Raw genomic sequence first — 57,671 nt, 5'->3', positions numbered from 1 at the left:
CGTCAGGGAAGTATTCATAGCCTTCAATATTAAGAGTGGCTGTTTTTCCTAAAAAGAAGGCCTCTGCCTCATTTAAATCGGCTCTCACAACTCCTGACACTTCCTCATATTGAAGATCAAAAGAATCCCAATCATGTTTGAATGGATATATGTAAACATGGCAAAATTCATTGTCGATCATATTTTTCGAAACTATACTACAGGATGTCATGCCCATTTTTACAACATCATCTACATTGATAGCAAGACCCAGCTCTTCCTTTACTTCACGAATTCCTGATTCAACTGTCTCAACGGCTAATAAATGCCCAGCTGCTGTTATATCCAACAAGCCTGGATAGTCCTTTTTTTGTGCACTACGGATTTGAAAATAGATATAGTTCTCATTGACAAGCCAACAGTGGAATGTTTCATGCCAGAGCCCTTTTTCATGCACCTCAGCTCTCGTTGCTGTCCCAATTTGTTCATGCTGCTCATTAAAAACCTTCACAATTTCTTGTTCCATTTTTTCGACTCCTATACTGACTTCGTAGCCCTTTTCTTAATTGCGTTACGTTGATCATAAATATTGGATACGATAACCTTTAATACGGCATAAAATGGCACAGCAATAATAATTCCGATAAAGCCCGCAATATTACCTGCTGCTAAAATTATCGTAATAACTGTTAAAGGATGTATATCTAGTGTTTTTCCCATAACATTTGGTGTTATAAAGTTACTATCAATTTGCTGCGCAACTAGTGTTACAACTGATACCCATATTACAAGAACTGGATCCTGTATTACTGCAACAATTAAAGCTGGTGTAAAGGCAATCCAAGGTCCAATAAACGGAATCATATTCATAAAGAAAGCGAATATGACAAGGAGCAACGAATACTCTAAACCAATAATTAAATATCCAACGTACATAATAAGCGCTAATAAAAAGCTAATTTGCAGTTGTCCTTGAATATAGCTACGTAGAACATCATCAATTTCACTTAACGTTTTTTTAATCCATTCACGACGTTCACCACTGAAATATTTATATATCGAAGGCGCAAATTTTTCGTGATCCTTCAACATAAAAATAAAGAAGAATGGAATTAAAATAGCTAATAAGGAGACAGACACTATAGATTGTAAGAAGGAGACAAGCCCTTTACTCGCAACCACAGCAATATCCTGCACAGAATTTGCCATCTTATCAATAATATCTTTTAACTGTGTTGGGAAGTTATCCTTATTTTGCAACAGATAGTCCGTTGCATCTTGAATACTCATACTAATACTTGCACTTATATTCGCACTAATCATAGGTGCATTCTTTACTAATTTATTGACCTGCTCTGCAATCGGATTTCCTACAATCCATCCAAAGATACCTGCAATAGCAATCAATCCTATAATAATTGTTAATATACTTGCCCACCGCGGGAATTTACGTTTTTCCAAAAATCGCTGAATTGGCTCTGTCACGTAGTATAAAACACCACCAAGTAATAGAGGCACAAAAATCGCTTTTAATAGGATGACTAGCGGTGAAAAAATCCATTGAATCTCCACAAAATATTTAATGATTAGTAGTGTTAATAATATCCCTACGCCTACTTGAAACCAAACTTTTCTTGTCACTCTCATTCACTTCCTTTTTTCACAGTTACTGAAAATACTACTGATATATTAACCATTTCGCAAGTATCCTAGTATTGATTGTCAAAATAAAATTTACTATCCATTCGCAACTAAAAAATCCGCACACTTTCACAAGTATTTATCCAGTGAAAGTGTCACGAATTTAAATAGTTAATTGTATAAGATTTATAGTGCCGCGTCGTCTACAGAATTTAGGTATGCCTTAATTTCACCAATTACTGATTCAACACATCCATCCTCAAATGGCGATATTAAGCCAGCCTCTTTTACAAGCTTCGTGAAGGACATAGAACCACCTAATCCACATAAATGAATATAGTCCTTCCAAGCTTCCTCAAACTCTTCTCTTGAGCGTTTCCAGAACTGGAAGGCACAAATTTGTGCTAGCGTGTAGTCAATATAATAGAACGGGCTTGCATAAATGTGACCCTGACGCTGCCAAATTCCTCCTGCCTCAAGGTAGCTGTTATGATCATAGTCACGATGAGGTAAATAGGTTTCCTCAATTTTCTTCCATGCTGCCTTACGCTCAGCTGGAGTCATTGTTGGATTTTCGTATATAACATGTTGGAATTCATCTACCGCTACACCGTATGGTAAAAATAATAGACCGCTACTTAAATGTGTAAATTTATATTTCTCTGTATCCTCTTTAAAGAACAGCTCCATCCAAGGCCATGTGAAAAACTCCATACTCATTGAGTGAATTTCACAAGATTCAAATGTTGGCCATAAGTATTCTGGGATACCGATGTCACGGCTCGAATACACTTGGAAGGCATGTCCTGCTTCATGTGTTAATACATCTATATCACCTGAAGTACCATTAAAGTTTGAGAAGATAAATGGTGAATGATAGTTTTCGATAAATGTACAATATCCTCCGCTTTCTTTCCCCTTCTTCGCTACTAAGTCCATTAATTCATGATCAATCATGAAATTGAAGAATTCACCCGTTTCAGGTGATAACTCCTCATACATTTTTTTGCCGTTCTCAACAATCCAAGCTGGATCACCTTTTGGAGTTGCATTTCCAGATAAAAAGTTTAACGCTTCATCATAGAATTTAAAATCAGAAATACCGATACGCTTTGCCTGACGTTCATACAGCTCTGAAGCTACTGGTACAATTAAATCACGAACCTGATCTCGGAATTTCTTTACCATATCTGCATTATAATCAATACGGTTCATGCGAACATAGCCTAGTTCCACATAATTTTTATAGCCTAATTTAACGGCAATTTCATGACGTACCTTTACAAGCTCGTCATAGAGTCGATCAAATTCTTCTTCATGCTCAGCAAAAAAGCCAAAGCGTGCATCTGTTGCTGATTTACGTATTTCACGATCAGTAGACTCTGCATATGGTCCAAGCTGAGCAAGTGTTAATGTCTCCCCATTAAAATCAATCTGTGCAGAAGCTACTAGTTTATTATATTCTGATACAAGCTTGTTCTCCTTTTGCATTAAATCAATCACTATTGGTGAAAAGCCTTTAATTTGATAAGTTGCTAAGTCGAATAGCTGCTGTCCCCATTTATCCTCTAATTGTTCACGGAATGGAGAAGCAATCAATGCTTTATAATATTCTGTAGTTACCTCTTCTAGCTCGGGACCCACCTCATCGAAATAATCACGCTCCGCTTGATAAAATTCTTCATTTGTATCAATTGATGCATGAATATACACTAAATTCGCCATTGTAGCATAATCATTACTTAAAGTGTTTAATTGTTGAATGATGCTGCTTTGCTCATCCATCGTCTGCGCATGTTTAAATTGCTCAATTAAAGATAATTGCTGCTCTTTCATTTCTTCAATATTTGGACGACGATATTCATAGTCTTTAAACGTTTTCATAGAAGTCCTCACTTTCTGTCGCATCCACCGTTATATTTCTATTATATGCCAAATATCTAGTATTAAGAAACAATTTAATTGCCAATTATATATGTTTTTAATAGTGCTGCTCTTTCTCGTAGCTTTAACTTTGCTTCTACTGATTTTGGTGTTTTGGCTGCCACAACATCTACCTCTAAACCTAATGTTTCAGCTAAATATTTTGCTCGCTTTAAATGAAAATCATTTGAGACAATCGTAATATGCTTCGTTTCCTTCGGCAGTAGTTCTTTTGAAAATAGTAAATTCTCATAGGTTGATGTAGATTGATCTTCCATTATTATCCTACTAGCTTCAATGCCATTGCGTAGTAAATATTCAAGCATAACTGAAGCCTCTGCCTGATCTTCATCCGGCCCTTGTCCGCCAGAAACAATTACTTTGACATGAGGGTATTTCTTTAGATACTTCACAGCCTCTTCCAATCTATTTTTCAATGAAAGCGATGGAACGCCCCCTGGTTTTACCTTTGATCCTAGTACAATCATGTATGCGGCTTTTCCGTTCGCAGCTGGCTGAACACCTTCTTTCATCTCTTCACCCAGCCAAATATAAATGCCAATACATATGACAACGCTTAGTATTCCTAGTCTTATCACCCATTTTTTCATATTATTTTCCTCCCTTACCTTTTAATAACGTTAGGTAAAGAAAAAAGGATGCCTGTACTATGCTACGGTACAAACATCCTGTTAAATTATCTTAATATGAAGCGTTTAATCGATTCTTGTAATGCCGTTATTTCATCTGTTAAATCATTCGAAGATTCACTAACCAGTTGAATTGCACGCTGTTGCTCATCGACGGAGGCTGTTACCTCCTCTGATGCAGCAGCATTTTTCTCACTGATCATGGCAATACTTTCAATAGAGTGCATAATGTGATTTTTCGAGTTATTCAAGTATGCTACACCCTCAGTCATATCCCCAATGACTGCAATAATTTTCTCTACTGCTAATTCAATTTCCTTAAATGAGGATTCAGTAATAGCCACAGAGTCGTTTTGCTGACGAACAATTACATTTGTTTTCTTCATCTCGTCGTTTACTAAATTGGTTTCGCTTTCAATTCCCTTTAGTGTTGTTCGAACTAGTTCTGTTGCAACAGATGTTTGGTCAGCAAGCTTCCTTACCTCCTCTGCCACAACGGCAAATCCCTTACCATGTTCACCAGCTCTAGCTGCCTCAATGGATGCATTTAATGCAAGAAGATTTGTTTGATCCGAAATTTCAGTAATCGTACCGACAATCCCTTCAATTTCTCTTACCTTCTCAATTAAACTGCTGAATACTGATTGAACTGTATGAATTAATGCAGAAGATTCTTGTGATTTCTCTTTTAAACCGTTTAAGTTGACAAGCCCTTCCAGATTAGATTGTTTCATATGTTGAGAGGCGTCGAGTATTAATTCATTTTTATCATGCAGTACTTCAATCTGTTGCGCAAAATTAATAGCCGTTCGATTTGTATCCTCAGAATCTGAAGCTTGCTTTACAGCCCCTTTTGAAACCTCATTTATTGCCTTTACTATTTCATCCCCATAAGCATTTGTTTCCTCAGCCACAGATGTTAAATTAGACGACGTTGATTGAATCTCAACAATGGCTTCCTCTACATCCGTAATTAATGTTTTTAATTGATCAACCATTTCATTAAAGCCTTCATTTAGCTGCCCAATTTCATCTGAGCGTTGTAGATTTTCAATTTCAACAGTTAGATTCCCTTTAGCTACTTCACGCACACGTTTAGATAACTTTTGAACAGGTACAGCCAAATGTCTAGAGACCATTATAACAACTACTGTTCCAATAATGGCGGCTCCTAATAACGTAATGCCAATAACAAATAATAATGAATTAGCTTCCTTATTAAAGTCTTGCATATATGTACCTGATGCTATGATCCATCCCCAGTTAGGATCCTTCGCAGAATAAATAATTTTATCAGCTAATACATCTTGACCAGGCAGCTGGAATTCATACTCCGTGAAACCTCCTCCCGCAAGTGCTTTTTCTGTTACTTCACGAATAAAATATTTACCGCTGCTATCCTGATCACCCCACAGATTATCCCCTTCTCTAGTTGGATGAGTTGTTAATGTCCCCTTGTCATCTAAGACATAAATATAGCCGTACTCTCCTAAGTCTCCAGGATAATTAATCGGCCGCTTTCCTTCACTATCCTTTGGTCCGAGAAATGCCTCACGCACTCGCTCCTGTGCCTCCCCTAAAGGGATGTCCCCTTTTTCTACACTTTCATTTGCGAGCTCGATTAATTGCAAAGCAGATTCAACACTATTTTTAATAACTTGCTCCCCAATATCTTCCATACCATTTTTTGCTTTACCGTAACTAACTAAACCAATAATTAAACTAGGTATTATTAATAATGCTAGTGAAATGATAATCAGTTTCCCCTGTATCGAACGTAAAAACTTCATGCTTTGACCCCCTTTTTTTCTCGTTCAACAAATGTATTATTATATATTATGTTATGGTTTGAAAATTTTCACAATGGGTAAAACACATTTATGCACGAATTATTTGATTATTTACACAAATATGCTTATATTCATACTTTTATGCTTAACAAAAAAGCTATCTTTCTACAGGGTAAGCCCCCATTGAAAAATAGTTTTTTGACTTTTATCCTAATTTAAATGTATTGATTGCCTTTATAACTTCCTTAGATGTTCTATTGAGTTATTTTTTCAACTATTTCGACTTCATTTCTATGATATTAGGATTATCCAAGCAACTAATGCTAGTAAAGTAGCGAAAAGAGTCGGGATTGTTAGAATTATACCTATTTTCATATACTGCACCCAGCTTATTTGAATATCCTTCTGCGCCAATATATGTAGCCATAACAATGTTGCAAGTGAGCCGATGGGTGTCATTTTGGGACCTAAATTGGAGCCAATGATATTCGCATAAATTAGCCCTTCTTTTATAATCCCTGTAGCATTAGTCTCTGCAATGGCTAACGCATCAATCATGACAGTAGGTAAGTTATTCATGACAGCTGACAATATTGCGGCAGCAAACCCCATAGTAATTGTCGAGACAACTAATCCGTGTTGAACAGCATGCTCTAATAGATCTGCAAGTAACCCCGTCATCCCAACATTTTTCAAGCCATAAACCACCACATACATCCCAATAGAAAAGAACACAATATTCCATGGTGCTCCTTTCACAACCCGCTTTGTATCGACCGTATCACTTTTGCGCGCAAGCCAGAAAAAGATTGCCGCTACACCACATAAAATAAAGGATACTGGGATTGTTAAAAGCTCACTTGTAAAGAAACCAAGTAATAGAATAGCTATCACATACCAAGAAAGTGAAAATAATTTTTGATCACGAATTGCTAGTTTCGGGTTTTCAACTGCCTCTAATGAATAGACTTTGGGAATTGAACGATGAAAAACTATATAAAGTACAATAATGCTTATCAATAAAGAAATAATATTTGGTAGAAACATATGAAGGGCATACTCCATAAAACCTATATCAAAATAATCTGCTGACACAATGTTTGTTAAATTACTAATAACTAAGGGTAATGAAGTGGTGTCTGCTATAAAGCCACTCGCAATAATGAATGGAAAAATCATTTTTTCAGTTAAATGTAGCTTACGAACCATTGCTAAAACAATCGGGGTTAGTATCAATGCTGCTCCGTCATTTGCAAATAATGCTGCAACAATAGCTCCAAGGCAGGCAATATAAATAAACAACCGAATACCGCTGCCCTTAGCGAGTCGTGCCATATGTAGAGCTGCCCACTCAAAAAAACCGATTTCATCTAAAATAAGGGAGATTAAAATAATTCCAATAAATGATAATGTAGCATTCCAAACTATTCCTGTAACCTCTAAAACATCATGCCAAGTAACAATCTTTAGTACCAATGCAAGTAGAGCCCCTATACAGGCAGACCAACCTATAGATAATTGACGTGGCTGCACTATTACAAAAAATAATGTTGCTATAAATAAAACAATTGCTAAAAAAGTTTGCACAGGTCTCCCCCTAATTAAAAACCAGTAGCGTTTATGCTACTGGTTTTCTTAATTATTCGCCTAAATCTGCATTATGGAAAACATTTTGTACGTCTTCTAAATCTTCTAATGCATCAATTAATTTTTCGAATTTAACTATATCGTCACCTGTTAATTCTACCTCTGTTTGTGGAAGCATGGATAGCTCTGCTACAGTGAATTCCTGTACACCAGCAGCTTTTAAAGCTTCTTGTGCAGCAAAGAATTGATCTGGCTCTGCATAAATAATAACTGTATCCTCTTCTTCTAGAATATCACGTGCATCAACATCCGCTTCCATTAAAATTTCAAGAACTTCATCTGCTGACTTGCCCTCTAAACCGATTACTGCTGTAGAATCAAACATGTAAGCAACCGACCCACTTACACCCATGTTCCCATTATTTTTACCAAATGCTGCACGTACATCTGAAGCTGTACGATTAACATTATTAGTTAAAGCATCGACGATAATCATTGTGCCTGCTGGTCCGAATCCTTCATAACGTAATTCATCATAGTTTTCATCACCAGCGCCCTTTGCCTTTTCAATTGCTTTTTCAATAATATGCTTAGGAACACTGTATGTTTTTGCTCGTTCAAGAACAACTTTAAGCGCACGGTTTGATTCAGGATCTGGTTCGCCCGATTTAGCTGCCACATAAATTTCGCGTCCAAATTTTGCATAGATGCGACTTGTACTTTGGTCTTTAGACGCTTTCTTTTCTTTAATATTGTTCCACTTACGACCCATTGTTTCCACTCTCTTTCAACTTGTAAGTTTATCAAAATCATAGATGCGAAATTACACATCTGTATATGGTAATTAAATACTTATCGTATCTTTACTCTGCAAATAATAACACAAAATACGCTTACAAAGCTAGGTATACCAATGTTTAACACAAAAAATAAATTGTGAAATTTTGCGTTATTAAGGCGCCTGACCATCAATTTCCTACAGTTTTTGTTCTCCTTTGATTTTTTCTAGCAAAGCATAGCAGCCCTTTAAAACTAAATCATAGGTTTCTTGAAAATTCCCCGTATAGTATGGATCAGGTACATCTTTTTGATGGACAGTTAAATCTAAAAAACGAAAAATCTTTGGAGAATCTGGATTACCTAGCATTTCTCGAATATTGCGTATATTACTTTCATCCATACCAATAATGTAATCAAATTTTTCAAAGTCTGTCTTGTGCAATTGGCGACCTTGTATTCCTTCTATCGAGATGCCGTATTCTTTAAGCTTCTCTTGAGTTCCTTTGTGAGGAGGTTCACCAATATGCCAAGAGCTTGTAGCGGCTGAATCCACTGCTATTTTATGAGTCAAGCTCTCCTTCTCAACTAAATCACGCATAACTGCCTCCGCCATTGGTGAGCGACAAATATTACCCAAACATACAAAAAGTACATGAATCATTTTCCATATCCTCCTACAACAAAGCACCCAAAATCAAACGTGATTCTGAGTGCCTTTTTATTTGAATCTACTAACGTTCAGTGAATCTTCTCAAAATAACGGTGATTTTATCTTTTCCCTGCTGCAATGCGCTGTTCTAATTCCTCTGTTAGAGACATTAGTTCATGCTCTAATCGATGAGTAAATTCATCGCGTCCTTCTTTGCCTTTCCCTGTTACATAAAAGGGTTCACCATAAATTAGATAACCTTTTCCACGTTTAAAAACGTCACCAACATTACGCGCACCAACATAAGCAGCTGGTACAATTTGCGCTTTGGACAGCTGTGCTATTGTAATGGCACCCTGCTTTAAATCTTTTCCTTCTGTACTCCTAGTACCTGAAGGGAATATGCCCACAATTTTACCCTCTTTCAATAACTGTGAAGGAATTTTAATAACACTAGGGCCAGGATTATCACGATCAACCGGGAAGGCATTTAAACGATTAACAAGCCAGCCAAGTCCCTTCATTTCAAATAATTGCTTTTTAGCCATAAAATGAATTTCTTTAGGATACATCGCAACCCCTAGATTTAAAATATCAACATAACCTGTATGGGTACATGCAATAATATACCCACCTTCTTCTGGTAAGTTTTCTTCCCCATATACGCGAGCCTTTGAGCCCATTAATTTTAAAAATACTTTGACAACATTTGCTGCTAATTTATACACTGTTTCATTCCTACCTTATTTCAATAGTTATCCCCATTGTAATCGAAAAGACCAGTATACTGCAATTGCATAAGTTCTTTCGAAGTTATCCGCTATAACTATCTTTATTATCTATCGTCCTTCTTGTCAGAACAATTTCATCAAAGTATTGTGTATAGGCAGAATCACCTGAATAGGATAAACATAAATATTGCTTTGCACGTGTCATACCAATATAGAGACGTGAAGCTTCCTGTTCTAAATCTTCCTCTAGATACCAAGGAGTATTGTCAAGATTCACGATAAATACTACTTGAAAATCCAAGCCTTTACTGCTATCAATTGTACTAATTTTGACCGATTCTTCATTGCGCTCAAATGCACGTTTGCTGTCAGCTGATTCTGCAATCCAATAATACGGAATATTTATTTCCCGTAGCTTCTGCTGTAAAATGGCTACATAATCCTGTCCCTTACTCTTTCGTACCCTGTATAAAATAAGGATTTCATGATATGGAATTTTCTTTTCAATATGCAATTTTCGAATTTGTAATGCTACAATTTGAGCCTCTTCAAAGAAATTATTGCGACGAATTATTGCTGGTTCTTCTCCTTTACGTCTTGTACTTTGCGGGGCAATAATTTCGCCCTCCATCTCCTTTGACACAACCTTATTTTTAAGTACTGAGAAATGTTGATAAAAATCCCAGGCAAACTTCACAATTTGAGCTGTATTACGATAATTAATACTTAATACTCTTGATCGACCCTGGAAGCTTAAACCTGTATCTTGAATATAAGAGCGCGCTCGTTTATATATTGATTGGGCACGGTCCTCAACTAAGAGTAGTGACATGGTATCAGGATTTAATAAATTTGCCACTAGTTTAAACCATTCACCTTCAAAATCCTGCCCCTCATCAATCATAATAGCATCGTATTTTGGTAAGATAGCTTCTCCATTCTCTAGCTTTTCTAGTAAAAGTGGTATTCTTTCTTCAGAAGTTTTTAAATCCTTTCTTAAAAATGCATGAAAATTGCGGACTTGTATTTGATGTGATTTCTCTTGGAAGCCATCTGTTCCTTGAGAAAAATCAAAATCAAACAAACTATCAGGGGTGTGCATCATATGAAAAATCATTTGCTCTATTGCCCTAGCGAGAGAAATATTGTAGCACAAAATCAGTATTTTCCAATCAGGATGCTGCTTAGCTAAAATTTTGGCTCTAGCTGCCAAAATTAAGGTTTTACCACTCCCAGCCACTCCACGGATTAGTCGATTTTTATCTCCAATCTGCTTTGCTAATTTTTCCTGATGTAAATCCATTGTTTTTATATCATGCAATGACAGCAATAATTGATCTTGATAAGGGACAGGTGCTTTAAATTCCGCACTTATTCTGACCTCTGGGAATAGGTGATAGCGTATTCTATTGATATCCTCTGGAGATAGTGGTTCTTTTAATCGGAATGGCATACTGAACATATCTATAATCTTTTCAAAGAGATTTTCCTCTGAAAAACCTTCATAGTCTGGATCAATTTCATCTCTAGTTAAACAGAAGTTGGGCTCCACTATACTATAAAGATCATGTTCAATAAAATCACTTTGTGTCATTCTTGTAAATACTGCACCTGCTCCACATGGGAATTTAAGTTTAAATTGATATTTACCTTCCAACTGTACAAGACCTTTATCCTTTTTAAGTGCATCACATATATGGAACATATAGTCTTTTGCTTGCTTATATGGACTTTTTACCGTTGTTTGATTCCCTTTAGCAGAACGAATCATCCAAGTATCCTGGTTTACATGCAATAAGGTATGCTTAGTGTAATCCTTCACCTCAAGTACAATTAACCCTAAATCAGGACCTAAAATAACAAAATCCGGTCTTCTACCTAAAATTTCAGGCTCATAGTAAACAATATAATCATCAGGCAGAAATTCCTTCAATGTTCGAAAAAGTAAGCGCTCACCAGTTGTTGCAGTGGAACGTATTGTTTCCGGCATGGTCATTGCCATACGCACACCTCCATCTTCTATTACCTTACTTACTTCTTCTCCAGAAACGACAAAACTCCTGTTTTTTTCACAGGAGTTTCCAAATTTCTTTATAATTATACACGGCCCACTAATATATCAACATCAATCGTGATTTCATGTAAATGGATAGCAGCACCTTCTTTTTTATGCCACCCCATTGGCGTCATTTCAAGCAATGCTGGAACCAGTTCTGTGGCAAGTGGTGTCGTATAGGTAATTCGCTTAACGCTTACGTCCATAAAGCTTTCTGTAAAACGAGCAACTATTTGGTCATTTGAATAGGACTCCTTGTCCGAATCCGCATATAATTGTGCTCGAAGCTCATGTAAATACTTACTTTGAGGGACAACTTTTACTACGCAACCACCCGGAGCTAGTAAACGTTTAAATTCTTCGTAATTTGCAGGTGATAGAATATTTAAAATGGCATCAAAGCTCGATTTTGCAAATGGACTTCTCGCCAAATCACCCACACACCAAATCTGCTCTGGATAATGTCTAGATGCAGCAAGTATGCCTTCCTTCGCAATATCAATACCCACACCAATGCCTTTTTTATCATACATTATACGGGCTAAATGTGAGCCCTCCCCACAGCCAGTATCAAGCACGGTTTGTGCAGGAGCTATTAATTCTATAATTTTATCTTCAACCTCATCATACATACCACTATCAATAACCTTCTTCCGAGACTCAAAGAGCTCCTTGCTATATTTTGAAGCAGCTCCATGTGTCAGCATATTAATGTAGCCTTGCTTGGCAATATCAAAAGAATGATTGGCTGAACAAACCATTCTCCCTTGCTCCTGTATCGTCATGGACTCCTGACAAATCGGACAAGCAAAAAGTGATAGATTATTATTCATTAAAGCCGCTCCAGCAGCTCGTTTAGAAAGTGCCCCCATTTAATGTGCCTCCTTCTGTTCTGTTGGCGAAACAAGTGCATAACGCTCCCATTTACGACTTTTCCATCTAAAGTATACGATAATTGCTCGCATCCATTCATCTGCTGATATCGCTAGCCAAATGCCTACTAGACCCCAATCTAAAACAAAGACGAAAAAATAGCCCAATGGAAGACTCATACAAACCATTGATAAAAAGCCAATCTTCACAGGAAATCTAGCATCACCAGAGGCACGTAATGAGTTAATAACCACGATATTCATCGTACGCCCCGTCTCAAGCAGAATACTTAATGCTAGTACAGAAGCTCCAATAGCAATAACCTCTGAATTATTCGTAAAAACATGCATTAATGGCTTACGGAATATTGTCACAACAGCCACCATTACAAATGTAAATATAAAAGCTGCACGAACACTTTTCCAAAGCTGTCGATAGGCCTGGTCTTTATTGCCAGCACCAACATTACGACCAATAATAATGGCTGTTCCTGTACCAATTGCAATGGCAAATAAATACGTAAACATTGAAATATTCATTGCATATTGTCTTGCTGCCAGTGTCTCTGCCCCTAAATACGTTGCATAGTATAAGAAGACGATTTGACAGAACTGATAAAGCACCTGCTCAAATGCAGATGGCAGACCGATGTTTAATATTTTTCGAATATACTCCTTTGAATACTCAAAATAATATTCAAGCTTCACTCTTACCTCCATCACCTGATACAGCAGCCAGAAAAACACGAGTACTGCTAATCCACGGCTGACAACGGAGGAAATAGCTGCTCCCTTTACACCTAGTTCTGGTAATCCTAAGTTACCAAAGATTAAACCGTAATTTAATATAACATGCAGCACATTCATCCCTAATGATACATACATTGTTTGTTTCGTCCAACCATGCACACGAATTATTGCTGCTAACGCATTGATAATTGCCTGTAAAAAAATAAAGCTTCCTATGATGACTAAATAGCTTTGTGCATATTTAAGTACTTCTCCCTGTAAGTTCATCATTGTCATTAAATGACTTGCAAAGAAGAAGAAAAGTACACTCATGATAATTCCTACAATCATGTTCATCGTAACTGCTAAAGCTGATATTTTCGCAGCTTCAAAAAAACGCTTTGAACCTAAATATTGAGATACAACAATTGATGCACCATTACCAACTACTTCAAGTATTAAAATCGCAATATGAATATATTGATTTGCTGCGCCAACCCCTGATACAGCATTATCAGATAAAGCGCTGAGCATAAAAGTATCGGCAAGTCCCATTAACATAAATAAAAATACTTCTAAGAAAATTGGCCAAGTTAAATGAAATAAGCTTAACTTGTTTGTGTCTTTACTATCACTTTCTTTTACTGTTGCTGCCAATACATTTCACTTCTCCTATTTCCATTAAAATAAATAGTATCTTATCATAGATTTCGTGACTGTAAAGAATTTTCTAAAGTAGTTGAAAAATAAAACAGCCTATTCCACTCAAAAACCCCTCTCACCATACCATGTGAAAGGGGTTCCTATCATGTTAAACAATTGGCCTGTAATTGCTTACGTTTATCCGCTGTTAAACCGAATTCCTGCTCTAAAAAGTCCTCCTTTGAACCATACCGTCTATCCATTGCATCAAATGCTGCCTGTAAATAATCCTCACGAGCTGACATCAATGCGTAAAATTGCTGTAATTCTTGATCATTATAATGTTGTTGAATGTTCTGAGCCATTCTTTCAACCATTGGACGTAAATGAATATTTGTATCTAAATAGTCCTCCATAATCGATTCCTCTGGTACATCTAAGGCCAGTAAAATAAGTGCACCACCGATGCCTGTTCGATCCTTTCCTACTGCACAATGATGAACTAGCCCAAGATTATTCGGATTTTGAATAATCGTCATTAACTCTTTAAAAGAAGCATTATTAAAGGGCATCTGTGCATAAAATTCTTGGAACATCTCTGGACTAACAACTTTATAAAAATCTTTCCCACCAGTGTTTGTTGGCATTTCAAAAGCATGGTTACCCTTTGCTGGTATTTGAATATAGTGAGCCTGCGGAAAAATGGGATTAGGATTGTTTTGAGCTTCATGGTTGTCACGATAGTCAAATATCGTTTTCACACCTAATGTATCAAAAAGCTGCTTATCTGCTGGCGTCATCTTACCAAGAGCTGCTGAACGAAAAAACATACGATTCTTTACGACACGACCATCTCTTGCTTTATACCCGCCCATATCACGAAAATTATAGACTGCTTCAAATGGAATAACCTTCACATCAAACTGTTTCATTCATTACCCCTCCCATAATTGCAAGCATTATTATCTTTATTTTATAGAACGAATCGCAAGAATACCAATTTTTGCACTATGAATTCAAAGATTTATTCACTACATTAAAATAAAACTCCAACAATCATCCTTTAAAATGATGTTGGAGTTTTAATTTGCCAATTACGCTCGCGTCATAAATTTTTCTGATTTTCACTTTTTTTATAAAAACCTTCTATAAATTTCATTAATTTTCCAAACTCCACCGAAAAAATATCCTGTATACCGAAATATCCATCACTGTTCCCTATTATATTAGCGAATTTTTTATAGAGTCGATGGATATATTCATGGTGACGATAAGCATAAAATTGAACTTCCTTTACATCCTTATGTTCTTCTAAAATATGCTTTAGCATTTGTGAAAAACCCTTAACAAAGGAACGGCTATTTTGATATTCTCTCTTTAATAGAGCACAATCAATAAAGACAATTTCTTTATTTTTAAAATGATCCTCCCGTAATCCCAACGTATAGCTAGCTGCCGCGATTACTTCCTGTTGGCTATTATAAAAGAGCAGTAGATTTGTCTCTTCTATCATGATTGATAAGCTTCCTAGAGTCTCCAAAATGGGATACATATCATCAAACATATTTCTGTTTTGCAAAAAGAAAATCGCAAACTTCTCATAATCCTCTTCTGTCTTACATTTCATTATATGCATACATGTCAACCTCCTTCTAAACAGTAAATTTAGATACCCATTTCCCATGCATTAATATTGGTTCCACTGAGCCGTCATCATAGACACCATTCACTTGTAAATGCTCGGAGCCAATCATAAAATCAACATGGATTATACTAGAATTAATACTATTTTCATGATCTACTCTATCTTCCTCTTTCAAGCCTGATGTATATGCCTGCCCAATCGCTAAATGACAGGATGCATTCTCATCCAATAAAGCATGGTAAAAAATAAGATTACTTGCTGAGATAACAGAGTCATGGGGTACTAATGCAACCTCACCAATATATTTTGCTCCCTCATCCTTATGCAAAATTCCATTTAACGCATCCAGCCCTTTTTCAGCACTGCAATCAATAATTTTCCCATCTTTAAAAGTAAGGGTAAAATCATCAATTATCTGCCCTTCATAAACTAATGGCCTTGTATTTTTAACGACCCCATTAACACCCGTTTTAAGCGGTGTTGTATAAATCTCTTCTGTTGGCATATTACAAATAAATGGTGTTCCATTGTTATTTGTTTCTAAGCCATTCAACCAATGATGATTGTTTGGTAATTCGATTTTTAAGTCTGTGCCTTCACTGATAAAATGTAAATATTGGAAATGCTTATCGTTTAATAATGCTGCCCTTTTATTTAATCCTTCTGTATGCCGCTCCCATGCTGCTATTGGATTTTCATCCTCCAATTTCATTATCTTAAAAAGCTCCTCCCATAGCTGCTCTAGTCTATCCTTTGGCGCCATATGTGGAAAAATGGACTCAGCCCATTTTTCCGTGGGATAAGCGATAACAGTCCAGCTCACTTGCATGTTGATCAATTTTTCAGTAAAGGAACGGAAGGCAATTGCCAAAGCATATTCAGCTTTTTCTACTTTATCGGGATCGATTCCCTCCATGTTTTGTAGATGAGGTGAAATAATATAAAGAAAGGCAGCACCATCACTCGCCATCTCTTCGTAACCTTTTACAAGCCAATCTGGTGTATACCCCAACCCCTGCTCTGACATTAATTCGCACTCTATGCGAGCTAGCTCTTCGTCAATCCATTTTACATAAACAAATTGTGCGCCATTGAGATAAGCATATCGACAAATTCTTCTAACAAAATCAGCAGCAGTAATAGATGCAGAAATGACTAATGTCTGCCCTTGTTGAATATTTATTCCTACTTTTATGACCAACTCCGCATACTGCTCTACCTTATGTTCAAACGTTTTCATTTTATATTAACTCCCTATTATTTATTGAACGCGCCAATGTATTTTTTTACTTATCAATAGATAGGAAATACATGAAAAAATGATTAAAATAAATACTTCTTTAAATAAAGATGCTGTCCATCCTACAGTAAGCATCTCATGAAGGATATTCGCTACATACGTTGTCGGTAGCACATAGGAAATCCATTGAAGAATCCTAGGTAAATCCGTTATTTCTATCATAACTGGAGTTAAAAAAGTGACAAACATCAGTAAAAATTGAGCGACAATATTTGTGAATTGCGGATTTGGCGATAAAAATCCCATTAATACACCAATCCCTACTACACTAAAGATCGCCAATAATGCTACTGGCAGTAGAAGCCACTCGAAATGAAGACTCACACCATAAATACGCTGGCCTAAAATAAATACGATGATAAAGGATGGTAGGGAGGTTAAAATTCCGTAAAATAACAAGGATAATATGAAACTTACTTTACGAATGGGAAGTGATGAGTAATATGTAAAATAGCCTCCAAATTTTTGATAGGAGATATCCTGTCCTAAAATATTCATCCCCATTAACAGAATACTAAAAACCATATTTCCGATAATTAATCGTGCCAACTGTTCTTGACTGGATTCCCCTAGTAGAAAGTTAAGGAAAACTAGTGTAACTACTGGAAAGATTGCAGACATAGCAATAATCCACCATAATTGGTGGCGCACAATGGCGATTTGTATTCGAAAGAGGATGATTAATTCAATAAAAAATTGAGTGAAGGGGTTTGCTCTCAATCGCTATTCACTCCTCTGTTGCCCTTGAAGCATAGAATAGACATCCTCTAGACTTGGTGGTAGCAATGAGTATTGGCTAATGTTTAATGTCTCGTCCTGTATCAAATCAATAACTGTACGAATAGTATTTTTTTCAATAAGCATTGTGAGCTTGATATCCTCTACTAATTCTATTTTCCCGAAAATTTCAAGACTGTCTTGGACCTTTTGAATAGAAGCTTCCTGCGCATAAATTTCTAAACGCATTCTTTGATCCACCCTTCTCTTCAGCTTCTCCACATAATCAATGGCTAAAAGCCTTCCATTATCTATAACAGCTACACGATGTACAACCTTTTCAGCTTCCAAAATATTATGAGTCACTAAAATAATTGTTGTGCCCCTGTGATTAAGCTCACGAATGATCTCCCACACTAATTTCCGTTTTAATGGATCTAGCTCATTTGTAGGTTCATCCAGAATGATGACCGATGCCTGCCCAATCAAAGTCGTTCCCAAGCTAATAAGTCTTCTTTGTCCTCCAGAAAGTTTAGATACTAGCTTATTTCGATATGTCTCCATGCCTAAACGCAGCAGGATTGCCTCCGTCTGCTGCTTCGCTTCCTTTTTAGATAAGCCCTTTAATCTTCCCGTAAAATAAATGGCTTCCCATGTTTTTAAAAATGATAACGCAAAGGTCTCTTGTGAGTAATAAGCGATTTGCTGAATGACGTCCTTTGTATTTCTGGAAACTTCCTGTCCCTGAAATTTCACTGATCCTTCTACAGGTGCTAATTGACCAATCATTTGCTTTATCAAAGTTGTTTTTCCTGCCCCATTTGGTCCTAGAATTCCAATGATTTCTCCTTTATATATGGTCAGTGAAATGCCATCATTCGCTTTATACCTTCCTTTTTTGTAGTAGAAAGTTACATTTTCTAACTCATACACTGGTTCAAGCATACTAAACAGCCTTCCCTGTTAAAATTTTAATAGATGGAGGCCTGACTAAATAAGCCAGACCTTCAAACAAATTATCTACCTATAGGTACTCTATCGCCCGTCCGAGTGGGAGATGCTGTTGGTGGAAACATCATTACTTTTCACCTCACCTTCTATTGAAGAATTAAGAAGGTCAACCACAGATCTTCATGTTAAAAAACCCTCTACTTCAAAATACATTCTGAAGGTTAAAATTAGGTTAAAAAATACAGTTTTTTTATTCAAAAAATACAAAAAAGCTGCCCCTATTTAGAACAGCTTGCTGGTTTAATATTTTTATTTAAATAGCTCAGGATAAACTGATTTTGCCACTAGCTTAGAGACTTCGTACTTGCCGCATCCTCCTGCTTCAGAAGAGTAGTTATATGTTCAAATAAAGGTCGATCTCCTGGCTTGTACAGCTCCATCTTACATAATATGTTATTAAAAAACCCTTCACTACTTGACAATAGGCTACCATTATAATTCCTATACTTACAATTTCTCTCCGAATTCCCAATCATGCTATCTTTAGTAACACATATTATTAAATAAATATTTATAGGATTTTTTCAATAGCCTGCTCGATATCAAGCTGAGAATCTGTAGGCTCAAAGCGTGATACTGTTTTGCCATTTACATCGATTAAGAATTTTGTAAAGTTCCAACGGATATTACGGCCTTCTAAAAAACTAGGCGCTATTTGAAGTATTGCTTCTGCAAGCATTTTTTCCTGCATGCTTGCTTTTCCAAATGAGCGATAATCGACCTTATGCTTCAAATAATTAAACAGTGGATGTGTTGCATCTCCATTGACCTGTACTAACTCAAAAATCGGAAATGTTACACCATAGTTAACCTGACAAAGATGTGTAGTTTGCTCACCATCCTCAGGGTTTTGATTCCCAAATTGATCGCAAGGGAAGCCTAATACAACAAAATTCTCCTTGCCATATTTGTCGTACATTTTTTGTAAGTCTTCGAACTGATATGTAAAACGACATTGATTAGCTGTATTGACAATTAACAGTGTTTTTCCACGGTAGGTCTCCATTGATAAAATCTCACCATTTGGCTTCTTTACTAAATAATTATAAATACTCATGTTTTAATCCCCTTACTTTTTTCCTACATTATAGTAAACTTCCTTCTACTCACAAAAGGATTTGCATTAAAAAAAGCCATTCCATTACTTTTAACGGATGGCTGCCCTATATTTCTTTTTATTTTTCATATCTTGCTCTTCCTCAATTAAACGTTTCACAATGTCCAGCACCTTTGGATTATTCGTGGCATCATATAATTTCTTAAAAGATACTACGATATCATATCGTATTAATGTTGAATGTTTTTCATCTAGACATGTCTGAAACCTTTTAGCCAAATAGGAAACGACTAAATCCCGTTGTACCTGCCCTGCTAAACCTATTTTCCAGATGGCCTGTAGAGTATGCCTTACCGTTTCGATTTTTTCATCATATGTTACAGCCCAAATCTTTAAGAAGTCTTCCAATACCCTTTCTTCTGGATCACTTTTCGCTGCTAATGCACATAAAAACTGTGCTGCAAGCGCGCGCATATGACCATCTTTATATGTAAGAGCTTGAACAAGTTGTTCCCAAACTGCATATGTCCAATCAACTGGTTCCTGCATAATTTTCATCAATTCTTCGTAAGATGCATATTGAATTTCATGGTCACGCTCTGTTAAATTACTAAAAAGCTGCAAAATTTCTTTTTCCATCATTCATCCCTACCTTTATTGTGTCAGAACGTAAAATTTTTATGGTACACTTATCTTAATTTGCGTAAAGAAGGTGAATATATGAATAAATTAAATACTAGGAAACTGATTTTTAGATTGATAATGATTATTTCTATAATCGTAGCTGCATATTTTATTATCCCTGTTTCCGTACCAATCATCTTAGCTGGTGTCACCGCATTTTTTTTAGAGCCAATTGTTATGTTCTTTAAACGGCAATGGAAAATGTCACGGAAAATTGCAGTTGCTGTTATTTACATAGTGAGTGTCATCCTAATTACTGTTATTTGTTACTTTACGATTACACAACTTATGTCTCAAATAATATTAGTTTCAAAGCAAGCTCCATACTATATTTCAAAGCTATCAGAAATGTGGCTTACTATGCAAGAAAACATTTCTAAATACACTGAAGACTTTCCACCTGAAGTAAGTGCCTCGCTTCAAAATACAACGATGGATTTCATTAAGAAAATTGAAGAATCTTTTTTGAATTTCTTTAATTATACCAAAGTTACAGCCTTCTTTTCAGAAATTCCAAGCCTATTCATTAGTCTTCTGGTATATATGATTGCTCTCTTTCTATTTATGCTAGATCTGCCTAAATTAAAACAGATCACTTATAAATATTTGAAGCCTAGCACTGCAAACAAATTAAAGATTATTTTAAATCGCTTAAAGGATGCTATTTTTGGTTATATGAAGGCACATTTATTTGTTAGTTTTATCATTGGTGGCGTCACACTAATTGGCCTTTTATTAATTCAGCCTAAATATGCTGTGACAATGACTATCATTATATGGATCATTGACATTATTCCTTTCCTTGGTTCCATTATTATATTGGCACCATGGGCACTGTATCACCTGCTGATAGGAAATATATCTATCGCTGTAAAATTATTCATCTTAGCAGCTATTTTACTCATTATTCGACGAGTAGTCGAGCCTAAATTAATGGGAGACCATATTGGGTTATCCACTTTACCAACATTAATAGCTATGTTTATCGGTCTACAATTATTTGGTGTTATAGGGTTACTTGCTGGACCCTTCGTTATTATTTTCTTCGTTGCATTAAAAGAAACAGGTATTATCAAATTGAATTTTAAAATTTAATCATGTGAAAGAAATAATGTATCAAAAAAAGGTCATCTTTGTAATAAACAAAGATGACCTTTTTGTTAATTCAATCGTCTATATATTAATTGAGCTTATTGAATACGACCAAAGCCAACTAAATACTGATTCCACCAATCAAGTGATTCAACAACAACACCCTTATTTTGAGCATCAATCATAGTGTTGTTTCCTAAGTAGATACCTACATGCGCTACACCAGAGCCGTAGCTGAAGAATACAAGGTCACCTACACGTGCTTCACTTGCTGAAATACGTTGAGTTGCTAGATATTGTTGTGATGCTGTACGTGGTAAAGATACACCAGCTTGTTTGTAAGACCATTGTACAAGACCTGAACAGTCAAATCCTGTCGATGGGTTACTTCCACCCCAAACATAACTACGGCCTAGGAATTGCTTTGCAGTTGAAATAGCATCACCTGAAGATGCCGTACCTGAACCTGAACCGAAAACAATTTTGCCTCCGTTATTTGAAGCTTGTACAGCCGGAGTAGCTGCTTGAAGTGCACGTAAACGAGCTGCTTCTTCCTCTGCTGCTTTACGTTCTGCTTCTAACCGTTCTTCCTCTTGTTTTGTTGCAATCTGTGCTTTTAATGCAAGTGACTTAGCTTCGCTTTCAGCCTTTTTCACTTCCATTTCGCTTTCCTTTTGTTGAAGCTCTTGGAATTGTTTTTGAAGCTCTTTTTGTTTTTCATCTAATGTTGCCTTTTGTTGCTCTAGGCTGGCCTTATCTGCTTCCTGTTGATCAACTAGTTCTTGGTCAGCGTCCATTAATGTTTTAACCGCTACGACACGGTCCATTAAATCAGCAAAGCTTTTTGCTTCAAGGACAACGCTTAAATAGACACCCACTGTGTTATCCTGTGCTTGGTATGCAGCCATACGCTCGCTTAAAATTGCTGAACGTTGCTCAATACGTTTTTCTGTCTCAGCAATACTTGCATCTATTTCTTTAATGTCTGCCTGAACCTGATTAAATACTTTTACTTTTTCATCGATCTCTTGTTGTAGTTTTGTTAAATCTTCTTGAAGTTTTTTAATTTCTGCATCTATTTTAGCTTTTTTCTCGATCATTTGTTGAGAAGTTTCTTCTGCATGCACTTCTGTTGGTTGTACTGTATTAAATAATAAGCCGCCAGCTAGTGCCAGTGCTAGTACCATCGACTTACGCCATTTATTGCGCTTACCCACGTTAACTTCTTTCCCTTCATCTCATCAATTTCGTTTCTCGTGTTCTATGTAGTCACTCGAACGATGTATATTTGTAAATTTATTCTTATATTTTCATTAGCCTTTTAAAGTTTAGCATTAATAGCATAACTTTTATACTATTTCGCGTCTTTTTAATACTTTAGTAAAACTCGAAATAATTCTGTAACATTCGATAAAATGACCACAAAATCTACTTAACGCTATTTTTTTCTACAAATTACACATTTTTAATTTTGCTCTATTTGACCTATTTCGAAATTTGTAATGTTTCTGTAATATTTCTTGCACAAAAAAGGGTAAGGGATTTTTCCCTTACCTATTGCTTCATAGACCGTAATGCTTGTATGGAAAGTCGTACTAATAAAATTGCACATAAAAATAAACCTAAGTATGCTGCTGTATTCAGATAAACAGCATAAGAATCATGAATAAATTGTGAGATAGCTAACAGTGCTACTGAAATGATTCCAAAGGTGATGCCAACGAGAAGCAAGACAAAACGTGAAAACAAATTGGTTACAAAGCGAGCATTGTGTTCATCTGAAAAAATATCATGGTGTAAAATAATTTTTCCACTCTCTACTCGTTGAATAAGCTGATCAACCCGTCTTGGCATTTTGCGCAATGTCGGGATAAGCATTGATAACTCTTCTTGTAAGCGCTCCTTTGTGGCCATTGGTTCTTTAAATGGCTTGAGGAATGATGCCCGCATATAAGAAGCAGAAAAATCTTTGGATTCAGTGAAAATATCAAAACTCGGATCGATTACTCTTAATGTTCCATCTAATGTTACTAGCGAACGAAGCGCTAAACCAACTGCAGGATAAAAAGCAAGCCCAAAATCACGAACAACCGTAAACAATGCATGTATTAATTCTTCAGTTGGAATTCGATCTACATAAGAAATTTTTAACAAAATTTGGTCGATTGCCTGTTCCATTCTCGCACGCTCAGCATGATCTGCATGTTCAACCAACAATGTTAAGCCGTCGTATAAAATACTTGAATCATTTAACTGTATGCCCATTAAAAATAGCTTCAAGCCCTCTTGCTGAGTTGCTCCTAGGCGACCAACTGCTCCAAAATCAAGCAGGATTGGAATACCATCTGTCTCATCGATATGAATATTTCCTGGATGTGGATCTGCATGGAAGATACCTGAAAAAAGCATCTGCTCAAAGAAGGAATATAAAACGGTACGTGCAAATTGCCTACGATCAATTTTTAAACGTTTAAATTCTGCCGCTCCACTCGCCACACTTTTTCCTCGCACATACTCCATAACAATTATATTTTCAGTACAGTAATCCATGTAGATTTTAGGAATCCGTACCTTGTAATCACTTTTAGAAAGAGCATTTGTCACCTGTAATGTATTTCGGACCTCAATATCTAAATGAATTTCCTCACGTAATCCATCCGCAAAACCGCCAGCTAATTCCCGAAATCCTAATGATTCAGCCCATGTAGACTTATTTGTCAGCCAATTGGCAAATTCCTCTAAAATATCAAGATCATCTCGCATAATCCCCTTCACCTCTGGACGCAGTAGCTTTACCACGACTTCATCATAATTCTTCAATCGTGCTTTATGTACCTGTCCAATAGATGCTGCTGCGATTGGTTCCATTTGAAAGCTTGCAAACACCTCATTTACGGGCTTTGGAAGTGAATTTTCTAAAATTTGAGTCACCTGCTCTGGTCGCAGAGGCTTTACATTATGCTGTAGCCTTTCCAGCTCATCAATAAATATTGGAGAGAATAATTCCTTACGCGTAGAAAGGACTTGACCAAATTTAATGAATATCCCACCACATTGCTCCAATGTAGCCCTTAAAGCTATAGCAAGCTCCTTTTCATTTTCCCGTTGTCTCGCATATTTGATGGTTTGTACAACACCATTCGTTACAGCGATTTTTAACACCTGTCGTAAACGCTTTTGCTGCCGCCAATAGCTGCGAAGACGTAACACTAAGGTTTTTTGACCATTTCGCCGATCTCCAGCTGTAATACCACTTGAGTCAAAAAGCTCAAAGACAAGATAAAGCAGCATAGAAATTAGTAGCATGCTTCCTATCCAAATAAGTGTACTAACCTCTGTTACTGTTTGCATCATCGTTTCGGATAAAAAATCCGTATGACGCAAATAGGAGTACCAGTAAACAAAGGACGTTAGCGTTACACTAATAAGTACTGAAAGAAATCTGCGTACAAAGTTAATATTTGAACCAATTAAGCGCCCGCTGACAAAATAAATAAGCCCTGATACAACAATAATTTGGATTAAAAACTTTAAAAAAATCAACAGTGTCACCCCCGATGCTACTTCCTAATACTGCTAGTATAACAAATTTAGGCACTTATTTTCTTTTACTAGGTTTCTCTTTCCCCTTCACCTTCCGATTTAAAGAATTTTATATTTCTATTGATGAAATACCATGAAGGGTATATAATTCAATTATAGCAACGTTTTTTAAATTTTTAACTCTACTTTATTGCTATAAATCTTTATTTTATACCTACATACCCATATACGTATAAAAAGAAAAGGATGTGTCTGTAAATGCGTAAAAAATTTTTAGTAGTCGGTGGTGTAGCAGGAGGAGCCTCTGCTGCAGCACGAATTCGCCGTCTTGATGAGCACGCTGAAATTATTATGTTTGAAAAAGGACCAAATGTTTCATTTTCCAACTGTTCTTTACCCTTTCACTTAAGTGGTATTGTTGAAAAAAGTGACAAATTGATTTTAATGTCACCGCAGACCTTTCAAACGAAATACAATATTGAAGCACGTGTTCTTCACGAAGTGATACGTATTCACCGACAAGAAAAAACAATTACGGTAAAGGATTTACACACAGGTAATGAATATGAGGAAAACTACGATACGTTAGTGTTATCCCCTGGGGCAAGTCCAATCGTCCCTAACTTGGATGGCATTCATTCTTCTCACGTTTTTACTGTTCGCAATGTCTCAGATATAGACCGTTTAAATCGTTATATACAGAGCGATGATATACAAGATATTGCCGTGATTGGCGGCGGATTTATCGGCGTAGAGGTTGCAGAAAATTTGCAGCTTGCTGGCTTTAATGTCTCGCTCGTTGAATTTAGTCAGCAAATTATGATGCCCTTTGATTTTGATATGGCTCAAATTTTACAAAAAGAGATGAAGGATCGAGGAGTTAATGTCATTGTCAATGATGGTCTAGCCAAGGTTGCCGCTGATTATGTAGAACTAAATTCTGGCAAACAAGTAAAGGCACAGGCTGTCGTTTTAGCAATTGGCGTCCGTCCTGAAACATTTTTAGCGCAAGATGCTGGGCTGGCAATAGGTGAACTTGGCGGAATTAAGGTAGATGCTAATTATGTCACATCTGACCCATCTATTTATGCTGTTGGTGATGCCATAGAAGTATTTCATCAATTGACTCATAAACAAACACGTCTGGCACTAGCTGGTCCTGCACTACGACAGGCACGGGCAGCAGCAAACCATATGTTCAATATGCCTCAGCAAAATAAAGGAGTTATCGGTTCTTCAAGCGTGCAAATTTTCGATCTTACATGTGCTTCTACTGGCTTAAATGAAAAAACTGCACTAGCACAAGGCTTTCAAGCTAAGAGTGTGTATCTGATTGCACCAGATAAAGTCGGTTTAATGCCAAATAGTCATCCACTCCACTTCAAGCTTGTTTTTGAAGAACCTACTGGAAGAATTCTTGGGGCACAAGCGATTGGAAAAGGTAGTGCAGAGAAACGTATTGATGTTATAGCAACTATGATTACAATGGGTGGAACAATAGAGGACTTAAAGGAATTAGAACTTACTTATTCCCCAATGTTTAGCACTGCCCGGGATATTGTCAATTTAGCTGCACTAGTCGCTCAAAATCAGTTATACGGTACCTACAAGCAGATAAAAGTTGATGAGGTTAGAGATCTTGTCGAAAATAATGCCTATTTTTTAGATGTGCGAGAAAAAAATGAATATGATGCTGGCCATCTCATCCATGCACATAATATTCCGTTAAGTGAGATACGTAACCGGTTGAATGAGATTCCACAAGATATTCCCGTTTACGTTCATTGTCGTTCTGGACAACGAAGCTACAATGCAGTAATGACCCTACAGAATAACGGATTCTCGAATGTTTTTAATGTAGCAGGCTCCTTCCTAGGTATTTGTCTATATGAATACTTTACAGATGTCACAACAAACAGAGAAAAAATTGTGACAGCGTACAACTTTAATTAAGCTAAAAGGGATGCCGCCAAATTGCAGCATCCCCTATTTTTAATTAGTGGAAAGCACTTGCTCCCAATCTATTGTGCCGTTTTTTACTTGGTCACGTTTTTCTTTAACCATAATATCATTTGGACGTCCACCCTTAGGCCAGTCTTTATCATGATTCGCCCACTCAGGTCGGTCCTGCGATAAAATAAAGGCAGCTAAATCAGCAGCGTCTTGATCAGTCAATGATCCAATTGCTCCAACTGGCATATTATTTTTTATGTAACCAGCCATTTTTGACATACGTGCAATACCTGCCCCATCATTAAATGATTTTTCACCCCATAATGCAGGTCCTGTATTAGCACCAGTACCAGCGCCATCCGCTGCATGACAGGCTATACAAGATTGTCCATATAATGTTTCACCATTTGCGACATCTGGTATTGGAACACTTTTCATATTACTTGTGCCTGCCCATTCACGTTCAGCTCCAATCGGAACCCCTTCTGAGATATAGGCAAAATAAGATACCATTGCCTCTAATTCCCTGCTATTCATGTCAAATTTTTTACCATTCATACTACGAACCATACAACCATTAATACGCTCTTCTATTGTCACAATATCACCAGAACGGGCAATATATTGCGGATAATTTGCCATAACGCCAACTAATGACGATGCTTGCTCATCATACCCCGCTCCTGCATGACAGCTTGTACAAGACAATTGGTTTCCAACATATTCTTCCGCAGCAACATGTGTATTATTAACTAGCTCATAGCCGTACAAGATGGCTTCCTTCATAGGTCCCTCTGGTACTTCCTCAATACTTGGCGGTGCATAGACAACTGACTGCGCAGCTGCTGATGTTGGTATTTTTGATTGTGTTGCTGCTTCTTCAGTTTCTCCATTAGCACCACCTAAAATTTTGTCACTAATGGCTGCTCCTATAAAGAGCGTGCCTGCTAACAGCACTGTTCCTGCTACTCCTGCTACGATAGGTTTCATCTATAATACCCCCCTTTGTATACTCACCTATATTTTAGCAGAATAATGTATTTCTAGATGTGATTTTTCTCACACCTGGCTAAAATAGAACCATTCAGATGATAAAAATGGATAAATTATGAAATAAATATTGTTCTATAACACAATAAACACTACTTAATACCTCTTGTAGTATATGGATCTTTCTGAAATAAAAATGCCAAGTACAAATAGTACTCGGCACTTTATCCATTGTTATATTTTACACTCACCAGCAGCACAGGAAGCTTCTCCATCACCTGTCATCTTTAAAACAGGTTGAATACCTGCTATCTCTACTGCTTGATGCAACGTTCGGACGAAAACCTCATTCGGCTCTGCCCCTTTAATACCGTAACGATTTTTAAAAACAAAGAATGGCACACTTTGTACACCAAGCTGCTGTACATCATAGCGATCTTTATCTAAAGCTTCACTAAAATCATTGGACTCTATAACTTCCTTTGCAAGGTTGACATCTAAGTCAAGCGCTTCAATAACTGTTAATAGAAAATTAGAATCGTTTACATCTTCACCCTCTAAAAAGTATCCTCTCATCAGTGCTTCTGTATACTCCGAGTCTTTACCGAACTGTCTTACCCACTTTGCTAATCGATGTGCTGTTTCAGTATGAGCTGTTTTCATTTCTTCGAAGTTGTAGTGAAGCCCCACCTCCGTTGCTCGCATGGCTATGTTCATTGTCATTTTCTTTACTTCTTCTAGCGTTGAGTCAAATTTCGCTACCATTCCCTCATATAACATAGGTGCATTCTCCCTAGGTGTATCTGGCGCTATTTGAAATGCTTTATACTCAATCTCTACTTGCCCAGTATATCCAGCCGAATCGATGGCACGTTCCAATTCACGTTTACCGATATAACAGAACGGACAAGTAAAATCTGAGAAAATTTCAATTTTCATTTTCTACAGCCCTCCCTATCAATTACGCCCTAGCGTAATTGCGTCCGGATTTTTTTCGAGCTCGCTCGAAAAGCTCCTCTTTAAAATCCGTGACATCCGCCAGGGGCTTTATCTTGATTCAGCGGGCGTTTGTACACCCACTGAATAGGAAGAAAATTGCATTCCTATAGAGGTGGGAGTCTTCTGTATCTGTCGATATGCTTTCGATACAAAAAAACATTTGCTGAATCAAGATAAAATATCTATCCAAATTTTAATGGCAGTTGCTAAAATTAGCACTGCTAAAATAGCTTGTAAAACTTTTGTATTTAATTTTTTTCCTGCTCGTGCACCAAGAGGAGCTGCTATAAGACTTGCCACAATCATAATGATTGCAGGATAATAATCAACCTGCCCTGTCATCAGCTTTCCAATTGTTCCACCGATTGAGGAGATAAAGGTAATGGCAAGGCTAGAGGCAATCGTCATACGGGTTGGTATACCTAGTATCACCAACATAATAGGGACTAATAAAAAGCCACCAGCTGCTCCAACAATTCCAGAGCCAATACCAACAATAAATGCTAATATGGCAGCTACTAGTTTATTAAATGTCACCTCGTGCAATGGTTTGTCATCAATCTGCTTCTTAGGAATAAACATCATCACTGCGGCAATCAATGCCAATATGCCATAAACAATGTTAACGCCTGCCTCTGACAAAAATTTGGAGCCGAAGCTGCCGACGAAACTACCAACTAATATAGCACCACCCATATTAATAATAAGGAATTTATTCAAAAAACCTCCTTTACGATAAGCCCATACTCCAGCTATAGAGGCAAAAAACACTTGTACTGCACTTATTCCCGATACCTCATGTGCTGAAAATGCTGCGAATCCAAACAAAGGCGGAATATATAGTAACATTGGATATTTAATAATTGAACCGCCAATACCTAGCATCCCTGATATATATGAACCGATAAAACCAATCAAAAATATTGTTATGATCCATGTAATATCCATTTATTTTCCTTCTTTCTGTCAAATCCACTAAAGATAAAGCCAATATTTCAACTGCAAGTTTTCCACTTCCACACAGAATGTTTACTACGTTAAACAAATTATATTCCACCTGATAACAGAAGGGCTGCTCTATTCTTCTAGATAGACAGCCCTCACAAACCTTAAACTTTCTGAATTAAAAATGTCATGATACCAGCTTCTTCAGATTGACCTAGTATCGTATGACCACCAGCTTTAGCCCAAGCAGGAATATCTGCAAGAGCCCCTTTATCTGTTACTTGAACCTCTAAAATTTCACCTGAAGCTAAAGTATCCATAGCCTTTTTTGTCTTCACGATTGGCATAGGGCAGGATAAGCCCTTTGCATCTAGTTGTAAATTTGATTTCATATTTTTCTCCTTCAGATCGGCAAAGGTTGTAAGCGATTTTACCGATTGTCCTTGTTTTTTCATGACTGTACGAAGAATGAGCGCCTTCACTTCACGATATTTACATGCCACAAACATACATGCATACTCATTGCATTTCACCATGGTTGAACGATGGCCTTATCGAACTGCGCAGCGATTAGGTCCTATCTCCATCTCAGTTTGCTCGTCTAGCTCCGGTGTGATTTTCCCCATGTTTACCTGACGGATTTCTTGATAGGCATTAGGCTGCGGCGGCAATTGCTCTGTGACAATACTTCGGAATTCTGCTTCATCCTCAATATTTAATCCATGATTTTCTACGAATAACTGCCCTAGACGTTTAGCAACTGTCCCATCTTCATTTAACTCATCAATAATCATAAAATGTGCTGGTAAGACTACGAGATCATCAGAAAGTTCACGATAGCGCTTGTAAAGTGTATTACGTAAATCTCCTACCCAATCAGCAGCGAGCCCAGCTAAATCGGGACGACCAATTGAATCGATAAATAAAATATCACCCGTTAATAAATACTTGCTGTCCACTACAAAAGATGTTGAGCCAATTGTATGTCCTGGCGAATAAATGGCTCCTACATCTATGTTAGATGCACCAATTTGAACAGTCGTGCCATCGACTAAAGGTGTATAGTCAAAGACAACCTCCTCTGCATCTTTTGGTGGTAAATAATACACAGCACCTGTAGCTGCCGCGATATGACGCCCACCTGAAATATGGTCAGCATGTAAATGTGTATCCAAAACATATTTGATTGTCACGTTTTTCTCTTTCGCAAAATTTATAAATACATCAGTAAATCGAACGGCATCAATAATAGCAGCCTCTCCCTCAGAGATCACCATATAAGAAAGGCAGCCCTTCCCTAAACGCACAAACTGGTAAAGCTCTCCTCCACCTGTTAAATCACCTACTTTAATGGGTTCTAAATATTCACTCCACGTTTTCATTCCCCCATCTAAATAAGCAACATCACGACCCGCTTCTGATAGCATTTCTGCGACCATCACCGATGACCCCTCTTTGGCACAAACGACTAAAATATCCTTATTAGTCGGGATCTTTGGCAAAATATCCTCAACACCATCTAACAGTTCAAAATATGGGATATTCAGATACTCAAATCTATGACCGTCAATTTTCCAGTCTTCAAATGCATCTACATTACGTACATCTAAAATAAATAACTCTTCGTTATCAATTACTTTTTTAGCCACTTGTGCTGCGTTCCATTTTAGAACTGACATTCCCTTTACCCCCCAAGGTATTATTTTATTGAATTTTTTAGCGGAAAGGATATCCCTCTCCGCTTTTTCTTTGTTTTTTGCAGACAATTAGAATGACAATGACGGTGCAGCGTCCTTCGCAAACTCTAAGAATGTAACAGCTCCACCAACTTCAATACCATCAATAAAATCATCAGTTGTTAAACCCATTACATCCATTGTCATTTGACATGCGATAAATTTCACACCTAGTTCCTGCGCCATTTCCACTAATTGTGGGATGGCTGGCACATTAGCATTGGCAAAGCCCTGTGCAAAATGTTCCGCTCCAGCAGGCATCGGTAATGCATGCATACCTTGCTTATGAATAAAATTTAACCCTTCAAATGTGAAGAAGATGGCTACCTCTTTCTCCGAAGCTGCTGCTGCTGTTGCGATATTGAACACCTTATAAGCATCGAAAAGCCCACCATTACTCGCAATAATTGCTACTTTGTTTGACATCATAAATTCCTCCTAAATTGTTTTTATTAAATCGCCTTTCCAAGAAGTCATACCCGGCAAGACGTTAAATACCTTTGAGAACCCATGTGCGGCAAGTTTTTGTGCACCAAAATCACTTCGCTTCCCTGTGCGGCAAATAACATAAATCTCCTGATCTTGATTAAGCTCGAGAAGACGTGACTCTAGCTCACCCATCGGTATAGATTTAGCCCCTTCAATATGTCCAAAGGCAAATTCTGCTTCTTCACGCACATCAAGAATTAATCCTTCTTTACCTATAATTTGCTCTATATCAATTGTCTGCGGAAATGTTTTTTCCTCCATGACTTCATTTGAGCATTTACGAATATAATGCTTAAGCACATTTTCTTCTTCCGTAGTCCCAATATATTGGTGCCCCACAGTTTCAGCCCAAGCGGCAATATCAGCCTTTGACCCCTTATCTGTTGCCGATATTTCTAATATTTGCCCTTCCACTAGATCAGCCATTGCCTTTTTCGCCCTTACAATCGGCATTGGACAAGAAAGTCCTTTAGCATCTAGCTGAAAATCCACCTTAATACTCATAATTCTCCTCCTTATACCTATAAGGGTATTATTTTATTCAAAAAAATATAACACTTTTTTTACTTCACTTCACCATTCCAAGCAAGCATACCACCAACCATATTCGCAACATCAAAGCCATAGCTTTCTAAAAATTGAGCAGCTTGCCCACTACGACCACCTGAGCGACAAATCACAACATACGATTCATGTTTATTCAGCTCATGCATTCGAAATTCAAGTAAACCAAGTGGGATATGAATAATACCTGGAATATGTCCAGCCTCCACCTCATCTACTTCACGTACATCAATTAAATGGATTGGCTGACCTTGCTCTAATACCAGTTGCACTTCTTTTGCTGGAATCTCCTTCATGCTTCGTCTCCTCCTAATAGGCACTCATGCCACCACGGACATTTGTAACGCGTTCAAAGCCTTGTTTTTTTAATTGCTTACACGCCTGACTACTGCGCATGCCACTTTGACAAATGACAACTATTTCTTTACCCTTTGGCAATTGATTAAAACTAGAACCTAGCGGAATATTTTTAAACTGAGGGATATTACGTCCCTTATATTCAGCCGGTGTTCGTACATCGATAAAAACTTTATCTTTATCATGTAGAATATTTTTTAGTTGTGTCGCTGAGATTGATCGCACGCCTTTTACAGGCATCATTCTCCAGACTAAAAATGCAATAACAATTGCAATAATAAACCAAGTCTCCAAATCTAACTGCCTCCTTTTATACTATAAAGGGTATATCAATTACGCCCCAGCGTAATTGTGTCCGGATTTTTTTCGAGCTCGCTCGAAAAGTTCATCTTCAAAATCTATGACATTCGCCAGGGGCTTTATCTACTTTTCACCACTAAATCCATTGCCTCTTGGATAGCCATATTCATCTTTCCAGCATCTCCTTCAGCAGTCGTTACACAGTCTAATAAATTTTCACTAACAATAACGCCAATTGTTCGATCAACCGCAGAACGTACGGCAGATAGCTGTGTAATCACATCTTTACAGTGTTGTTCTTCCTCCATCATGCGCAATACACCGCGTAACTGACCCTCGATTCGCTTCACACGATTTGCTGTTTTTGGACCATATGCCACTCCGTTCATACCCCCTTTTCATTTGATTGACAGAACCTGCTTACGAGATTCATATTATACCCCGTAAGGTATATTGTCAACACAAAAGTTTTTTCTATATTCCCTCAAGGTTCTATCCGTCATTTCAGGATTTCAATCCATCAGTTTTAGAATTCTATCCGCCACTTAATGGTTCCTATCCATCTCAGCTACAGAAAAAACCCCGCTATGAGCCGTTACTCATAGCAGGGATTTCCGGTATTTTTATTTTGCTAATTGCATGGCTGGACCAAAGAATTCATAGTGAATCTTTTCATCTTTCACGCCAATTTCTTGTAAATGTTTAATAACAGCTTCCATAAAGCCAACAGGTCCACATACATAAACATCTGTGTTATCTACTACTTTTTCCGCTAATATTTCTTTTGTGATTTGCTTATCTTCGTCAGAGTATAACGCTGTATAAGTCGCATTAGGAAGTGCATCCACTTTTCCTTGAATATCATCGCTAAATGCTATAACTTTTTCATTACGTGCACATTGGATAAAGTTTACTTCATTTGCAGCATCATTTTTCAGTGATTGCAGCATACTGTTTAATGGCGTTACACCGATACCACCGCTGACAAATGTAATTGGAGCCGTAGTTTCTTCTAAAACAAATAACCCAGCTGGAACACTTACATCAACTAAATCCCCAACTTGTAAGTTATCGTGAATAAAGTTCGAAACTTTACCATTTGGCGTTTGATCACTTTCACGCTTCACCGAAATGCGATAGCCTTCTTCTGCGCTCGCCTGTGAAAGCGTGTATTGACGATTCATTAAATACTCTTCACCTGGTACTGTCACACGAATGCTAATGTATTGACCTGGTTCATAAACTGGTAGTGGTGAGCCATCTTCATTTTCAAAGTAAACAGAAGTAACAAGATCACTTTCTACTACTTTTTTCGCTACTTTTAATGGTTTAAATAAACGCCAACCGCCATTACCTTCAGCTTTTTGGTATAACTCTTCTTCTACTTGAATGAAAACATCTGCGATTACACCATAAGCCTCAGCCCATGCATTAATAATGTCATCTGTTGCCGCATCACCAAGCACTTCTTTAATGGCTTTTAATAAATATTCTCCAACAATGGGATAATGCTCAGGTAAAATACCTAAACTACGATGCTTATGTGCGATTAACATCACTGCTGGCAAAATTGCCCCTAAATTCTCAATATGAACAGCAGCAGCATAAACTGTGTTTGCTAACGCTGTTTGTTGACGACCTTTTTCTTGGTTTGTGTGATTAAAGATATTTAATAATTCCGGATGAGCTTGAAACATATTTTTGTAAAACGTCTTTGTAATTTCAACACCATGAACTTCTAATACAGGAACCGTCGCTTTAATAATTTGTACTGTTTCTTGTTTTAACATATCGCATACCATCCTTTCGTGATTACAATATATCGCTTTCATTCTTCAAAAGCAATATCTAAAATACATCTTTAACAAAATGGACATAATTAATGTATTTTAAATACATCTTAAAAAAAGTATTGAATTTATTATACTTCAAAGTAAAAATGCTATAATTATTGTGAACTACAGAAAGTAGGGTGTTCTTATGCGTCTAACTTTATACACAGATTACTCTCTTCGAACACTTATTTACCTAGGTGCGAAGGAAGACGGTGAATTATCAACCATTCAAGAAATTTCGGATGCTTATAATATATCAAAAAACCATTTAATGAAAGTTACCCATCAGCTCGGATTACTTGGCTACATTGAAACAATTCGTGGGCGAGGTGGAGGTATACGACTAGCAATTGATCCTAAAACTATCACAATTGGTGCAATAGTGCGTCAAACAGAAGAGGATTTTCATCTAGTGGAATGCTTTGATAAAGAAAATAATCTATGTAAGATTGCACCAGAATGTCAGCTAAAAGGTGTCTTAAATGAAGCTTTACAAGCCTATTTAGCCGTTTTAGATCGCTATACTCTTGATGATTTTTTACATTCGAAAGAAAAGTTGATGGCACTGTTGCTTGGCAAATAAAATACCCGCTCAACATAAGTTGGACGGGTATTTCTTTATAATCTATAATTTTTTTGAAAAGAAAATCATGTCTAATGCACGTATGCCATTTTCATAGATAGGCTCTGAATAAGAACTAAAAAAGTCCTTTTCGATTGCTTCCATACGAAAGCCTGCCTTTTGATAGAATGCAATATTATCAATACTTGAATTGGCAGTACCAACTAAAATTGTTTGATATCCTTTAGAGTGACAAATGCTAGTTATTTGTCGCAATGCTTCCTTGCCAAGCCCCTTCCCCTGATAATTTGGTACAATCGCAATATTTTTCAACTCCACTGCCTTGTCAGACTGTGCAAGAAGTAATGCTACCCCGGCTAATTGCTCACCACATCTAATTTCATACAAGTCACCATCATTTACATATTTCCTTACAGCTTCTTCACTTTCATCCGCTAATAATAGTTGTGGTAAATAGCTCTCGCGTGAGCCTTCCACCTCTACTAAGGCTGTACAATAACGGACAAAATCTGCACGTTCAAAAACATTTAAAACACATGGTTGCTTTTCTTTTACCTCTAACCATGCATGCTCCTCTGGAAAATCATTTTCTACGTCTAATCGGATAAATGGCAATTTTTCCTGTGCCTTTTGAGAACGAATATTGACCTGTCTCGCTCCTGCAAAAACCCGTTCTAGCCCTAACTCAAAAAATGCAATATCTAAAATGGCAGTTTTGGCTTCTATATTATAGCCCTTTCCCCAAAATTCATAGCCAAGCCACGAACCAATGTGACAGCTTTTTTTAGTGTGATCGATAAACATTAATGCTGTCACACCAATGAACTGTCCTTCTTCATTTAGGACAACCCGAGGAACAGTCTTTCCATCCTCTTCATCCACACATTCTCGTTTAATAAAGTTTATTGTGTCTTCTACTTTACCAGCAGGTAACCCTAGTGCATCTCGCACCTGTGGCATGGAAGACAATGCATGCATTGCTTCAGCATATTTAATATCATGTCTCACTAAAGTTACTGCCATTCTCTTTCTCCTTTTAGTTCATTCATCGTTGTATTTATGCCAGATATGCATCGGATTTTCATCATCCTTTACTGGCATATGAATCATTTGAAACGAACGTTCATTTTCTAATTTTAATAAATCTACATATACCTCACTAGATCGACTTAAGCCAACCGAAATAGCATCCTCTAAAGAATTTGCGAAATATGCCCTATCTACTCCCGCCATTGCCATCGCACCAAAACACATTGGACAAGGAGCCCCGCTAGCATACATAACAGTCCCTGTTAAATCCATTGATTGTAACTTTTCCTGTGCACGTCGAACAGCTAAAAGCTCCGCGTGACCAGTACTATCTGGGCGAAGATGTAACTCATTGACGCCTTCGCCTATAATTTCTTCATCCTTTACTAATACGGCCCCAAACGGTTGTCCACCTTGTTCTATGTTCACTAGAGCAAGTTCTACAGCTCGCTGCATCCACTTATTCATATATACTCTCCTTTAAAATCAATTATACGTAAGCTGCCAAGATACTCCAAAACGATCCTCAATCCACGTAAATCGCTTAGAAAAGCCATAATTATCAAGAGGCATTAACGCCTTTCCACCCTCTAGCATTTGAGCCGCGAGATGATTGATTTCTTCCACAGATTCACACTCCAGAAAAATAGAGACGGATGGTGTAAAAGTAAAATTATGCTGTATAACACTATCATTGACCATAATTTTCAGACTTTTCAAATCGAGTATAGCCATTGCTATTTGCTGCGAGTTTTCCATATATGTTAAGCTCTTGATTTCTAAATCCGAAAACCATTGTTGATATTGATGAATAGCTTCATTTGCTTGTCCCTGAAACATTAAAAAGGTAGTGGCACTTTTCATTTTGTCAACTCTCCTTCATATTTTGTAATCCATTGCATCGGTGTCATTTTCGCAACAAGTTCACCAATTAAATCGTACGGAATATTTTTTGAATTTGTAAAACGAATACAGCTCTTTCCCATATTGAGCTTTGTTGGTACACGCCTTGCATACTCCTCCTGAAACCAAGACAATAACTCCCTATCTGTATAAAGACCCATATGATAGACAGCTAAATGTCGTTTTTGTGCAGCAAGGCTAATGAAAGGAAGTGGTGTATTTGGTGTAACATGATAACCCTTAGGATACGTTGATAATGGGACAACATAGCTAATCATGTCATAATTCATTGTGCGTTCAAAGCCTTCAGGTAAATTTGTTTCCACCACATCTGCTAGCTTTGCAAAGCTTTCACGCCATTTTTCATCCACTTGCTCGATATATGTGTGCGTCATGCTCAGCCTCCTTTCTAATATAGTTATTTTGTACACAAACGTCTCGCTCAATCAATGCAAATTTGAAAAATCCCATAAAAGATATCATTTCGAATCGCACTTCTTTATTACCCTTTGTGGATAAATTTAAAATGAAATATATTTTGTAAATACGATACCATTTTATTACTAGAAATGACAAAAGAAATAGTACGATTATATTGTGCACCTCTAACTTTCCACGCCATTTTTATCTCTTATAATTTGCATACAAAAAAACGCTCGGATTATTCCACAAGCGTTTGAGTGCATAAATACTATTTTATTTTAAAAGTCGCTACTATGCTCTTAATTATCGGTATAGCTGTTCCCAATATCACAATCGGAAGGAACCACCAGCCAAGAGTTTCTATCTCCCCAATAGCAATTCGAACCATCTGAAATGATATTGCAGCAAAGATAATTAAACAAATGTTTTTTATTTCATTTAAAGTCTTACGGCTATTTAAATAAAATGCCTCAACATTATTTTCGTTTAAACGTGCTGGGTAATTGTGCATATGCGGAGCCCTTTCAAGCAGACTCAATAATATCCAGAGGAATATTCCAATAAACGGAAGAATAAACAGTTCTATTTTTGAGCCCCAACGATCCACTTCTCCTGCACCATTAAAATGGCCTGGAATCTCTTCAGGTATTTCACCCCACATGATAAAAATATAAAGGATGGACAGTACAAATATTCCACAACCAATAGAGTCCCATAGCTTTTCAAACTTTGTTTTTGGCAATTTCAAAATTGGTCTATACACCTTCTCACATCCCTAGTCGATTCTTTATTGATTCTACGTCACTACAGCACATTAAGTTTCAAATTTATGAGGATTGTCGTATTTGTTTATGTTCTATCATTAACTATCCGCTTTTGATACAAGTTAAGTACGTATTATTTCTATATTTTTTATCATTTTCTCTACAAATTACTTCCTTATTAGTTTTATTAATTAACGTGAAAATACTCTTAATACTTTGTAAAATTCATATAATCTGATATAAATGGTATATATACATATTTCATTTTTTTGTAACATTTATACTAAATTACTGAGAAAGGAAACTTCAACTATGCGATTTACTATCTACAAGAAATTAATACTCGGTTTTTTTATTGTTATTTTGGTTTTAGTTGGCACAATCGGGTTAAACATTAAACAGCTTAATTCCGTTAATCAAACATATCGTGTGTTACTTGAAGAACAAACTACTAGATCTATCAGTATTCAGGAGCTTCGAGCGATTGCGAAGCAAGAAATTGTAAGCCTAAGAGGGTATTTATTACTTGGAGATAAACAAAATCTTCAAAGCAACAATGAATCACGGGAAGAATTCAAAAAGAAATCAGAAGAGTTAATGGCATCTTTCTATACTAATGAATCTATTGAATTATTAGAGGCTATCAATAAAAGTGAGCAAAATGTCCAGCAATTCGCAGATCGCATGTTTTCCTTAAAGGCTGCTGGAGAAACAGAACAATACGAAAAGCTTGATAGTACACAGGGACGACTGATTATTAAGCAATTCGATGCACGCGTAGAAAACCTTGCCAATTATCAAAGTGAGTATATAGATGGTAAAATCGCTGCGACAACTAAAGAAATTCAATCGATTAAATTTCAAATGATTATACTTGGGGTGTTTGCTGTTGTCATTAGTCTGATAATTGCTATTACCATGGGTAGTCTTATTTCTCGACCTATTAAAGGGATGGCTAGAGCAGCACAAAAAATTGCCGAGGGTGATTTAACGGCAGAGCAAATTCGTATAAAGAATCGTGATGAGGTTGGTGATTTAGCACTTGCCTTCAATCAAATGGCTCTAAATTTAAAGGAACTCATTACAAATGTTCGTCACAATACTGTACAGGTAAGTGGCTCTGCTGCTGAATTAACAGCAAGTGCAGATCAAACAATCCAAGCAACAGAGCAGATTACTTCCTCGATACAGGAGGTAGCAAGTGGCTCTGAAGCTCAAGGTAAAAATGCTACTGAAAGCTCTGAAGCTATGAAAAATATGACAAGAGGCATTCAGCAATTGGCAACGACTACAGCTGCTGTTTCTGAGCTTGCAATGAAAACGAATGCTGAGGCTAACAAAGGTAATGATTCGTTACTCCGTGTTATTACACAAATGGATACAATTCAAACAGCCGTTTTAGAATCTGCGGGCGTTGTCAAAAACTTAGGGAACCACTCTGTAGAAATAGGTAATATTATTGATCTTATTACAGATATTGCAGAGCAAACAAATTTACTGGCATTAAATGCTGCAATTGAGGCAGCTCGTGCAGGAGATCATGGTCGCGGATTTGCTGTTGTTGCGGATGAAGTAAAAAAATTAGCAGAGCAATCTAAGCAATCTGCTGAACAAATTGCTAGCCTCATTTCCGAAATTCAGCATGATACAAATCGTGCGGTGTCTGTTATGGATACTGGTACACAAGAGGTTCAAACCGGCATACAAGTTGTAAAGGTAGCTGAGGAGGGCTTTTCAAAAATTGTTGAATTGATTGAACAGGTTTCCAAGCAAATTCAAGAAGCAACGACCGTTTCAGAAGAAATGTCTTCAAGTGCGGAGCAGATTTATACATCCTTCGACGAAATAGCAACAATTGCACAGATGTCTTCTTCTAACTTACAAAATGTAGCCTCTGCCTCTGAAGAACAGTTAGCCACAATTGAAGAGGTTGCTGCCTCTGCCGCTACACTTTCAAATATGGCTGAGGAATTACAAACTCAAGTTTCACGCTTTAAAATAGAATAAAATACCAAAAGAATCTGCCCGTTTTCTACATTGGTAAGTTGAAATATCTACTTCCCATAGAAAACTAGCAGATTCTTATCATTTATTATCTGCCTGAATTTTTTCTACTCCTTCTGCCTCAATGATATCTTTTAACTCGTCTAACACATCATCAAATTCTGTATGTCTACGTAGTAAAAATACCATTTCACGCTCAATCGGTAACCACGTTTCGATAGCAGCTTCATTGTGCTGAATTTGCGCTTCAAGTTTATCTAAAGCATTTGCTACTTTTGCTTCATACGTTTTCTTATGCTCAAATTCAAACCACAAATCATAAAATTGCTGACCTGTATCATTGCCTAGCAAACTTCTAATTTTTTCGATTGCTTTGATTTCATTTTCTCTCTTTTGTTCCTTTGCCCTTATATCATTCATCGTATCAAAGGCGGGAATATCGGTTGCATACACCTCCACTAAATCATGAATAATAATCATTTTTAATAAACGTTCGCTATTCACTTTTTGCGGTAAGTGTTCCTCAATAGCCATTGCCATTAATGCTACCCGCCATGTATGCTCGGCTACACTTTCCTGTCTCCCATCTGAAAGCCAGCTATGACGCAGCTCGCGCTTTAAGCCTTCTGCTACATGCAAAAATTTTAATGTGTTCTGTAAATCCATTAATGTATCCCCCTTTTGTACTTTATCCCTATATTTCTATAGCATATATTAGAATTTTTATTAACTCACGTAAATGGCCGTTCATAATGGAAATAAACCATTTCGCTTTATTCTAAAATAGGGATATTTCGAAAACGATTAGACAGAAAAAAATTAATTTTTAGAATATTATTGACAGATTCACAATATCCAAGTATGATTGCTTTCAACAACACATTGTAGGCCAAGATTGGAAATAGTAGAAGTGCCTGTGTACTTGTAGAGAGCCGATGGTTGGTGAAAATCGGTAGACACACATTTTGAACTCGTCCATGAGCTACTCCCTGAACTTAAGTAAGGGATGTCGGTTTCCTCCGTTATTGGGATAGACAGTGATAGCTGTCGATAAGGGGACTTTTTCTGTAAAGAGAAGGTCAATTAGAGTGGTACCGCGAGCATAAACTCGTCTCTATTTTTAAATAGAGACGGGTTTTTTTATTTTGATTTAAACGATTTTTGGCCTAAATGTAGCTTTTTGAAAAAGACAATAACAAAAGGAGTGTTTGAAAATGGGAAGAAAAATTTGGGTGTTTGATACAACTTTACGTGATGGCGAGCAAGTGCCAGGTGCAAAATTGAATTTATATGAGAAAGTAGAGATTGCACAGCAGCTCAAAAAATTAGGCGTCGATATTATCGAGGCTGGTTTCCCTGCTTCATCACAAGGTGATTTTGATGCAGTAAAAGCTGTTGCACAAAAGGTAGGAAATACAAATGACATTATGATAACGGCCTTAGCACGTGCTGTACAGGCAGATATTGATGCTGTTTATAATGCTGTCAAATATGCTGAAAACCCTATGATTCATATGGTGCTTGGAACTTCAGATATTCACGTAGAGAAAAAGTTTAGTAAATCCAAGGATCAAATACTACAAATTGGTGTAGATGCTGTCAAATATGCAAAAACTCTTTTACCACAAATTCAATATTCAACAGAAGACGCTTCTCGCTCAGATTTCGAGTATCTTTGGAAAACAATCGAGGCTGTAATGAAGGCCGGTGCAACGATGATTAATGTACCAGATACAGTTGGCTTTGCAGAGCCCGAAGAATTTGGTGCAATGATTTATAAGTTAAATGATCGTATGAAAAACTTAGACGATAGCGTTTTACTAAGTGTACATTGTCATAATGACCTTGGGATGGCAACAGCTAATACACTTGCTGCCATTAAAAATGGTGCAGATAAAGTAGAATGTACAATTAACGGTATCGGTGAACGTGCTGGTAATGCTGCATTAGAAGAAGTTGTTATGGCACTAAAAACACGCAGCGCTGTTTACAATGCTGAAACACGTATTAACACAAAAGAAATTATGAATACATCTCGTCTTGTTTCAAGCTTTATGGGCTTAGACGTCCAAGTGAACAAAGCGATTACTGGGGACAATGCTTTTGCTCATTCATCTGGTATTCACCAAGACGGTTTGCTAAAATCCCGTGATGCTTACGAAATTGTCCATCCAGAAGATGTAGGTCTTGATGATATGGAATTAGTCCTTACAGCTCGCTCAGGGCGTCATGCAGTGAAAAATGCCCTTGAAAAGCTTGGTTTCTCAAATCTTTCCACGGATGAATTTGAAGGAATCTTCGAAGGCTTCTTGAAGCTTGCTGATGCGAAGAAAGAAGTCTATGATCACGATTTATATGTAATTGTTGAAAGCTACTATGAAAAACATGATGCAAACAATGTGAATGCCACTCATTATAGCGAGCAATTCTTTGATTTTGACGATTTACAAGTCGTCAGCAATGCAAACTTCCCTTCAGCAAGTGTGAAGATTCGTAAAGGCAGCGAAGTATTTAAAGCGAGCGCAGTAGGCTCAGGTCCAATTGATGCCTTATATTCAGCCATTGCAGAAATTACTAATATTGACGTAAAGCTTGTAGAATATAATATCAACAGTGTATCTCGTGGGAAAGAGGCGCTTGGTAAAGTAAAAATCACAATCGAGCATGAGGGTGAAAAATATATTGCCAAAGCCGCAGATACAGATATATTAAAAGCAAGTGCACTAGCATACATTAATGCTATTAACAGTGTTGTTGTAGCTAAATTAACACCCGTGATGAACTAATTGTCAAAAGCAGTATGACAAACTTTCTGTCGTACTGCTTTTGTATTTTTTATTGACTGTCCTTCACAAGCTTTTGAAATTCTTCTTCTATCAGCTCAACATCAAGACGTTCAAACAGTGGTGTCACCTCGCTAATGAATGCTGGAAGCTCTACCTGCTCGTACCACATTAGCTCACGTATACCTAACATTTTTCTTATCTTTTCGGCCGAAAATGGTAAAAAGGGATGTAATAGCTGACCGAGATTCGCAATAATATAGACACATGTTGCAAGTGTTTGATTTCCTGCTTCTACATTGTCCTTCACCTGAAGCCAAGGTTGCTGTTCGTCAAAATAGCGATTGGCTGCACGAATATATTCGAAAATAGCCTCTAATGCTAGTTTGAAATGCCCCGCCTCAATAAGGTTGCTCACCTCATTAAACAATTGAATTGTTTGCTTTCGAACGTTGCCATCTACCTCAGCTTGTGGCACCTGCCCTTCAAAGGATTTTTCAATAAACTTCAACGTACGATTAACAAAATTGCCATATGCACCAAGCAGCTCTCCATTATGGCTATAAATAAATTCCCGCCAAGAGAAATCCGTATCACGGTTTTCTGGAGCATTCATTGTTAAAAAGTAACGAATCGAATCCGCATCATATCGACTTAAAATATAAGGCACCCATACCGCCCAATTTTGACTGGTTGATAATTTTCGTTTTTCTAGCGTCAAATATTCATTCGACACAATATGTGTTGGTAATGCCTTTGCCCCTATTCCCATTAGAATGGCTGGCCAAATAACAGTATGGAATGGGATATTATCCTTACCATGTACATAATATGAGATTGTTTCTTCATTCCATAAATCCTCAATAGCTATTTGATGCTGCTTTGCCCATTCAATGCTTGCAGTTAAATAACCTGCAACCGCTTCAATCCATACATATATTTTTTTACCTTCAAAGCCCGGAACTGGAACATCAATGCCATTTGGTAAATCTCTCGTCACTGCACGGTCCGGAACGCCTTCAGCCAAGTAGCGCTCTGTTAGCCCAAGGGCATTATCACGCCAGCGTTTTTCAGCCTTCGCCTCTGCTAAATATGTGTCCAATCTTCCTTGAAATTGACTAAAGGCAAAATAAAAATGCTCTGTTTCTCTAATAATTGGCTCATTGCCACAAATTTTACAACGTTTATCGATTAAATCGAGAGGATCTAAAATTGTGGAACAGTTATCGCACTGATCGCCACGTGCCTTTGCACCACAGTTTGGACAAACTCCCTCTACAAACCGATCTGGCAAGAATTGTTTGTCTGTTTCACAATAAGCCTGCTCAATTTTCTTTTTATATAAAAAATTATTTGCAAGTAGCTGTAAAAAAATGGCTTGTACAGAGTTATGATGATGCTTAGCATCTGTACGGGTATACAAATCATAGGTAAATCCTAAATCATTAAAGCATCGTGTAAATTCCTCATGATAATGATTAGCGATAGCCTCAGTAGTTGTGTTCTCCTGTGCAGCGCGAATAGAAATTGGTGTGCCATTACAATCACTCCCTGACACATATAAAACCCTTTCGCCCTTTTGTCGGTAATATCTAGCCAAAATATCACCTGGTAATAGTGCGGCAACATGCCCTAAATGCAAAGAACCATTTGCATATGGCCAAGCGCCTCCAATAACAATTGTCATTCTAAATTGCTCCCCTCACATAAATAAAAATGGATAAAAAAAACGCCCTAATCAAAACTGATTAGGACGAGTATACCCGTGTTACCACCTATATTTACAAATAGCTCACACTATTTGCCTCTATCAGTACGTCTCATCTATGAGAGATACTGCTGCTGTTATAACGAGTGCCTATCTCGTCGTAATCTACTTGCCAAATGCTTTCGGTACGAAGCTCAAAGGTCATTTTCAAAAGGGTTCATTTACCTCATTTCCACCAACAGAGGCTCTCTATATAATGCTGATCCAATTTACTTTTCCTTCTCAATGCTTTTCTATTAGGTTGGCACCATTTTACGCTTTCTTCTTTAGAAATGCAATAAATGTCGAGAAATGACTGAAAATTTTCGATAAATCGTTTATTTTTCTCGATAAAATGAAAATATTGGGCGATAAAAATTTATTACTTAAGCTAATTGAACTTGTAATAAATCTTTTAGGTCATCAATGACAATATCCGCCCTTTGTAGCTCTTTCTCCTGGGCGAAATCAAAACGTACCCCAATTGAGAGCAGCTGATTATCATGGGCAGCCTGAATATCAGAAGAACGATCTCCGACAACCGCTCCTTGCTGAATACTATTTTCTACAATTACTTTTCTTACCAAATCTGATTTATGACCACTTGCAATAGACTGGATACTGTATGTACCTTTGATAAAACGCTCCAATTGATAGGTTTCCACTATTGCTTGTAAGTACTCCTTCTGTCCATTGCTGGCTATGTATATCTTATAGTGCTCTGCCAAAGCAGTAAGTGTTTGCTCTGCATTTGGATATAATGCACCCTTATTATTCCGTATTTGCTCAATCAACTTAACATGGAATAATGCATTGCTCTCTTCACGTATTGCCAAAGAGTGCATTGGACATAACGTTTCCCATACAACAGGTAATGGCACTCCCATAATTTCTCGATATTTTTCAATTGGCGTATCTCCCTGCCACACGCCCTTATCTCGTAACACATCAAACGTCGCAGCAAGTGCAGGCTCTAAAATTAAATTGGTTTGAAATAAAGTTCCGTCCATATCAAAAATAATAGCTTTTGTCATAAAGCCACCCCCTATAATATTATGAACGATTTCTCCACTTATTTTGTTTCGCTTTAATATTATATAATCCCCCTCTAGTTCTCTAAAAACTAAAGGAGGATCATTTTTTTAAGGTTCTAGGGGTACGATCATTTCTAATTCCTTTATTTGTCGCCAATAACCTTGCTCATCGTTCTTACCTGGTTTAAGTGTAAATGATTTTGGCATTTTTTCCATAGGAGGCAGTACAAGAATAATATGATGTCCATAATCCTTGGTCGCCCCCATTTGCATATTCGCCCTATCGTATAACTTCCCTTCACTATCTGTTACCTCAAACTCAAAAAATGGCCATTGATCATTTCTATCTAATTCACCTGGATAATCTACTAGGATATCTATACGTGTCGATAGTGGTGTAAATGATATCTGTGCAACGTTTAACTTATATAGTCCATCATAAGTATTAGATTTTATATTTGGAGAGAAAGTGATAACTTCTTCCTTTAATTTTTCAAGTGTAAAATCCACATGCCAATTACCTTTGTAGCCAAATAAATCGCTACCATCTAATGCAACTTCAATTTTATTCCCATATATATCTGCATTGGATAAAGTCAATTCATGATGCTCAATAATTGTGTTTTTATCAATATCATCTTGACCTGTAGAGCCTATTGCAACATCTATTGGCTCCCCATTGACAGTTAGCGTATTGGTACCTACAACCTCCTCTTGTAAAGAAACACCATTCTGCCCTGTATATGTGACCGTAACTAATAATCTATTCCCATCATATACCGCTTCTTTAACTGTCATTGTAAGGCCCCCATGCGTATCCTCTTTACCTATTGTTGTCATCAAGTGTTCTTGTTCAATCTTTTTAGCTGCAATATCCCTAAATTCAGCATAAATGGCTCCAATATAAGGTACATTAGCTAATGCAGTCGCTATTGTGGGAGAGAAAAATCCCGAACCTAGTAGTGCTATACATAATCCACAGGCAATAAGGAGAGGTTTTAGAATTCTAATATTCAGCTTCTTCCTTTTTGCCGCTCTTATTGCCGCCTGCTCTCTCATCATCAATTGTTGAAGTGGAATATTGATACGACTATTATCCTTACTCATACAAGTAGCCCTCCCTTAAAATTGGTTTTAACTCTTTTTTAGCTCTGTTAATATAGGACTTCACTGTTCCTTCAGGACACCCCAGCATTTTTGCAATCTCTTTGACAGTAAAATCATGATAGAAGCGTAACCACATAATTGTTTTATATTTGGCATCTAATGTATTAATTGCCTCTTTTACATCTAATGAATATGCAATGTTCTTCATATTTTGATTACCAGCTATCTCTGCAAAAAACTCCTCATCTCCTGAAGTGAATTTCCTTGCATCTTTTCTAATAAAATCAATAGATTTATAAACCGCAATCTTAATAATCCATCCTGGAAAACTGTTTGGATTCTTTAATGTTTTCAATGTTGTATAGGCTTTATAAATAGACTCTTGATAAATATCAAGCGCATCCTGCTCATTTCGAACATACGAGTAGGCAGTACGATATAATTTTTCACGCATGAAAGCAATCAACTGCTCAAATGCTTCATCATTCCCCCTTTTTGCGCTCTTAACCAATTTTTCTATATCCACCTAATCTCCTCCTTTTGGCTACACTTTAAAGTCGTTTGAGAAAAGGGAAACGTTGCAAAAAAAATAGATGCCCTCTTCTTACAGAGAGACATCTATTTAATCAAAAAATTCCATATGCAGCTTTTCCATCTTATAGTAATTCAATCGATCCTGTAAAGTTCCTGTATGAAATTCAAATTTATGACCATCTGGATCTGTGAAATAAATCGACTTTTTATCTCTGTCATCTCGTTCTCTGCCCTGTAAAATATTCACCTGATAGCTTACTAGCTTTTCATACATTTTTTCAAAATCAGCCTCTTCAATAGAAAAGGCTATATGTGTATAGGATTGATGGATTTCCTGTCGTGGTATATCTTTTTCTACATTCAGAGCAAGCCAAAGCCCATTCAAATCAAAATAAGCAGTGCTGTTTCCTTTAACTAATAACTTAGCATCGAAAATAGTTTCATAGAACGCGATTGACTGCTCTAAATTCGACACCGAAAATAATAAATGATTAATGCCTTGTATAGTCATAACTAAGCCCTCACTCCATGGTTGACAAAAGTTTAGCACAATGACAAATATGTGCGATACTCTCCTCATCAGTTGTATGTAGTTTTCTTTCAAAGCCTTTTAACGAACCCTCTACTTTATATGTATCAGCATGCACATCTACACTAACAGTCATATATGTCTTACCTTTAGCGTGTATAACTCCTAGCACCTTGCCTGCTTCAGCATCTATTACTGGAAAAGCATACTTTGCACCCTTTGAAACAAAAAGCGTTTTGCCAGCAGTTACTTTTTTTGCTCGTCCTAATAATACTGTACCAATAATGGTAATGATGACTGCTCCTCGAAACCATTTTTTCTGACTCAACCTTATTCCCTCCTAAAAAACGGAACACAGATACATCAAAAACTATCTGTGTCCCTCTAAAATTATTTCTTTTTTCCCTTTTTTAAACCCTTCGCAATTTGCTTCCATTTTCGTTGCTCATCAAGCCTAGCCTGTGTATTTGTCTTGCGCTCCATAAAGGCAAGCTCCTTCTGCAACTTAAAGTAGCTTTGAAGTCGAGATTGCTCAAGCTCCCCATCTGCTATCGCCTGCTGTACAGCACAATTTGGCTCCTTTTGATGTGTGCAATCTCGATAATGACAAGCTGCTGAAAGCTGTTCTATGTCCTGAAAACTAGAAGCGAGACTATCTCCTTGATCCCATAATTGTAGTTCACGCATTCCCGGCGTATCAATTAAACACCCACCACCAGGTAGTACCACTAACTCACGATGTGTTGTCGTATGACGCCCTTTAGCATCATCCTCACGAATGCCAGATACTTTCATAAGCTCTTCGCCACTCAGCATATTTGTCAGTGTAGATTTTCCTGCACCTGAAGAACCAAGCAAAGCTCCTGTCACACCATCTGTAAATAATGCACGAATATCCATTAACCCCTCACCTGAATAGGCACTTGTTACAAAAATATCTACACCGAACGCTACAGACTCAACATCTCTTACCTTGTCTGAAACATCAGCACATAAATCAGCTTTTGTTAGTACAATAATCGGTTTTGCTCCTGAATCCCAAGCAGCTACTAAATAGCGTTCTAAACGTCGAATATTAAAATCTGCATTTAAGCTCATAACAAGCAGCACAATATCTACGTTTGATGCTACAAGCTGTTCCTGTATTTCCTGCCCCGCCACCTTACGTGAAAAGACAGATTTCCGTTTAAATAATTGATGAATAATAGCCTTTTCTTCACCAGGCATTTTTTCTACTAGAACCCAATCGCCCACTGCTGGAAAATCCTCGCGTGCTAATGAAGTATACGCAAAATGTCCTGCAACTGTTGCTAGCCACTCGCCTTCCTCTGCTAATACACGATATGAATGCTTATGCTCTAATGTAACCCTTGCTGGTGTACAATTCTCTAGCTTAGCCTGCTTCTTATATTCAATCATTTGCTCTTCAAAATATGTGTTAAAACCTAATGCTGTTAAATTCAATTTAGTTTCCTCCTAAAAGTGCATATCAATTTCACCTTGGCCTAATTACGTCCAGATTTTGAAAATCGGTGACATCCACCAAGTGAAGATAAAAAAACCTTGTATCTGCGCAATTCGGCAGTTACAAGGTTTCACAGACACATTTAAGAGATACACAAATAACCCTTATAATAAAAAGGTCACATTGTATAATTTAGGCGTGTGAAATTGAACAAACCGAATTGCAGTTCGCTAAAAACAGATCTATTCATCATGTCACATCACCTACTTCCAATTTAATTGTTTTTAATATAGCGGAATCTTCCGAAAATGTCAAATGCAATCTAATAAGCATGTATCCCCTTCCTCCTTGCATACAATGAACAAAACCACTATTAACAAAGGAGTTGTTGAATTGTCAAAAGTCATTTCTATCAGTACATACCAACCACCGTACACATTACAACAGACAAACGCGGAGGAATTAACGAAGGAGCTTTTTTATGCGAAAATCCCAAAATTAGAAAGATATTTAAAAGTATTTGAGAATGGTGGTATTGCAACACGTCATTTTTGTGTACCGCCAGAATGGCATAGGACTGATCATACCTTTGAAGAACGCAACGATTTATATATTGAGCTGGCAACACAATATAGTGTATCTGTTATTCAAGCATGCTTACAGAATGAAAAATTTTTAAAAACGCCCATTTCGCCAGAGGACATTGATGCTATCATTTTCGTCAGTAGTACAGGCATTTCAACACCAAGTATTGATGCTCGAGTGATGAATCAGCTACCTTTTTCAGACAGACTTAAGCGTATACCACTTTGGGGACTTGGCTGTGCTGGTGGTGCCGCTGGTGTTAGTAGAGCCTATGATTTTTGTCTTGCCCATCCAAAAGCAAAAGTTCTTGTCGTTTGTGTGGAGCTTTGCAGTTTAACCTTCCAGCCAAATGATTTTTCAAAAAGTAATTTAGTCGGTGCCTCACTTTTTGCAGATGGCGCAGCATGTATCCTTGTCTGCGGAGATGATGCGAAAATTGAAACAAGAATGCCGACACCTGCTATCATAGCAACCGGCTCCAAATGGATGCCAGATTCAGAGAATGTTATGGGCTGGGATATTAAAAATAACGGCCTGCATGTTGTTTTCCAAAAAAGTATCCCCGCTATTATCACTAATTGGCTTGGTCCATTCATTGAGCAATTTTTAATGGATCAGGAACTTTATAGTGAACAGCTTAATCACTTCATTGCACATCCTGGCGGTAAAAAAGTTTTAAAGGCTTATGAAGATACACTTTATTTAGCACCTCAAAAAACCGACATTTCTCGGGAAATATTAAAAAAACATGGAAATATGTCATCTCCTACGGTGCTATATGTATTGGAGCAATTTATGTTAAATGAAGGACAAGTGGAGGATACTGGTTTGCTCGTCGCTCTCGGCCCTGGCTTCTGTGCTGAAGCTGTATTACTAAAATGGAGGGAGTAGCATGATTTTTTATATTATCCTGATTATCGTTATTCTACAAAGATTGACAGAGATTTTTATTGCTAAGCGCAATGAAAAATGGATGTTGTCACAAGGTGCATATGAAGTCGGTGCCTCTCATTATCCCTATATGGTTACAATGCACATCAGTTTTTTCCTATTTTTAATAGTAGAAGTCGTCACCAATAATAGTGGTATATCGCCCTTATTTCCGTTATTTTTCTTATTATTTATTGCTGTGCAGACATTACGTATTTGGTGTATTCATTCACTGGGTGCTTTTTGGAACACAAAAATTCTAATCCTTCCTGATGCTCAAGTTGTACGCAAAGGACCTTATACATTTATGCGTCATCCAAACTACGCGGTTGTTTGTTTAGAGATTCTGCTGCTACCTATTATGTTTAAAGCCTATTTTACAGCGTTTTGTTTTACACTTTTAAATATCACTATGCTATCAGTACGCATTCCCATTGAGGAAAAAGCATTAAGAGATGCAACAAATTATAATCATGTATTTGAAAAGAAGATTTCGGAGCCCTAGCCGAAATCTTCTTTTTTTTGTTTATTGCCATTCCCAATTAAAGGGGTCCTGTAAATTTTCCCATGGTTTATTAAGCTCGTCCTCCGTTAATAAACAAGCATCTAACTCTGAAATAATCGTCTCTTTATCTAAATCAATCCCAATAATCACAAGCTGTGTCATGCGATCTCCAAACTCATCATCCCAATCCTTTAGAACCTCAGGACTTTGAGAGAATACATCCTGTTGCTGCTCCTTTGATAAAGCGGCTACCCAATAGGAAACCGGCTCTATCTTTGCTGATGACCCAGCCTGTGACAGCAATAATGCTACATCCTGATGTCTAGCACTCCAAATAATTCCCTTTGCTCGTACAATCGATTGTGGCATATGATCACACCACTCGACAAAACGCATTGGATGGAAAGGCCTTCTACGATTATAGGTGAAAGAAGAGATGCCGTATTCCTCTGTCTCAGGTGTATGATTTTCATGACCAAGCTCCAATTCCTTTAACCACCCAGCAGACTCTGAAACCCTCTCAAAATCAAAGCGTCCTGTATTGAGAATTTCTGCTGGCTCTATTACACCATTCACTGTACGAATTAGCTTAGCTTCAGGTTGTAAAACACGTAAAATGTGCTCTAATCTTTCAAGCTCAGCCTCTGATACTAAATCACATTTATTTAGAATAAGGACATCACAAAACTCAATTTGATCAATGAGCAAATCCGCTACATCTCGGTCATCTAATTCTCCAACTGCCTCCTTTCGCTCTAAAAGACTTTCACCTGACTGAAAATCATGCCAGAAACGATTTGCATCAACAACAGTCACCATCGTATCAAGCTGGCAAAATTTTGTTAAATCAATGCCTAGTTCCTCGTCCAAATAGCTGAATGTTTGAGCAACTGGTATTGGTTCACTAATTCCTGTAGATTCAATTAAAATATAATCAATATTGCCGAGCTTCGCGAGACGCTCAACCTCCTGCAATAGATCTTCACGCAATGTACAGCAAATACACCCATTGGATAACTCAACAAATTTTTCCTCTGTACGTGAAATACCACTTCCATTTGCAATTAATTCAGCATCAATATTGATTTCACTCATATCATTTACGATAACAGCTACACGCATATTTTTTTCATTTTGCAGGACATGATTCATCATTGTCGTTTTACCAGAACCTAAATATCCACTTAAAACAGTGACAGGGATTTTTTTTGTCATTTATACAACTCCTCAAATCGTAATCATTACTATTTGTATTTTGTAATTAAACCATAGTGAAACAGAAATTGCAATTCTTAAAATTTCATGGAGATCCACTATTGACATACATACTAAAAAATAATATTGTATAAAGCGTAATAATTACGATTTAAAAGGAGGCAATTTTATGCGTGTACAAATAACATTAGCCTGTACCGAAACAGGTGATAAAAATTATATCACTACAAAAAACAAACGAAATAATCCTGAAAGGTTGGAGCTAAAAAAATATTCACCTCGTTTGAAAAGAGTTACATTACACAGAGAAACGAAATAATATAAAAGACTGTTTCAAAAGTAATTACTTCCTTCTTTTGAAACAGTCAAGCAAGCCTATTATGGATTAAATCTCCTCCCTATTGCTTAATTTCATTCAATTTTATTTCTGTAGCGAGCTCATTCAATTTCTGCTCTAGGTCATCAAGAATGCGTAATTTATGCTCCACCTGATCTTCAAAATCAATAGATTGAGCCAATATTTTATTTACCTGAGCATCTAAATGTATAAGAGCATCGTTCTTCATCATCGTTCTTTCTTCTAGTAGATTAGTAGTCGAATTATGTCTATTTATATGGTCTAATTTTTCCTCAATCTCTTTCATTAAATACTGATTAAGATTATCAGCATGAGCTTGCTCTAAACGTGAATTTTCAATTGCTTCAATGGCTTTTTGTATTTGTTGACTGATACCTTTTGCAAAATCACTCAACTTATTTTCTAGCCCATTCGCCGAATTTACAGACAATAATTCATCTTGTTTGTCTTTTAATGATTCCTTTAGTACCTTATTTTCCGCACGTAGTTCCTCTTTTTCCTTTAATAATGCTTCAATTGAAGATATTTGTTTTTTCTTATGCTTTTCTATTGTTTGAACATGATCATAGTAGTTCTTTTTTGCTTTCTCAAAGTCTCTCTTCAGCTTTAATAGCTCCATCGACAGTTCCTTTTTTTGATTTGTTAATAGGACATTTTCTCGTTCAAATCTTAGTACTAATGAATAATAATCACTATCTCTCAGTCTTTTAACCTCATTTTTATATTTTGCTAAATCAGCCCTTAAAAAAACAATCATTTTCTGGAGCTGAATGGGATCATTGTTTTCCACAATATCATTCTCCACATTTGGTTCTCCTTTCATGAAAATTTTCCAAGCAAACTCATTACCTCCTCAAATTGCTTCTTACTTTCTTCTAAAATTTCATCAAGCAGCTTAACCAAATGTATGCCAAATTCATCACTTTTTAATTCTTCCTTTTTTGGTTTTTCCCCAGATAATAAATAGGCAATAAGTAGATTTAACGTTCCTTTTTCAAGGAAAGCAAAGCTATTATTTTTGTCACTATTATAACTAGATAGATTTGCTAGTTGTTCCTTTATAAATTGTTGTGTGACATGCTCTATTTTTTCGAATTCACTCATTATTCTCCTCCTGTGTTCGGCTTATTCCATTAAGATTAATAGGGTTTAACACAACCGCACCATCTTGTAACTGATCACAATAGGTAAAACCCATAATACTTCCTGAATAAGATAGGTTATGTGACCATTTAATTTGAAAATTGGTAAAGGATAATGTTTCATTTGGCTCTAATGTTGTTTTCCCTATTGGTCTAAGCCAAAATTCTTCTTTGCTGGCTTGATCATTGATTCGCTCCCAGCTACTATTTCCTTTTAAATTTGGAGCAAAATGTTCATATACGTACCTACCGGAGAAGGAAAATGGAGAGTCTTCGGGTAGCTTTATGCACAAATATGGATTTGTAATAGGCTGATTGCCTATATTACGAATATGATAGGAGCCCAAACATAAACTTTCCTGTTCAGTATCATAAGAAATATTGAATGAAGAAGTAAAATAGCTTATGACATTGACAGGTTCTAGAATTGTAAGCTTCTCAACCATTTTTTTAATCTCATGAACATAATGAGTCGTCTGTTCTTTGAGCTCATTTATTTTTTCTTCCACCTGATTGACACCTGTCATAATTTTTGTCCTCCCGTTTTAAATATGTAATAAGCAAATTCTGTTGCCTCTAAATCAATTACACCTCGGCAAAATGTGATATCCACTAAACAAAAAAAAAGAGAGGATTACCCTCTCTTCAAGATATGTGTTTTTCTTTTTTATTAGTACTATTATCCACCTGTTGGGAAAATAATAGGGCATTGCTGTGGACGAACTACACCCGGACATGTGAACGGTAATTCTGCTCTTGGCTCGCAGAAAGTCGCTAAGAATTCCACAGTAACTGGGAATGTAGATTGAATACTTTGGCATACAGATACAGTAATAGTTAATGCAGAAAACGTAATTGCACCTGCACCAGCTGTTAATGTTCCAGTTGTACATACGAAACAATCTAAATCTGTGAATAAAATTTCTACATCTGTACCTTTTGGTGCACATAATGTAACTTGTTCACAACGAGAAAGCGGAATATTATTGCTTGTAAACATAGTGCCGTTCGGTAAACAAACAACTAACGTAAGAACAAAATTCTTTTGAATATTTAAATGTTGAAGACATACAGTTGAACCATCAATGGAGAATTGGCGATTCTCACGGTTCAGGATAACTATAGGGTTAGTTGCTGATGGAACTACCTTACATGTAACTACAGCACCTGTTAAATTAGTCGTTGGCGTTACTCCTGGAAAAGTAATTGGTCCAGTAGGGGAAAAATCAAATGACATTTCCTTTACAATCCAGTCAAATACCTTATCGACGTTTATACAAATTAGTTCCTGCGCCTGGGATGGCATAATATCTTGCATCCTATTGACACCTCCATAAAATTTTTATCTTTCGTTTGTAGCATATGTTTTTCAGCTATAAGTGTATGGGCTAAATTAATAGTTCAACTCCATATTTAATAAAAATTTACGTATTCAGATACATCATTTTATTCAAAGCCCATTTATTCAGGGATATTTTAAAATGTTTGGGAGGACCGGTATATTTGTAACAGAAAGTAAATATTTTTAATAAAATATTAATGGACTGAAAGGGGTGAACTACATGGAAAACTCAAAATTGTACTCCACTCAAGACATTGCAAAACTGAAGGAAAAGATTGAAACCTATAGAGAAACGTTAACTTCATTAAAAATGGGAACTTCTATAGAAGATTATCTCTTTATGAAAAAGGAATTTGATGGGTTAAAAACACAAATTGCACATTTAGAGGGACTAACAGAGACATTAGATGATAGGCAAAATTCACAAATCAAAGGCTATGAAGAACAAATAAAACAACTCTCCACTCAAATTGAGCTTCTAAATCGAACTATTGAAGAAATGAATCAAGAAATATTAATCGTTTTAAAAAAGCTACTTACAATGGAAGTTAATGAAGCTCCAGCACCTACAACTACACCCAGTATTGAAAAACATTCTCCTTTAATATCTAATGTTGTACAAAGACAGCCTAGAATTGCAATGGCTCAAGATCAATCGACATCTACCTCGAAACAACCATCTTATAGGTTACTACAAAATCTGGCAGGAAAAGCGACCAATAAGCAATTAGATTTGAATCATAACATCCTATCTTCTGGAGCTGAACATCAAAGAAATATACCTGAAGAACGCCATTTTAATCAACATTATTTTCAATCCGTGAACACGCATCCGGGCCAAATATATAATGGTCTTTATCGAAATACCAACACAGAATCAACCTTCCATTTTAAAAATGCTTCTGATACAAAGCAAATTCCGGTAAGTATTTATGACTCTACTACCATCAATTCTTCTATTATAGATGAAACAAAACCTGAAATAATAAATCAGCCTGTCGTCTTGGAAACACCTGAAGTGATGACTGCATCTGAAACTCTTAAAGCATCTCAAGAAGTAAATGAGTCAGTTACTCTTGAACGACCTAACGTAATAAATGAGGAACCTGTTATTCTTTATCCATCTCAAACAAGGAATGAACCTGTTGTTGTCAATTCTCCTGAAACTATGAAAGAGAAGCCTTTAGTTCTCTATTCATCTGAAGCTGAGAATAAGGAGCCTATCGTTTGCGATTCTTCTGAGACAGTGAATAAGGAAACGGTTGTTCTCGATTCTTCTGAAACAGTGAATAAGGAAACGGTTGTTCTCGATTCTTCTGAAACAGTGAATAAGGAAACGGTTGTTCTCGATTCTTCTGAAACAGTGAATAAGGAAACGGTTGTTCTCGATTCTTCTGAAACAGTGAATAAGGAAACGGTTGTTCTCGATTCTTCTGAAACAGT

The 57,671-nt window shown here is 36.9% G+C and carries 59 protein-coding genes and 2 other annotated features (1 of these 61 only partly in view); of the genes, 9 read left to right on the top strand and 50 right to left on the bottom strand.

All coding sequences use genetic code 11. The features are described from left to right. The 19 genes from AC3WOM_RS04220 to AC3WOM_RS04130 form a co-directional block, all read right to left on the bottom strand. Nucleotides 1-505, bottom strand: the 5' portion of a protein-coding gene (locus tag AC3WOM_RS04220; protein WP_427537691.1) for an NUDIX hydrolase. It extends 119 nt beyond the left edge of the window; the window shows 505 of its 624 coding nt (coding positions 1-505); its start codon is at nt 503-505; its stop codon lies off the left edge, out of view. Nucleotides 506-516: 11 nt separating this feature from the next. Further along, entirely contained in the window at nt 517-1,626 is a 1,110-nt protein-coding gene (locus AC3WOM_RS04215) for an AI-2E family transporter (protein WP_427537688.1), read from the bottom strand. Between the two features lie 180 nt (nt 1,627-1,806). Further along, the gene (locus AC3WOM_RS04210) at nt 1,807-3,504 is read right to left on the bottom strand and encodes a M3 family oligoendopeptidase (RefSeq protein ID WP_427537686.1); all 1,698 of its coding nucleotides are present in this window, start codon (nt 3,502-3,504) and stop codon (nt 1,807-1,809) included. Between the two features lie 74 nt (nt 3,505-3,578). Further along, nucleotides 3,579-4,154 (bottom strand): YdcF family protein, encoded by a 576-nt coding sequence (locus AC3WOM_RS04205; RefSeq protein ID WP_492445150.1) that lies wholly within the window; start codon nt 4,152-4,154, stop codon nt 3,579-3,581. 86 nt (nt 4,155-4,240) lie between these two features. After that, complete coding sequence (locus AC3WOM_RS04200) at nt 4,241-5,983, bottom strand: methyl-accepting chemotaxis protein (protein WP_427537680.1); 1,743 nt, start codon at nt 5,981-5,983, stop codon at nt 4,241-4,243. Nucleotides 5,984-6,274: 291 nt separating this feature from the next. Further along, on the bottom strand, nt 6,275-7,570 hold the full coding sequence (locus AC3WOM_RS04195; RefSeq protein WP_492445147.1) for an arsenic transporter: 1,296 nt from the start codon (nt 7,568-7,570) through the stop codon (nt 6,275-6,277). A gap of 52 nt (nt 7,571-7,622) precedes the next feature. Beyond that, nucleotides 7,623-8,342: a YebC/PmpR family DNA-binding transcriptional regulator gene (locus tag AC3WOM_RS04190; protein WP_427537674.1), complete on the bottom strand. Its 720-nt coding sequence runs from the start codon at nt 8,340-8,342 to the stop codon at nt 7,623-7,625. A 204-nt stretch (nt 8,343-8,546) separates the two neighbouring features. Beyond that, nucleotides 8,547-9,011 carry a low molecular weight protein-tyrosine-phosphatase gene (locus tag AC3WOM_RS04185; RefSeq protein ID WP_492445145.1) on the bottom strand — a complete coding sequence of 155 codons (465 nt, stop codon included), beginning with the start codon at nt 9,009-9,011 and terminating at the stop codon, nt 8,547-8,549. Nucleotides 9,012-9,118: 107 nt separating this feature from the next. Beyond that, the gene (locus AC3WOM_RS04180) at nt 9,119-9,727 is read right to left on the bottom strand and encodes a lysophospholipid acyltransferase family protein (RefSeq protein ID WP_492445143.1); all 609 of its coding nucleotides are present in this window, start codon (nt 9,725-9,727) and stop codon (nt 9,119-9,121) included. Between the two features lie 85 nt (nt 9,728-9,812). Further along, nucleotides 9,813-11,732, bottom strand: coding sequence for a 3'-5' exonuclease (locus tag AC3WOM_RS04175; RefSeq protein WP_492445142.1), 1,920 nt, complete (start codon nt 11,730-11,732; stop codon nt 9,813-9,815). 95 nt (nt 11,733-11,827) lie between these two features. After that, a complete protein-coding gene (locus AC3WOM_RS04170; RefSeq protein ID WP_427537662.1) occupies nt 11,828-12,658 on the bottom strand; it encodes a putative RNA methyltransferase in 831 nt (276 codons plus the stop codon). Next, nucleotides 12,659-14,044 carry an MATE family efflux transporter gene (locus tag AC3WOM_RS04165; protein WP_427537659.1) on the bottom strand — a complete coding sequence of 462 codons (1,386 nt, stop codon included), beginning with the start codon at nt 14,042-14,044 and terminating at the stop codon, nt 12,659-12,661. Nucleotides 14,045-14,193: 149 nt separating this feature from the next. Further along, the gene (locus AC3WOM_RS04160) at nt 14,194-14,961 is read right to left on the bottom strand and encodes a tyrosine-protein phosphatase (protein WP_427537656.1); all 768 of its coding nucleotides are present in this window, start codon (nt 14,959-14,961) and stop codon (nt 14,194-14,196) included. A gap of 173 nt (nt 14,962-15,134) precedes the next feature. Further along, nucleotides 15,135-15,665 carry a hypothetical protein gene (locus AC3WOM_RS04155; RefSeq protein ID WP_427537653.1) on the bottom strand — a complete coding sequence of 177 codons (531 nt, stop codon included), beginning with the start codon at nt 15,663-15,665 and terminating at the stop codon, nt 15,135-15,137. 16 nt (nt 15,666-15,681) lie between these two features. Further along, a complete protein-coding gene (locus AC3WOM_RS04150) occupies nt 15,682-16,914 on the bottom strand; it encodes an aminopeptidase (protein WP_492445139.1) in 1,233 nt (410 codons plus the stop codon). Nucleotides 16,915-16,935: 21 nt separating this feature from the next. Beyond that, the gene (locus tag AC3WOM_RS04145) at nt 16,936-17,595 is read right to left on the bottom strand and encodes an ABC transporter permease (RefSeq protein WP_427537647.1); all 660 of its coding nucleotides are present in this window, start codon (nt 17,593-17,595) and stop codon (nt 16,936-16,938) included. A 102-nt stretch (nt 17,596-17,697) separates the two neighbouring features. Next, nucleotides 17,698-18,636, bottom strand: a complete 939-nt coding sequence (locus AC3WOM_RS04140; RefSeq protein ID WP_427537644.1) for an ABC transporter ATP-binding protein — start codon at nt 18,634-18,636, stop codon at nt 17,698-17,700. Nucleotides 18,637-19,213: 577 nt separating this feature from the next. Beyond that, the gene (locus AC3WOM_RS04135) at nt 19,214-19,759 is read right to left on the bottom strand and encodes a glutathione peroxidase (protein WP_492445137.1); all 546 of its coding nucleotides are present in this window, start codon (nt 19,757-19,759) and stop codon (nt 19,214-19,216) included. Nucleotides 19,760-19,849: 90 nt separating this feature from the next. Continuing rightward, a complete protein-coding gene (locus AC3WOM_RS04130) occupies nt 19,850-20,398 on the bottom strand; it encodes a hypothetical protein (protein WP_427537638.1) in 549 nt (182 codons plus the stop codon). 81 nt (nt 20,399-20,479) lie between these two features. Here AC3WOM_RS04130 and ytvI point away from each other — a divergent pair, with 81 nt between their 5' ends. Then, nucleotides 20,480-21,538 (top strand): sporulation integral membrane protein YtvI, encoded by a 1,059-nt coding sequence (gene ytvI / locus AC3WOM_RS04125; RefSeq protein ID WP_427537635.1) that lies wholly within the window; start codon nt 20,480-20,482, stop codon nt 21,536-21,538. A 95-nt stretch (nt 21,539-21,633) separates the two neighbouring features. Here the strand turns inward: ytvI and AC3WOM_RS04120 are convergent, their stop codons facing one another. Continuing rightward, entirely contained in the window at nt 21,634-22,752 is a 1,119-nt protein-coding gene (locus AC3WOM_RS04120) for a C40 family peptidase (RefSeq protein WP_427537632.1), read from the bottom strand. 337 nt (nt 22,753-23,089) lie between these two features. Next, the gene (locus AC3WOM_RS04115) at nt 23,090-25,078 is read right to left on the bottom strand and encodes an ABC1 kinase family protein (RefSeq protein WP_427537629.1); all 1,989 of its coding nucleotides are present in this window, start codon (nt 25,076-25,078) and stop codon (nt 23,090-23,092) included. Nucleotides 25,079-25,336: 258 nt separating this feature from the next. Here AC3WOM_RS04115 and AC3WOM_RS04110 point away from each other — a divergent pair, with 258 nt between their 5' ends. Next, complete coding sequence (locus AC3WOM_RS04110) at nt 25,337-27,031, top strand: FAD-dependent oxidoreductase (RefSeq protein ID WP_492445135.1); 1,695 nt, start codon at nt 25,337-25,339, stop codon at nt 27,029-27,031. A gap of 39 nt (nt 27,032-27,070) precedes the next feature. Here the strand turns inward: AC3WOM_RS04110 and AC3WOM_RS04105 are convergent, their stop codons facing one another. From AC3WOM_RS04105 to hmpA, 11 genes are all read right to left on the bottom strand, one after another. Next, nucleotides 27,071-28,021 (bottom strand): c-type cytochrome, encoded by a 951-nt coding sequence (locus tag AC3WOM_RS04105; RefSeq protein WP_492445134.1) that lies wholly within the window; start codon nt 28,019-28,021, stop codon nt 27,071-27,073. A gap of 234 nt (nt 28,022-28,255) precedes the next feature. After that, a complete protein-coding gene (locus AC3WOM_RS04100; RefSeq protein WP_492445133.1) occupies nt 28,256-28,960 on the bottom strand; it encodes a DsbA family oxidoreductase in 705 nt (234 codons plus the stop codon). Between the two features lie 228 nt (nt 28,961-29,188). Further along, entirely contained in the window at nt 29,189-29,968 is a 780-nt protein-coding gene (locus tag AC3WOM_RS04095) for a sulfite exporter TauE/SafE family protein (RefSeq protein WP_492445132.1), read from the bottom strand. Nucleotides 29,969-30,129: 161 nt separating this feature from the next. Continuing rightward, nucleotides 30,130-30,357 carry a sulfurtransferase TusA family protein gene (locus AC3WOM_RS04090; RefSeq protein ID WP_427537822.1) on the bottom strand — a complete coding sequence of 76 codons (228 nt, stop codon included), beginning with the start codon at nt 30,355-30,357 and terminating at the stop codon, nt 30,130-30,132. Nucleotides 30,358-30,516: 159 nt separating this feature from the next. Next, entirely contained in the window at nt 30,517-31,644 is a 1,128-nt protein-coding gene (locus AC3WOM_RS04085) for an MBL fold metallo-hydrolase (RefSeq protein ID WP_492445131.1), read from the bottom strand. A gap of 87 nt (nt 31,645-31,731) precedes the next feature. Further along, entirely contained in the window at nt 31,732-32,127 is a 396-nt protein-coding gene (locus tag AC3WOM_RS04080) for a DsrE/DsrF/DrsH-like family protein (protein ID WP_427537611.1), read from the bottom strand. Nucleotides 32,128-32,139: 12 nt separating this feature from the next. Continuing rightward, a complete protein-coding gene (locus AC3WOM_RS04075; RefSeq protein WP_492445130.1) occupies nt 32,140-32,694 on the bottom strand; it encodes a sulfurtransferase TusA family protein in 555 nt (184 codons plus the stop codon). A 59-nt stretch (nt 32,695-32,753) separates the two neighbouring features. Continuing rightward, nucleotides 32,754-33,050 carry a rhodanese-like domain-containing protein gene (locus tag AC3WOM_RS04070; RefSeq protein WP_427537605.1) on the bottom strand — a complete coding sequence of 99 codons (297 nt, stop codon included), beginning with the start codon at nt 33,048-33,050 and terminating at the stop codon, nt 32,754-32,756. A gap of 13 nt (nt 33,051-33,063) precedes the next feature. Beyond that, nucleotides 33,064-33,405: a rhodanese-like domain-containing protein gene (locus AC3WOM_RS04065; RefSeq protein ID WP_492445129.1), complete on the bottom strand. Its 342-nt coding sequence runs from the start codon at nt 33,403-33,405 to the stop codon at nt 33,064-33,066. 125 nt (nt 33,406-33,530) lie between these two features. Further along, on the bottom strand, nt 33,531-33,791 hold the full coding sequence (locus AC3WOM_RS04060; RefSeq protein WP_427537599.1) for a metal-sensitive transcriptional regulator: 261 nt from the start codon (nt 33,789-33,791) through the stop codon (nt 33,531-33,533). 243 nt (nt 33,792-34,034) lie between these two features. After that, a complete protein-coding gene (gene hmpA, locus AC3WOM_RS04055) occupies nt 34,035-35,201 on the bottom strand; it encodes an NO-inducible flavohemoprotein (protein WP_492445127.1) in 1,167 nt (388 codons plus the stop codon). Between the two features lie 190 nt (nt 35,202-35,391). Between hmpA and AC3WOM_RS04050 the strand changes: the two genes are divergently transcribed. Then, complete coding sequence (locus AC3WOM_RS04050; RefSeq protein ID WP_054771049.1) at nt 35,392-35,829, top strand: Rrf2 family transcriptional regulator; 438 nt, start codon at nt 35,392-35,394, stop codon at nt 35,827-35,829. A 42-nt stretch (nt 35,830-35,871) separates the two neighbouring features. Here AC3WOM_RS04050 and AC3WOM_RS04045 read toward each other — a convergent pair whose 3' ends face one another. The 5 genes from AC3WOM_RS04045 to AC3WOM_RS04025 all read right to left on the bottom strand — a co-directional run bounded on the left by AC3WOM_RS04045 (nt 35,872) and on the right by AC3WOM_RS04025 (nt 38,947). Further along, a complete protein-coding gene (locus AC3WOM_RS04045; protein WP_492445125.1) occupies nt 35,872-36,852 on the bottom strand; it encodes a GNAT family N-acetyltransferase in 981 nt (326 codons plus the stop codon). A gap of 18 nt (nt 36,853-36,870) precedes the next feature. After that, the gene (locus AC3WOM_RS04040) at nt 36,871-37,326 is read right to left on the bottom strand and encodes a nucleoside deaminase (RefSeq protein ID WP_492445123.1); all 456 of its coding nucleotides are present in this window, start codon (nt 37,324-37,326) and stop codon (nt 36,871-36,873) included. Between the two features lie 18 nt (nt 37,327-37,344). Next, on the bottom strand, nt 37,345-37,722 hold the full coding sequence (locus AC3WOM_RS04035) for a VOC family protein (RefSeq protein WP_492445121.1): 378 nt from the start codon (nt 37,720-37,722) through the stop codon (nt 37,345-37,347). Further along, entirely contained in the window at nt 37,719-38,156 is a 438-nt protein-coding gene (locus AC3WOM_RS04030) for a DUF1801 domain-containing protein (protein WP_492445120.1), read from the bottom strand. Before AC3WOM_RS04030 ends, AC3WOM_RS04035 begins: the two co-directional genes overlap by 4 nt. A gap of 296 nt (nt 38,157-38,452) precedes the next feature. Then, a complete protein-coding gene (locus AC3WOM_RS04025; protein WP_492445118.1) occupies nt 38,453-38,947 on the bottom strand; it encodes a DUF1648 domain-containing protein in 495 nt (164 codons plus the stop codon). 313 nt (nt 38,948-39,260) lie between these two features. On the opposite strand from AC3WOM_RS04025, the gene AC3WOM_RS04020 reads away from it, so the two are divergent. Beyond that, on the top strand, nt 39,261-40,955 hold the full coding sequence (locus tag AC3WOM_RS04020; RefSeq protein WP_492445117.1) for a methyl-accepting chemotaxis protein: 1,695 nt from the start codon (nt 39,261-39,263) through the stop codon (nt 40,953-40,955). A 78-nt stretch (nt 40,956-41,033) separates the two neighbouring features. On the opposite strand, the gene AC3WOM_RS04015 is transcribed toward AC3WOM_RS04020, so the two are convergent. Then, the gene (locus AC3WOM_RS04015) at nt 41,034-41,618 is read right to left on the bottom strand and encodes an HD domain-containing protein (RefSeq protein WP_427537575.1); all 585 of its coding nucleotides are present in this window, start codon (nt 41,616-41,618) and stop codon (nt 41,034-41,036) included. 216 nt (nt 41,619-41,834) lie between these two features. Beyond that, nucleotides 41,835-42,071, top strand: a binding site (T-box leader). A 95-nt stretch (nt 42,072-42,166) separates the two neighbouring features. Between AC3WOM_RS04015 and AC3WOM_RS04010 the strand changes: the two genes are divergently transcribed. Beyond that, on the top strand, nt 42,167-43,738 hold the full coding sequence (locus AC3WOM_RS04010; protein ID WP_492445115.1) for a 2-isopropylmalate synthase: 1,572 nt from the start codon (nt 42,167-42,169) through the stop codon (nt 43,736-43,738). A gap of 49 nt (nt 43,739-43,787) precedes the next feature. On the opposite strand, the gene metG is transcribed toward AC3WOM_RS04010, so the two are convergent. The 7 genes from metG to rsgA all read right to left on the bottom strand — a co-directional run bounded on the left by metG (nt 43,788) and on the right by rsgA (nt 50,150). Continuing rightward, nucleotides 43,788-45,422, bottom strand: coding sequence for a methionine--tRNA ligase (gene metG, locus AC3WOM_RS04005; protein ID WP_492445113.1), 1,635 nt, complete (start codon nt 45,420-45,422; stop codon nt 43,788-43,790). A 59-nt stretch (nt 45,423-45,481) separates the two neighbouring features. Then, nucleotides 45,482-45,738: a binding site (T-box leader), on the bottom strand. Between the two features lie 130 nt (nt 45,739-45,868). After that, complete coding sequence (locus AC3WOM_RS04000) at nt 45,869-46,516, bottom strand: NIF family HAD-type phosphatase (RefSeq protein WP_427537566.1); 648 nt, start codon at nt 46,514-46,516, stop codon at nt 45,869-45,871. Between the two features lie 108 nt (nt 46,517-46,624). Continuing rightward, the gene (locus AC3WOM_RS03995) at nt 46,625-47,623 is read right to left on the bottom strand and encodes a DUF4179 domain-containing protein (protein WP_492445110.1); all 999 of its coding nucleotides are present in this window, start codon (nt 47,621-47,623) and stop codon (nt 46,625-46,627) included. Further along, nucleotides 47,616-48,149, bottom strand: a complete 534-nt coding sequence (locus AC3WOM_RS03990; protein ID WP_492445109.1) for a sigma-70 family RNA polymerase sigma factor — start codon at nt 48,147-48,149, stop codon at nt 47,616-47,618. Before AC3WOM_RS03990 ends, AC3WOM_RS03995 begins: the two co-directional genes overlap by 8 nt. A 96-nt stretch (nt 48,150-48,245) precedes the next feature. Continuing rightward, complete coding sequence (gene fosM / locus AC3WOM_RS03985; RefSeq protein WP_427537557.1) at nt 48,246-48,668, bottom strand: FosM family fosfomycin resistance protein; 423 nt, start codon at nt 48,666-48,668, stop codon at nt 48,246-48,248. A 10-nt stretch (nt 48,669-48,678) separates the two neighbouring features. After that, a complete protein-coding gene (locus tag AC3WOM_RS03980; RefSeq protein WP_427537554.1) occupies nt 48,679-49,014 on the bottom strand; it encodes a hypothetical protein in 336 nt (111 codons plus the stop codon). A 62-nt stretch (nt 49,015-49,076) separates the two neighbouring features. Continuing rightward, nucleotides 49,077-50,150: a ribosome small subunit-dependent GTPase A gene (gene rsgA, locus AC3WOM_RS03975; RefSeq protein ID WP_427537551.1), complete on the bottom strand. Its 1,074-nt coding sequence runs from the start codon at nt 50,148-50,150 to the stop codon at nt 49,077-49,079. Nucleotides 50,151-50,544: 394 nt separating this feature from the next. Here rsgA and AC3WOM_RS03970 point away from each other — a divergent pair, with 394 nt between their 5' ends. Both AC3WOM_RS03970 and AC3WOM_RS03965 read left to right on the top strand, forming a co-directional pair. Beyond that, complete coding sequence (locus tag AC3WOM_RS03970) at nt 50,545-51,627, top strand: type III polyketide synthase (RefSeq protein WP_427537548.1); 1,083 nt, start codon at nt 50,545-50,547, stop codon at nt 51,625-51,627. 1 nt (nt 51,628) lies between these two features. Then, on the top strand, nt 51,629-52,171 hold the full coding sequence (locus AC3WOM_RS03965; protein ID WP_427537545.1) for an isoprenylcysteine carboxyl methyltransferase family protein: 543 nt from the start codon (nt 51,629-51,631) through the stop codon (nt 52,169-52,171). Between the two features lie 21 nt (nt 52,172-52,192). Here AC3WOM_RS03965 and AC3WOM_RS03960 read toward each other — a convergent pair whose 3' ends face one another. After that, nucleotides 52,193-53,386, bottom strand: coding sequence for a GTP-binding protein (locus AC3WOM_RS03960; protein ID WP_427537542.1), 1,194 nt, complete (start codon nt 53,384-53,386; stop codon nt 52,193-52,195). A gap of 169 nt (nt 53,387-53,555) precedes the next feature. On the opposite strand from AC3WOM_RS03960, the gene rpmG reads away from it, so the two are divergent. Further along, a complete protein-coding gene (gene rpmG / locus AC3WOM_RS03955) occupies nt 53,556-53,705 on the top strand; it encodes a 50S ribosomal protein L33 (protein ID WP_025113659.1) in 150 nt (49 codons plus the stop codon). A gap of 79 nt (nt 53,706-53,784) precedes the next feature. Here the strand turns inward: rpmG and AC3WOM_RS03950 are convergent, their stop codons facing one another. From AC3WOM_RS03950 to AC3WOM_RS03935, 4 genes are all read right to left on the bottom strand, one after another. After that, on the bottom strand, nt 53,785-54,549 hold the full coding sequence (locus tag AC3WOM_RS03950) for a hypothetical protein (protein ID WP_492445106.1): 765 nt from the start codon (nt 54,547-54,549) through the stop codon (nt 53,785-53,787). Nucleotides 54,550-54,563: 14 nt separating this feature from the next. Then, entirely contained in the window at nt 54,564-54,848 is a 285-nt protein-coding gene (locus AC3WOM_RS03945; protein WP_427537536.1) for a hypothetical protein, read from the bottom strand. Next, a complete protein-coding gene (locus tag AC3WOM_RS03940; RefSeq protein WP_427537533.1) occupies nt 54,841-55,413 on the bottom strand; it encodes a hypothetical protein in 573 nt (190 codons plus the stop codon). Before AC3WOM_RS03940 ends, AC3WOM_RS03945 begins: the two co-directional genes overlap by 8 nt. A 152-nt stretch (nt 55,414-55,565) precedes the next feature. Continuing rightward, nucleotides 55,566-56,204, bottom strand: a complete 639-nt coding sequence (locus tag AC3WOM_RS03935; protein WP_427537531.1) for a BMQ_0737 family morphogenetic spore coat protein — start codon at nt 56,202-56,204, stop codon at nt 55,566-55,568. 244 nt (nt 56,205-56,448) lie between these two features. On the opposite strand from AC3WOM_RS03935, the gene AC3WOM_RS03930 reads away from it, so the two are divergent. Beyond that, nucleotides 56,449-57,671, top strand: a 1,223-nt coding sequence (locus AC3WOM_RS03930) for a hypothetical protein (RefSeq protein WP_492445105.1), incomplete at its 3' end; no start/stop codon positions are given.

Source organism: Lysinibacillus sp. FW301-JW8, assembly GCF_058788755.1.
This window is presented reverse-complemented; position numbering and strand designations above follow the sequence as displayed.

What these genes read in the sequence shown, in the direction of transcription:
- AC3WOM_RS04040 (WP_492445123.1), bottom strand. Translation starts at nt 37,326, where the DNA reads ATGAATAAGTGGATGCAGCGAGCTGTAGAACTTGCTCTAGTGAACATA.
- AC3WOM_RS04100 (WP_492445133.1), bottom strand. Translation starts at nt 28,960, where the DNA reads ATGAAAATTGAAATTTTCTCAGATTTTACTTGTCCGTTCTGTTATATC.
- hmpA (WP_492445127.1), bottom strand. Translation starts at nt 35,201, where the DNA reads ATGTTAAAACAAGAAACAGTACAAATTATTAAAGCGACGGTTCCTGTA.
- fosM (WP_427537557.1), bottom strand. Translation starts at nt 48,668, where the DNA reads ATGACTATACAAGGCATTAATCATTTATTATTTTCGGTGTCGAATTTA.
- AC3WOM_RS04205 (WP_492445150.1), bottom strand. Translation starts at nt 4,154, where the DNA reads ATGAAAAAATGGGTGATAAGACTAGGAATACTAAGCGTTGTCATATGT.
- AC3WOM_RS03995 (WP_492445110.1), bottom strand. Translation starts at nt 47,623, where the DNA reads ATGAGTAAGGATAATAGTCGTATCAATATTCCACTTCAACAATTGATG.
- AC3WOM_RS03945 (WP_427537536.1), bottom strand. Translation starts at nt 54,848, where the DNA reads ATGAGTGAATTCGAAAAAATAGAGCATGTCACACAACAATTTATAAAG.
- AC3WOM_RS04130 (WP_427537638.1), bottom strand. Translation starts at nt 20,398, where the DNA reads ATGGAAAAAGAAATTTTGCAGCTTTTTAGTAATTTAACAGAGCGTGAC.
- AC3WOM_RS04045 (WP_492445125.1), bottom strand. Translation starts at nt 36,852, where the DNA reads ATGGCAGTAACTTTAGTGAGACATGATATTAAATATGCTGAAGCAATG.
- AC3WOM_RS04210 (WP_427537686.1), bottom strand. Translation starts at nt 3,504, where the DNA reads ATGAAAACGTTTAAAGACTATGAATATCGTCGTCCAAATATTGAAGAA.
- AC3WOM_RS04175 (WP_492445142.1), bottom strand. Translation starts at nt 11,732, where the DNA reads ATGGCAATGACCATGCCGGAAACAATACGTTCCACTGCAACAACTGGT.
- AC3WOM_RS04190 (WP_427537674.1), bottom strand. Translation starts at nt 8,342, where the DNA reads ATGGGTCGTAAGTGGAACAATATTAAAGAAAAGAAAGCGTCTAAAGAC.
- AC3WOM_RS03940 (WP_427537533.1), bottom strand. Translation starts at nt 55,413, where the DNA reads ATGACAGGTGTCAATCAGGTGGAAGAAAAAATAAATGAGCTCAAAGAA.
- AC3WOM_RS04080 (WP_427537611.1), bottom strand. Translation starts at nt 32,127, where the DNA reads ATGTCAAACAAAGTAGCAATTATTGCGAGTAATGGTGGGCTTTTCGAT.
- AC3WOM_RS03960 (WP_427537542.1), bottom strand. Translation starts at nt 53,386, where the DNA reads ATGACAAAAAAAATCCCTGTCACTGTTTTAAGTGGATATTTAGGTTCT.
- AC3WOM_RS04035 (WP_492445121.1), bottom strand. Translation starts at nt 37,722, where the DNA reads ATGAAAAGTGCCACTACCTTTTTAATGTTTCAGGGACAAGCAAATGAA.
- AC3WOM_RS04185 (WP_492445145.1), bottom strand. Translation starts at nt 9,011, where the DNA reads ATGATTCATGTACTTTTTGTATGTTTGGGTAATATTTGTCGCTCACCA.
- AC3WOM_RS04030 (WP_492445120.1), bottom strand. Translation starts at nt 38,156, where the DNA reads ATGACGCACACATATATCGAGCAAGTGGATGAAAAATGGCGTGAAAGC.
- AC3WOM_RS04135 (WP_492445137.1), bottom strand. Translation starts at nt 19,759, where the DNA reads ATGAGTATTTATAATTATTTAGTAAAGAAGCCAAATGGTGAGATTTTA.
- AC3WOM_RS04010 (WP_492445115.1), top strand. Translation starts at nt 42,167, where the DNA reads ATGGGAAGAAAAATTTGGGTGTTTGATACAACTTTACGTGATGGCGAG.
- ytvI (WP_427537635.1), top strand. Translation starts at nt 20,480, where the DNA reads ATGAATAAATTAAATACTAGGAAACTGATTTTTAGATTGATAATGATT.
- AC3WOM_RS04105 (WP_492445134.1), bottom strand. Translation starts at nt 28,021, where the DNA reads ATGAAACCTATCGTAGCAGGAGTAGCAGGAACAGTGCTGTTAGCAGGC.
- AC3WOM_RS04000 (WP_427537566.1), bottom strand. Translation starts at nt 46,516, where the DNA reads ATGACAAAAGCTATTATTTTTGATATGGACGGAACTTTATTTCAAACC.
- AC3WOM_RS04020 (WP_492445117.1), top strand. Translation starts at nt 39,261, where the DNA reads ATGCGATTTACTATCTACAAGAAATTAATACTCGGTTTTTTTATTGTT.
- AC3WOM_RS04110 (WP_492445135.1), top strand. Translation starts at nt 25,337, where the DNA reads ATGCGTAAAAAATTTTTAGTAGTCGGTGGTGTAGCAGGAGGAGCCTCT.
- metG (WP_492445113.1), bottom strand. Translation starts at nt 45,422, where the DNA reads ATGACAATTGTTATTGGAGGCGCTTGGCCATATGCAAATGGTTCTTTG.
- AC3WOM_RS04140 (WP_427537644.1), bottom strand. Translation starts at nt 18,636, where the DNA reads ATGCTTGAACCAGTGTATGAGTTAGAAAATGTAACTTTCTACTACAAA.
- AC3WOM_RS04155 (WP_427537653.1), bottom strand. Translation starts at nt 15,665, where the DNA reads ATGCATATAATGAAATGTAAGACAGAAGAGGATTATGAGAAGTTTGCG.
- AC3WOM_RS04170 (WP_427537662.1), bottom strand. Translation starts at nt 12,658, where the DNA reads ATGGGGGCACTTTCTAAACGAGCTGCTGGAGCGGCTTTAATGAATAAT.
- AC3WOM_RS04150 (WP_492445139.1), bottom strand. Translation starts at nt 16,914, where the DNA reads ATGAAAACGTTTGAACATAAGGTAGAGCAGTATGCGGAGTTGGTCATA.
- AC3WOM_RS03935 (WP_427537531.1), bottom strand. Translation starts at nt 56,204, where the DNA reads ATGCAAGATATTATGCCATCCCAGGCGCAGGAACTAATTTGTATAAAC.
- AC3WOM_RS04015 (WP_427537575.1), bottom strand. Translation starts at nt 41,618, where the DNA reads ATGGATTTACAGAACACATTAAAATTTTTGCATGTAGCAGAAGGCTTA.
- AC3WOM_RS04160 (WP_427537656.1), bottom strand. Translation starts at nt 14,961, where the DNA reads ATGAAACAGTTTGATGTGAAGGTTATTCCATTTGAAGCAGTCTATAAT.
- rpmG (WP_025113659.1), top strand. Translation starts at nt 53,556, where the DNA reads ATGCGTGTACAAATAACATTAGCCTGTACCGAAACAGGTGATAAAAAT.
- AC3WOM_RS04085 (WP_492445131.1), bottom strand. Translation starts at nt 31,644, where the DNA reads ATGTCAGTTCTAAAATGGAACGCAGCACAAGTGGCTAAAAAAGTAATT.
- AC3WOM_RS04095 (WP_492445132.1), bottom strand. Translation starts at nt 29,968, where the DNA reads ATGGATATTACATGGATCATAACAATATTTTTGATTGGTTTTATCGGT.
- AC3WOM_RS04200 (WP_427537680.1), bottom strand. Translation starts at nt 5,983, where the DNA reads ATGAAGTTTTTACGTTCGATACAGGGGAAACTGATTATCATTTCACTA.
- AC3WOM_RS04090 (WP_427537822.1), bottom strand. Translation starts at nt 30,357, where the DNA reads ATGAAATCAAATTTACAACTAGATGCAAAGGGCTTATCCTGCCCTATG.
- AC3WOM_RS03965 (WP_427537545.1), top strand. Translation starts at nt 51,629, where the DNA reads ATGATTTTTTATATTATCCTGATTATCGTTATTCTACAAAGATTGACA.
- AC3WOM_RS04215 (WP_427537688.1), bottom strand. Translation starts at nt 1,626, where the DNA reads ATGAGAGTGACAAGAAAAGTTTGGTTTCAAGTAGGCGTAGGGATATTA.
- AC3WOM_RS04050 (WP_054771049.1), top strand. Translation starts at nt 35,392, where the DNA reads ATGCGTCTAACTTTATACACAGATTACTCTCTTCGAACACTTATTTAC.
- AC3WOM_RS04145 (WP_427537647.1), bottom strand. Translation starts at nt 17,595, where the DNA reads ATGTCTGCAATCTTTCCAGTAGTTACACTAGTTTTCCTTAACTTTCTA.
- AC3WOM_RS04075 (WP_492445130.1), bottom strand. Translation starts at nt 32,694, where the DNA reads ATGAGTATTAAGGTGGATTTTCAGCTAGATGCTAAAGGACTTTCTTGT.
- AC3WOM_RS04070 (WP_427537605.1), bottom strand. Translation starts at nt 33,050, where the DNA reads ATGAAGGAGATTCCAGCAAAAGAAGTGCAACTGGTATTAGAGCAAGGT.